This window comes from Paenibacillus wuxiensis (assembly GCF_040195695.1).
In the GTDB taxonomy this organism is placed as follows: domain Bacteria; phylum Bacillota; class Bacilli; order Paenibacillales; family Paenibacillaceae; genus Paenibacillus_B; species Paenibacillus_B suaedae.
In genome coordinates, this window is sequence record NZ_JBEFZI010000009.1 from 192,425 (window position 1) to 250,095 (window position 57,671).

Genomic DNA, 57,671 nt, shown 5'->3' on the forward strand with positions numbered 1-57,671 from the left:
ATCTTCGTGCTGAGACGGCTAAGTTGAAGGAAGCGAATCAGCAATTGGCCGATAAGCATAAGGCATCGGAAGAGCGTGTGCATAAGCTGACTGAGCAGGTGAAGGAGACAGAGCGACGGATTCAATCGTTGACAGCTCGTGAGAATGAACAGAAGAAGAAGCTGCAGCAAGTAGAAGAACGATTGAAGGCAGTTTTGGAAGAAAAGCAGAAGGCAGAGCAGCTTCATGCCCGCACCCTTAAGCAGAAGCTGGAGGAAACAGAGCGTCTGTGGAGCACGAAGCTGAATGAGCAGAATCAAACCTGGGAGGCGCAGCTACAAGAATCCGAGCAGAGCTGGCAAAAGCGTCTAACGGAATCCGAGCAAAGCTTGAAGGAGCAGTTGACGGAATCCGAGCAAGGGTGGCAGACGAAGTATTCGGAGAACGAACAATTGTGGCAGAGCAAGCTAAGTGATACAGAGCAAGGCTGGCAGAAGCAGTTCGATGAAGCAGAGCAGAGCTGGTCCAGCAAGCTCGCGAACAAGGAACAGAGCTGGGAAGAAGAGCGGGCTCTCCAGGAGCTGGAATGGACAGAGAAGCTGGACGCCAAGGAACAGCAGTGGCGAGAGCAGCTCGACGCTGAGAAACAGAAGGCAGAGCAGTTATCTGCAGAATGGGAAGAACAACTTGCTGAACAGACGGCTGCATGGGAAGGGCAATTGACAGCTCAGGCTATAGAATGGGAAGCGCGCTTGTCGAAGAGAGAAGCAGAGCTCGTTCAAGATCGAGACAAGCAGTTGACGCTGCTCAAGCAGCAGCATGAGGCGAATACCAAGCAGCTGCAGCAGAAGCATGAGCAGGCTGCCGAGCAGATGAAGTCTGCCCAGGACAATCAGCGCAAGCAGGCTGAAGAACGTCATGCTGCCAAAGTCAAAGAGCTGTCCGACCAGCATGCGAAGGAGATCGAGCAAGTTAAGGCGGAGCAACGCTCGAATTTGGCGAAGTCGCAAGCGGAGCAGAAGCAGGCGCTGAATGAAGCACAGGCACTGCATCAGAAGGCATTGAATGATGTGAAAGCGAAGTGTGAGAGCGACATAGCTCAACTGCTAGCTGATCAGAAACAAGCGATGGACAACATGCAGGTGCTTCATCAAGAGGCCTTAAATGAAGCGAAGACGAAGTATGAAGAAGAACTCGCTCAACTGGTTGCGAATCAAGAGTTTGCGCTAGGTGAAGCGCAAGCGCAGAACCAGAAGGCATTGGACGAAGCTAAGACCAAATATGAGAGCGATATTGCCCAATTGCGTACAGAGCTGGCAGATGCCAAGTCTCGACATGATCAAGAGCTGGATCAACTGATCATCGAGCATCTGGAGCAGTTGGAGCAAGCAGAAGCAGATAAGCAATCTTCGATGGCTGCACTTGAGGATAAATGGAAGCAGGAGTTAGCCCAAGCTGAATCTGAACGGAGCAAGGCTGTTCAACAGGTTGAGGCTGTCTACCAAGAGCAACTCCAGCAATCTGAGCAAGAGCGTGAACTTGCACTGAAGCAAGCGACGGAGCTGTATGAGGAGCAGCTGCTAGAACTGCTTACTCAGCATGAGCAACAGCAGCAGGAATTGATTGCTCGGTATGAGCGGCAGCTGGATGAGCTGCGTGCACAATCCGAGCAGCAGCAGCTAGAGCAGGGATCTCTGCATGAGGAGAAGTTGCAGGCAGAACGCGCTCTGTATGAAGAACAGTTGCAAGCGGAGCGTGCTCAGCGTGAAGAGCAGTTGAAAACAGAACGTACTAAGCATGAAGAGCGGCTGGAAGCTGAACGTGCTCAGTATGAAGAGCAATTGGAAGTAGAACGTGCACAGTATGAGGAGCAGTTAGAAGCAGAACGTGCTGAGCATGGGCAGCAGTTGGAGGCAGAACGTGCTCAACATGTAGAGCAGCTGCAAGATGAGCTTGCCCAGTATGAAGAGCAGCTGCGAGAAGAACGTGTTCAGCGCGAGAAGCAACTGCAAGAAGAACGCGCTCAGTATGAGAAGCGGCATGAAGAGCAGCAAGTCCAGCATGAACGGAAATTGCAGGAATTGCGCACCCAATATGAGGGGGATGTGGATGCTTGGACTGCACTGCAGGAGGAAGCATCGGCTGTACATGCCAAGGAACTGACGGATCTTGAGCAGTCTCTGCGTGCAGAAGCTGAGCAGAACGTGCAGAAGAAGGATGCGCGCATCCATCAGCTCGAAGGACATCTGGGACGCGCAGAGGAGCTTGATCGAGCGCGTCAGGTGGAGATGGAGCGGCTCATACGCGTGCGAGATCATGTGCAGGCTGAGGCTGCTGAGCTGCAGCAGCAGCTTGAAGCGATCGAACAGAGCAAGGAAGAAGAGCTCGAAGCGCTTCGTGCTCAATTCGAGCGTCAGCTGAATGAGCGACTTGACCAAGAACGAGCGGCTTGGATGCGTGAAGCCGAACAAGCACGAAACGCACTGCAAGAACAATGGGAAGCAGAACGCCATGCTTGGAAAGAACAGGGTGAACAAGAGCAGGATGCCTTGTACGATCAGCTCGCGGAATATGAAGATAAATGCCGTCAGCTTGAATCTGAGAAGGAAGAGCTGCAAGCAGCTTTCACAAGCATCCAGCAGGCGCAGCATGAAGCTGCTGCCACTATTGCAGAGGCGAGACAGCAGGCGGAGGAAGTTCAGTCCCGTTATGACCAGTTGGAGGAAGAACAGCAGCTATACATCACGGAGCTTGAACAATATGAAGAAGCCAAGTCTCTCTTGAAGCAGCGTGAGCAAGAATGGGCACAGCAAGAGCAGCAGTGGACAGAGACAGCGGCTACGTGGAGTGAAGAGCGTGACCAACTGCAGCAACAGCTCGAGCGATTGAAGGCTGAAGTTGAGGAAGCGAAGAAGCATACAGAAGAGCAGGTTCGGTCTCATGCTGAGATGGAGGTTATTCAGGAGCAATTCGAGGTTCTCTCCCATCAATTCCGCTTATCCCAACTGGAGCGGGAGAAAGAACGCAGACAAGCGGATGAGACACAAGGGGCTTATTCGAAGCTTACTGATGAATATACCAAGCTTACTGATGAGCTCACGAAGCTTAAGGATGAGTATGCGAAGCTCCAAAGCGAATTCAACGAATGGCTGGAAATGATCGAGTAGATATACATGAGGAGCGAACAAAGGAATAGCAAATAAATGATGCAAGATATAGGGAAGTTTATTAATAACGTATGGATGGAAATCGCGGCGGTATTCGCGTCATGGAACGGCTTGGATTATGCCATAGTGGGAGCAGCAATCGCATGTATTGTTCTGGGAGCAGTGCGGGGATTCAAGTCTATCGCGCTCTCCCTCTTTGGCTATATTGTCGCCTTTATCGTCGCGGCTCGGTTTTATGCAGATTTTGTACCATGGGTAAGGAAGAGAGTATTTACAACAACAGTTAGCAACGGATCAGGGGCGAGAGCCAGCGGCGGTACGCCCTTAGCGGGAACATTTATGGATACCGTACACGCTGTGGTGGCCTTTTTGCTTCTGTTCACTTTTGTACTGGCAGGCCTCTGGCTAATCCGGTTCGCCTTGAAGAAATTCACGGATGTACCGCCGGTACGAACCGTAGATCGGGTAATAGGGGCAGTTCTCGGATTGGTGCAATTTGTCTTTTTGTGGTGTATGATTTACGTACTGCTGCGGGCATGGCCGGCTGGTGTATTTCGCGACTGGGTTGATGCTTCGATATGGGTAAATAGAACAGGGAAGTGGATGCCAGATGTTATGGTTGAAGCTGTAAAATGGGCTCAGTGGCTGTAATGGAATCACTGGTAAATGCGTGGCATGCATGAATCGTCATATACATGAATGAACAGACCGCCGTCCTCCCAAGCAATAGGCAGGGATCAACGGCGGCCGCTCATTTTTCGACAATAAATTTGGCTGTCATTTCATTGTGTCCCGGACCGCACAGAATTGTGCATGACATGTCATATGTACCGGGTTGTTCTGGAGTGATAACTTGCTTCGGATGAGTTGGATCAAGGGACAAATTCAATGCCTTAATAGCAACTCCGTGATTGCCGACGGCATCTAATACGATGCGTATGGGTTCACCGGATTTGACACGGTATTCAGACTGATCGAATTTGAAATTCGTGGCCTTGATGATAAGCTCTTTGTCTGTTTTTACATCGTCATCTTGCTTTTGTCCAGATTGTCCCCCGCATCCGGATACTATGACCGCTGCGAGCAATAGGCATGAGATGAGCGACCTTAGGCTACCCCGAGTCAACATTCGTATTTCCTCCTCTCCTCGTCCATATAGTGTAACGGAAATTTTATCCTTTTTCCATTGCTTATATGGAGCGAAGAGAAGGAAGCTATACAAGGGGCTCACTCATGGGAATGAGCACAGCAGCCCTGGATGATGATCACGCCGTTATCTGGACTCGTGGCCAGCTTCGAACGGCGTTGCGACTGGAATGAACAAGTCGATCAATCCAATGACAAGCGCTGCAAGAATAGCGCCGAGTACAGTGACGGATACACCGCCAACAAAGAACTGGGCGATGTAGATGACAACCGCACTGGCGATGAAGCCGACGATCCCGCGTCCGAACGGCGTAACTCGTTTTCCAAATATGCCTTCGACAATCCAGCCGAATAAGGCTATGACTAAGGCGAGGATTAAGGCACTCCAGAAACCGCCTACGGTGAACATCGGCACAATCCAGCCCGTAACCATCAATACGATGGCTGCCACAATGAATCGAACCACATGACCGAGAAAACTCATGGACTTTTCCTCCTTACTCGTTTGAAGGGTATAGGTTTGTGCAACAATTATTGTAACCTTATCCGCGATATTCATGAGTGGCATGTTCAGACATTGGATAGCCATTATTTCGGTATACCGCTATAATGAACAGCGAGAGGAGTCGTGACTTGTTTTGGACTCGAAAATTTTAAAAACAATGGATTACCATAAAATACTGCAATCGCTCGCGCGACATGCGGCTACCCCGTTAGGGGAACATGCTTCCTTGTCTCTGCTGCCAAGCACGGATCTAGAGGAAGTGAAACGACGCCTGCAGGCGACGGATGAGGCGATGACGATAGATCGGTTGAAGGGTGGGGCTCCATTCTCCGGTGTTACCGATATACGTCCTGCCGTGAAGCGCGCACGTATTAATGCAATGCTGAGTGCCAATGAATTGTGGGATATTTCAGCGCTTATCTTCGCAGGTCGTCGCGTGAGACGCCATATTGAAAGTGTGCATGAAGATAATCCTGTACCGCTTCTGATGGCGCTGGCGGATTCGCTGAGCTGGCAGAAAGAATTGGAAGAAGAGATTAGACGCTGCATCGATGAGCAGGGTGAGGTGCTGGATCAGGCAAGTGCTGAACTGGCAACGGCACGTCGTGAACTGCGCATCGGGGAGACACGCATCCGTGAGAAGCTGGAGTCCATGATTCGTTCATCCAGCGCGTCCAAGATGCTGCAGGAGCAGCTGATCACAATTCGCAATGATCGATACGTAATCCCGGTGAAGGCAGAGTACCGCGGTCATTACGGCGGGATTGTTCATGATCAATCCAGTTCAGGGGCAACGCTCTTCATTGAGCCTGAGGCGATTGTGACACTTAATAATAAGCTGCGGGAAATTAAGCTCAAGGAAGAGCGTGAGATTGAGCGTATTTTGTCCCGCTTGACCGAGCACGTTGGCTTGCAAGTTGATCTGCTATTAAGCGATACGGATTGCATGGAACAGTTGGACTTCATCTTCGCGAAGGCTCGTCTAGCGCATGAGATGAAGGCAACGCTGCCGCGCATGAATGATCGCGGGTATATGAAGCTCATTAAGGGCCGCCATCCGCTTATTGATCGGGAACAAGTGGTGCCGATCGATGTGGAGCTTGGCAATGATTATACGACTATTATCGTTACCGGTCCGAACACAGGCGGTAAGACGGTATCCTTGAAAACGATGGGACTGCTAAGTCTCATGTCCATGTCTGGTTTGTTCATACCGGCTCAGGATGGCAGCCAACTATGTGTATACGATGCCATTTATGCTGATATCGGCGATGAGCAGAGCATTGAACAAAGTTTGAGTACGTTCTCCAGCCATCTGACGAACATTATTCGCATATTGGGAGAAATGACTCCGAAGAGCCTCGTGCTGTTAGATGAGCTTGGGGCAGGAACGGATCCTGCAGAAGGATCTGCACTCGCGATCGCGATTCTGGAGCATATTCATCGTCTTGGCTGCAGACTCGTTGCGACGACGCACTATAGTGAACTGAAGGCATATGCATATGAACGCAAGGGCGTCATTAATGCAAGCATGGAATTTGACGTGCAGACATTGCGCCCAACGTATAGACTTCTTGTTGGTGTTCCTGGCCGAAGCAACGCATTTGCGATTGCAGAACGTCTTGGCCTTCCGACTTCCATCATTGAGCACGCTCGTGGTGAAGTAACAGAAGAAGACATGCGTATCGAGACGATGATCGCATCGCTCGAGGAGAACCGTCTTCGTGCAGAAGCAGAGCGTGTGGAAGCAGAGAAGATTCGCAAGGAAACAGAGCTCCTTCGTGCTTCGATTGTTGAAGAAGAAGCGAAGCTTCAGGCGGAGCGGGACAAGCGAATTGAGCGTGCTTCTGAGGAAGCTCGTGAAATTGTTCGGAAGGCGCGTTATGAAGCAGATGATATCATTACAGAACTGAAGCTGCTCGCTCAGGAAGGCGTGAGTGTGAAGGAGCATTTGTTGACCGAGGCTCGCAAGAAGCTCGATGAAGCTGCTCCGGCTAGCAAACTAGCCTCCAAGTCGAAGACTGTGAAGAAGCAAGCACGCAAGATTGAAGCTGGGGATGACGTTATGGTATACAGCTTGAATCAGAAGGGCAGCGTGGTTGAGCTGGCCGGCAACGAAGCTGTTGTTCAGCTGGGTATTATGAAGATGAAGGTTCGAATGGATGATTTGGAGCTTGTCACTTCATCCGCTTCGAAGCAGAGCAGTAAGTCCGTGAAGACAGGCACAAATGTGAAGCGGACACGAGCGGACAATGTACGTTCCGAGCTTGACTTGCGTGGAGCGAATTTAGAAGAGGCAATTATTGAGGTCGATCGCTTCCTTGATGAAGCTCTGCTCGCGAACTTGGGTCAAGTATATATCATTCACGGCAAAGGGACTGGGATTCTGAGAACGGGAATTCAGGAGTTCTTGCGAAGACACAGACATGTGAAGACGTTCCGTCTCGGCAACTACGGTGAAGGCGGTACAGGGATTACGGTTGCTGAACTTTCGTAACAGCGAACGAACCGGGGAGGATGAATGTGGAACGATTTATTGAGCAATGGCTTAGTAACCCATACGTATCCATGTGTGCTTACTTTTCTGTAACCGTACTGGCGCTTGTCGTGTTCTTGTCCATCTTTGAATTAGTGACAAGATACAGATGCTGGGAGGAGATCCGCAAAGGCAATATTAGTGTCGCGATGGCTACCTCTGGCAAAATCTTCGGAATTTGCAACATATTCCGCTTCGGGATCGAAGCACGGGATACGTTGTATGCGTCATTGACATGGGCAGCACTCGGATATGTACTGCTATTAATGGCATATTTTTTGTTTGGATTTCTGATGCCGTATTTCAAATTGGACGATGAAATTCAGAAGGATAACCGTGCAGTTGGTTTGCTGTCTATGGTTATCTCCGTATCCATGTCCTACATTATCGGAGCTAGCATTAAGTAGTTTTACGTAGGAACAGCAGGTTCGTTACTATGGCAGCGGAGGTCTTGCATGAAGTATTTATGGGGAACACTGTTTGCATTGGCAGCGATATTTATTATTATTGGAATCGTGTATTGGGCGAATCTGTAATGGATGCTCTATAATAGAGATACCCGCACGAACAAGTGCAGATCATTATGAATTGACATCTAGATAGGGGAGAATGTGCTCTGTAATCGACTTGCAGAGCCTTCTGATAAGAAAGGCAGGTTGAACGGACATGAGTCAGATTTGTCCTTGGTGTGATACGGAAATTGTGTGGGATGAGGTGCTAGGTCCAGAAGAAGAGTGTCCGCATTGCCACAATGAGCTGAATGCTTATCGGACATTGAATGTGGATATTGAGCACGATCCTGATAAGCAGCATGGAGATCATGATGATCATGATCATGAGGAAGAATCCGAGGAGAAGGGCTGGTCCAACTTCGGCTGGACAGAAGATGCTGCCTTGTTCGGCGATGAGAGTTCATTGCAGTACCAAGAAGGCGTGGATAAGGTGCTTCATGGGCAATCCGAAGTGCCAGAATGTCCTCAGTGCAGAGAATATATGTTACTAGCTGGCACAGAGACGATAGGTTCCAATCACTTCGAGCCACATGTATCGGAAGCCTTGAAGGCGCCGGTTGTAACAGCGCCATTCCGCTTGGATGTATATGTATGCACTTCTTGCTTCCAAGTATCCAAAGTACTGGCTGAGCCGCACCGCGAGCCGCTTATGGAAGTCGTCCGCCGTGCGCAGTCTGAATAAATTATCATAAGACGGCTGCTTTAGGGCAACTTATAAGCTGTAACGAAGAGGGCTATATGCCCGATTAAGCAGGGAGGGGTTCCCTTCGTGACAGCGCGTCTTGACGCTCAATCGCTATTGCTGTTGATCGTTTTTGGTCTCTTTTCGTTGGCGAATGCTCTTTCGGGAGCATTCGTCAATGTTTTTCTATGGAAGGCTGCATCAGATTACAGCTTGATTGGCTGGTTTGCCTTCAGTCAGCAAATATCCAGCGGGTTGACCTTCTACTGTGCAGGCAAGTGGGTGAAGGAAGGCAACAAGATGAATTGCTTGCGGCTTGGCATTGGTTTGGCGGGGGCATTTTATGCAGTAGTACTCTGGCTTGGTAAAGGTGCGGTCGATTACATATGGCTGCTCGGATTTATATTGGGTGCTGCGTTCGGTGCCTTTTGGCTCGCCTTTAATGTGGTGTATTTCGAAGTGACGGATCCGGACAATCGTGATTTATTTAATGGCTGGGTTGGGCTTATCGGTTCATGCTGCGGGATGGCCGCGCCGTGGGCATCCGGATATTTGATCACCAAGCTTGGCGATGGAACGGGCTACCGCATCATCTTTACCGTATCATTCTGCGTGTTTATTGGGGCAATCGTATTCAGCTTTTGGCTGCGCAAGCGTCCCCCTGAGGGTCACTATAATTGGACATTGCCATTTACCGCATGGAAGAAGGCTGGCAGTCCTTGGCGGCATGCCTTGCCAGCGCTTGCTGCACAAGGCGCCAAGGATGGGGTCTTTACCTTCCTGATCGGACTTGTGGTCTACATTGCAACGACCAATGAGATGAAGCTGGGCAATTACACCCTAATCACATCTGCTGTAGCATTAGGCAGCTTCTATGTGATAGGCAGGATTATGCGTCCTTCCTTCCGGGCACCGGGCTTGTTCATCGGGACGATTGCAATGGCGCTTGCAGTCATTCCTCTATTTTTCGGTGTTGCCTATGGAAGCCTGCTTCTATTCGGGATTATCACCTCGCTATTCTCGCCACTGTTTGTGATCCCGATGACAACCGCTACTTTCGACATTATGGGGGTAGATGAGCGTTCAGCAGCCCAACGCGTGGAGCTGACGGTTCTGCGCGAATTTGGTTTGTTGATCGGGCGAATGGCAGGGGTTGCAGCGTATTTGCTAGTTGTGCAATGGAGAACGACAGAGCCGGTTGTCGTTGCTTTCTTGGCTGTTTTGGGGGCTCTTCCTATTATCAGTGCAGTAAGCATCCGGACATTAGTATCGAATCAGCGAATAGGAAAATAAGAAAGGCCCTGCTGCTCGCATGAGTCATCAGGGCCTTTTATATTCCTGTCTTTTTCACGAATAGAACGCATAGGTTTAACTAAAACGTCCGGGTCCACCGTTATCTCCTCGTGTAGCTGAACAGTTCAGCATCCGGATGGAAGCCGAATTCAATCAAATCTCCAACAATTTGAGACGCAATGGTGCTGTATACAGTGCCATTTCCGCCAAAGGCCTCAATGAAGAAGCATCCTGGACGGTGAGGAGCCTCGCCAAAATAGGGATATCCATCCTGCGTGACACCGAATGCGCCCGCCCAAGCATTTTCAGCTATGAGCGGAGCCAACTGTGGGAATAGGGACTCCACTTCCTTGATAAGCTGTGCGGTTTTGCTTGGGAGCAGCTTATTCCGCTCTTCAGTACTTATATCTCCTTCATCAAATCCGCCCGCCAAGATCCGATTATCTGCCGAGGTACGCAAATATAAATAAGGACGCCTTGTCTCCCAAATGAGGAAGCGTTCATGCCATACATCAAGCAGATTAGGGATAGTTTGCGTTTTAATCGCGAAGGAGCTAGTAATTCTTGTGTTTGGATTCGACTTCATTTCATTCGTTTCATACCCGAGTGCGAATACGGCATGCTTGGCTGTTGCTACAAATCCACCATCCGTTTGTATCTGAATGAAACCACCCTCGTGCCTCACTTGGGTGCCCTTGGTATGCTCGTATACTCGCAGTTTATATTTGTTTGTCGCAGTATGTAATAGTGCATGTGTGAAACGGTAAGGATTCACCTCAGCATCACCATGAGTGACAATCGCGGCCGGCTTATCAAATCCAAATCGATGACGAATTTGTTGACTGTTCCACCATTCTGTATGGAAGCCATAGCGATGCAAAAAATCGTATTCGATTCGAAGACTTCTTACGTCTTGTTCGCTGCTGGCATAATAGAGGCTGCTGCGAGGGAACATCTCAGAATCCTCATCGAGCTCGGAAGCGATCGTAAGCAGACGTTCTGCTGCCTGCTTGCACAGTGTATAGAAACGAAGTCCCCTTCGCTCACCAAATAATCCGATGCATGAGGTTAATGAACGATCATTCATGTATTGAAGCAATCCTGTATTGGAGCTCGTACTGCCGCCCCCTACCTGCCTCTTCTCCAGCACAACGACATCGAATCCGCGCTTGCACAGCTCATAGGCGCAAAGTGCACCACTAATGCCTGATCCGACTACTAGCACGTCGCAGCGAATGGATTCAGATAATGGGGGATGCACATGCCTAGATGGCAGCGTACTTTTCCATGGAAGCGACCCAAATTGTAGATCCACGCGACATCTCCTTTCGTTCAGATTTCCGGTTACATATTTCCCTAATGTTGGGTTCATAATACATAGAGAACGACAACTTCCAGACAGGATGAAAGGAGTATGCTCAGATGCAATATGCTCAGCATAACCAACAGTCACATCAAGGCAATATGAAGCCGTTATCGGCGAAGGAATTGGAGTACATCGTGGATTCGATCTCCAATGAGGATTTGCTTATTAAACAGTGTGCGGCAACCGCAGCAATGGCGACAACTCCAGGTGTTCAGCAAGCGCTGACGCACATGATCGGTGTTCATCAGCAGCACATGAATGTATTGCTACATACTCTGCAGCAGCACACACATATGGCGCCAACTAGTCCGCAACAATCTCAATAATCGAAGTAATGAAGGAGGAACGACAACATGAATGGTTCACAACAAAATCAATTCATGCAAGAGGAAGACTTGTTGTACACGATCTTGGCTGATTTGAAGCGAACTTCTCGCGAGTATACAACAGGTGTAACAGAAGCGGCTTGTCCGGTAGTTCGGCAGATGTTTACGGACTTGACTCACAGTACGTTAACGATGCAAGGACAGCTGTTCACGCTCATGGAGAAGAACAATATGTATTCCGTAGCATCACCAGCATTGCGTCAGGAGTTGGACAAGCAACTGAAGGACAATCAACAGCTTCAAATGAAATCCAACCAGTTCGTGCAGCAGAAGCTGGGCCAAGCGGGATATGGTCACTATCAGCAGCATGCGCATCAACAACAAGAGCATCATCAAGGCAACTACAATCAGTACATGTAATACAGGAAAAGGCTGCTGAGTACTTCAGCGGCCTTTTTACTTGCGGCTGTAGTACGGAGATGACCTACCAACCAGCAAAGCTGCAATTTCGCATGGTCGTGGACCTTCAATTCCATTACGGCAACAGGTATCATAGCAGTAGGAAATGCACTAGGAAATCATGAAATGCGCAGTAAAGCCTGTTGATATTGGCGTGCACATATGAAAAGGTGTATCATATGTAGCATATTTACACTAAGTCGGCTTGCCACTGCAGGTCGAGGGAGGATCGAATATGAAGGATTTGAGCGATTTTAATATTAGCATACTTAAATTGTTAAAAGAGGACGCGCGTCGTTCCCCGGCGCTCATCGCCACGATGCTTGGTGTTGACGAAGAGAAAGTTCGCACCGCGATTGCCGAGATGGAAGAAGAGCACGTCATTGTTAAATATGCAACGGTAGTGAATTGGAGCAAGGTTGATGATGAGACTGTAACCGCCCTAATTGAAGTGCAAATAACTCCAGAGCGTGGTCGTGGCTTTGAGGGTATTGCAGAGCGAATATACTTATTCCCACAGGTGAAGTCCGTATACTTGATGTCTGGCGCCTATGATTTGCTAGTTGAGGTAGAAGGAAAGAACTTGCGTGAAGTCGCTTCCTTCGTATCCGACAAGCTGTCTCCGATTGAATCGGTATTGTCGACGAAGACACACTTCATCCTGAAGAAGTATAAGCAGGACGGCATTATTTATGAAGAGCGCGAGGATGATCATCGTCTCGTAATTACCCCGTGAAAGGTGAAGTGCTATGATTAAGGAAGAAGAGAAGCAAGCTGGCGTACGCTCCATGAGCGACTATATTAACCCATTGGTACGTGACATTGCGCCATCCGGTATTCGTAAGTTCTTCGACTTGGCTAACGCCAGCAAGGACATCATCACACTCGGTGTCGGGGAACCGGATTTCTGCACGCCTTGGCATGTTCGTGAAGCGTGTGTATATTCGTTAGAGCGTGGTCGTACGAAGTACACTTCCAATGCAGGAATGCTGGAACTGCGCGAAGCGATTGCAGAATATTTGAACAATTCATTCCAAGTAAAATATGAACCGTCAGATGAAGTGCTTGTTACCGTTGGCGGATCGGAAGCCATTGATCTGGCACTGCGGACGCTGGTTGCCCCAGGCGATGAAATCCTTATCCCGGAACCGTGTTATATCTCATATTCGCCGATCGTGTCGATTGGTGGTGGGGTAGCGGTAGGAATTGAGACGGATGCTGCTAATCAGTTCAAGCTGACTGCGGAGGCGTTGAAGGCTAAGCTTACACCGAAATCCAAGGTACTGATTTTATGCTATCCGAGTAATCCAACAGGCGGTATTATGACCTATGAGGATTGGCTCCCGATCGCGAAGATTGTTGAAGAACACGATTTGATCGTCATTTCAGACGAGATTTATGCTGAATTGACATATGATCAGAAGCATGTCAGCTTCGCATCCATTCCAGGCATGAAGGACAGAACGGTGCTCGTCAGCGGATTCTCCAAGGCATTTGCCATGACTGGCTGGCGGATGGGGTATGCATGCGGTCATCCGGAAATCATTGCCGCGATGATGAAGATTCATCAATATACGGTCATGTGTGCACCGATAATGGGACAGATTGCCGCCCTTGAAGCATTGCGCAATGGGATGAGCGAGAAGGATCATATGATGGAGTCGTACAATCAGCGCAGACGTCTTGTTGTGAACGGATTCCGCGAAATTGGTCTGGAATGCCATGAGCCGCAAGGGGCTTTTTATGCATTCCCATCCATTAAGTCAACTGGACTTACTTCAGAGCAATTTGCCCATCGGTTGTTGTTCGAAGCGAAGGTTGCGGCTGTTCCGGGTGATGTGTTCGGCCTAGGAGGAGAAGGTCATATTCGCTGCTCTTATGCGACATCCGTTGCGCAATTGAATGAAGCTCTTGATCGAATGGGTCGTTTCCTCGACAAGATGAAGCAAGAAATGTGATAATTATTCATAATCAACGAAAATGAACTAGTTTTCTTTCTTCCCCTCTGGTATAATATAACATGTCTCGCAGAACTGTCCCATGTTATGGAACATCTGGAGAAACTTAGGATATTCTATAATCGCCATGAAGGGAGGAAAGGTCGATTGTTTTGTTCGAACTATACCTTGACGTCGTATCCGCATAGTTCAGTGAGAGAAGATAGATCTCATGTAAGATGGTCGGGCAGAACAAGAAACATTTCGTCCAAGCTATTGGCGCTTGAGTATGAAATCCTTGTCCTTCGCAAGCAAATGGAGCAGATGTTCCAAGAGGAGCAGTCCTTTACTGCAGAGACAGTAATCGAGATTAGCAGCATGTTGGACTTGAAGATTAATGAATATATGAAGTCACAATCGATGAAATAGATGGTGCGTGAGGAAGACTCCTATGAGGAGTCTTCTTTTTTTGCCTATGTTGTTTATGATATAGTGAAGGTTGGGATTTATTAAACGGACAATACATTTATATGGGCAACGTGGAGAGGGGACAGGCTATCATGCGCAATTGGAGATGGATCGGTGTTCTAGCGGTATTGCTTGTGCTTGTAAGTGGTTGTGGAGGGCCTAAAGCCGATGCTACAGTATTCATCATGACATCATCGTCATTACCTCCCGAAATGACAAGTGCACTGCAGGATGATCTGAATAAGACGTTTGAAAATAAATTCACAGTCCAAGTCGTCGCTTCACCGTTGTACAGCATCGAGAAGTTGTTTGTGGAATATGCGGCTGGAGAGAATAGTGTAATGGTCATTCCAGAGGAGGACGCGAAGAGAATGGCTCCTCAGGGTGGACACGTAGCTCTCGATAAGTATTTTGATGCCAAAAAATATAACGAAGGCGTGTACGACGGTGCTGTATATGAAGGCAAGGAAGAGCATAAAGGAACTTTCTTATTCTCGTTGTCTGCAGAGAAGCTGCCTGTCTTGAAGAAACATGGCATTCAGGAAAAGGGGCTGTCTGTTACGATTCCTTCGCGCACACCTGATGAAGCCAGATCCGTTGAGATACTCAAGGCTCTTGCTGAAGAGAAGTAATGTGGCTTGATTCAGACAGATCGTAAGGATCGATAAGCAATCATTGGACATCACGGTAAGACATCATAAGTGAAAGGGGGGAGCGCTCGTGATCATTGGTGTAACAGGAAGCACCGGGAGCGGGAAAACATCATTTGCAATGCATTATGCTGCAACGTTCGGGCGTGAAGGGTTCTACATGACTACCCGTCTTACGCCGCTTCCGGATGAATTGCCTGCGCCACCCCATTTCACATGGCAGACGATTGATACGGAATGTGCTTTGCCAGAAGTTCTGCATCGAATCAATGAGCAATCCAATATGTACCGGGCCGACCGGCGTGTACTTGTCATTGATAGCGTTACCTCGTATTTGCATGGCGCACACGAACAAATTATGGAGGAAATGGACAATAAGCAGGATCTTGCTGAATACGCTGGGCGCTTGACAGCTGCGCGGATGGAGTTGCAAGAGGCATTGTTCATCTTTCAAGGCAAGCTGTTCATTATTACGAACGAGCCGCCAGGCTACACGCCGTTCACGAATCCGCTTGAAGTTGAGTATATTGTGCAGCACGCCGCTCTGAATCGCGAGCTTGTAAAGCGGAGTACACAATGGTTCCGGATGACTTCAGGAATTCCAGAGGACATTAGCGCGAAGCGGAAACGAAAGTAAACTAGCAATGTGCACGTGGAGAGGACATTAAGCCCAGGATAGAACGGTAATGAGGGGGCATAGCAAATGAAGTTATATACGCGTACAGGTGATGAAGGAACGACATCGTTGATAGGTGGTCGGGTACCGAAGGATCATTTGCGGGTAGCAGCTTATGGGAAGCTTGATGAGCTGAATTCATTCGTCGGCTGGGCGATTACTTGCTGCCATGGAGATGAAATGAAAGCACTTCGGGAGCAGTTATCCGTGATTCAGCATGAATTGTTCGATTGCGGAGCCGATACCGCTTATGCGGAGCAGAAGCAGGGGAAATTCATTTATAAAATTCGTCCAGAACAGGTGGAGCAGCTTGAGAAATGGATGGACGAGCATGAGACAGCGAATGAGCCGATCACAAAGTTCATTTTGCCAGGAGGATCCGAGGCGGCAGCAGCCCTGCATATATGTCGAACTGTGTGTCGAAGAGCGGAGCGTCAGCTCGTTACGCTCTCGCATCAGGAGACCGTACATGTCGAAGTAATGAAATATGTGAATCGATTGTCAGACTATTTCTTTGCAGTGGCGCGCCGGGCAAATGGTCTTGTTGGCGTTCAGGATCAGGAATATGTGAGAAGTGCTGACGTGTTCAGGAAGAAGGAGCAGCATGATTGAAGAAGAAGGGAAGCAAGAAGCGGACGGCTTGTCTGGGGAGATTGCAGCTGAGCTGTCCTATGTAGTGCCTGAGAGTGAAGAAGGGATTCAACTCCGAACCGTTCTCCGTTCCAGATTGAATTTGTCGAGGCGTTTATTGAAGCGGCTGAAGACGTTGGAACAAGCGATTACGGTGAATGGCGGTACAGAATACAATGGCAGAATTCTTACGGTGCGCGACAAGCTTCGTGCGGGTGATCTGATTCGGGTGGAGATTGCAGAGGATCATGTCGATACAATCGAACCAGAGCCAATCCCGATTCAGATTGTGTACGAGGATGAGGATATTCTCGTGCTCAATAAGCAGGCAGGCATAGTGGTCCATCCAACCAAGGGATATCCGAATGGGACATTGGCTAATGGAGTTGTTCATCATTGGCGGATGCGTGGCGAGCGAACCCGATTTCGACCAGCGAATCGACTCGACCAAGAGACCTCTGGGCTGCTTATTGTTGCGAAGCACGGCCACGCTCATCATCAATTATCGGATCAGATGCAGAAGAATGAGGTGTGGAAGCAGTATGAGGCATTTGTATTTGGGATTCCTCGTGAGGAGGAAGGGACGGTACATGCTCCAATCGATAGAGACAAGGAGCAGCCTCATCTTCGTGTCGTGACACCGGATGGATACGATTCCATCACGCATTATCGTGTGCTGGAGTCCTACCATGGACAAGCTGCAAGAGTAAGCTGCCGACTGGAGACGGGACGTACTCATCAAATCCGGGTGCATATGAAGCATATCGGAAGTCCGCTGCTGGGCGATAAGTTCTATGCTGATCCTGATCTGGTGAATACTCCGCTGCTTCAGGCTGCAGTGGAGCCATTAACGCGGCATGCGCTTCATGCCTCTGAACTGCGATTTACACACCCGATGAGTGGGGTTAAGCTTCACTTTAAGGCCGAGCTTCCTCAGGAACTAGTAGAACTGCATGACCGGCTTGTTGGCTGGAGGAGCAATAATGAATGATGTTATGAGAGGAGTTACATGACATATGAACGTTACTGTATATCAATATGCCAAATGCGGCACTTGCCGTAAAGCAGTGCAGTGGCTCAAGGGACAAGGCTATGATGTTGCACTGATCCCGATCGTAGAGGAGCCGCCAAGCAGCGAGGAATTGCGCGCACTAGTTGCCCAAAGCGGATTGGAGTTGAAGAAATTCTTCAATACATCTGGCGAAGTATACAAGGCGATGCAGCTTAAGGACAAGCTGCCAACGATGAGCGAGCAGGAACAGTTGAATCTGCTGGCATCAAATGGCAAGCTGATCAAGCGTCCTATTGTTACAGATGGGTATCGAACAACAGTAGGCTTCAAGGAAGAGATGTTTGCAGAAGCGTGGGGCACGGCCTCCAAGCATTAAGAAGGATTTGCAGCTGTTGATCCTGACAAGCAGCACATAGGTACGATGCTGTTCAGGTTAACAGGAACCGTGTTAACAGATGTATGCAAGACGAGGAAGATGATGGTTGACATCACGTGAACGAACAAGTAAGATTCCTCATGGAAGTATTTAACTAGCGATGAAAGGGGAGGGTAATGGTGGAAGGCAGTCCGAGTCATTTGCGACAACTGATGTACACTAGTAGAGAGGATGTGTCCTATACAAGCAGCCCTCCCATGTCTTGCTGTGCCCTGAATCGTCTTGCATCCTGTATGCACGAGAAGAATCAGTAGGCTTATTTGACGTGTGAGGAATCGACTTGCTGGATGTAATCAAGCTCTCTCTTTGCGAGGGGGCTTTTTTTGCGTGTAGATGTTTTTTTGTAGTAGATGTTGAATTTGAGTAAGTTGAATTTGGGTAAGAAGGTGATCGACATGATATTTTTGACATTGGAAATGATGATGAAGCTCGGTTTGGCGCTATTATTCGGTTTGTTGATTGGGCTTGACAGACAAATTAAGCAAAAACAGCTTGGTTTGAGACCGAGTATGGTCATATGTATTGCCAGCTGCCTGGTTACGATTGTGTCAATTGAGGCATTCGGGAAGTTCGGCGGCACTAACCATCCGAATATGGATCCAATGCGCTTGGCAGCTCAGATCATAAGCGGGGTCGGTTTTATTGGAGCGGGTGTTATCTTGCGAAGAAGCAATGAGGTTATTTCCGGTCTCACTTCTGCAGCATTAATCTGGTCGGCGTCTGCTCTCGGTGTAGCGATTGGGGCTGGATTCTATTTGGAAGCAACTTGCGGTGCGGCGCTGCTGATTACGGCTGTCAACCTCATTCCGGGTTTAATTAAGATGATTGCCCCTGCCAAGTTGAACCGGCATGATGTGGCGTTGAAGATCGTCGTAGAATCGAACCACCAGATGACGGATCTCATAAAGAAAATTCAGCGCAAGGATCGAACGGATGCAGATGAGTTCCATATCCGCCACTTTAAACTCAAGGATCTGGATAAGGATCGCCAGCGAATTGACCTAGTGCTATCTGTGCCAAGTAATCAATACTTGACGGAAATCTATTATTACATCAAGAAGATTGAGCATGTTGTGAGCGTAGAGATCGAGCAATTGTAAGTAGAGCGCAAGAAGATGGATTGCTGTCTTATCAAGAGGCGGATTTCTATCTTGATCATATGGAGAGGGAAGAGGCAGAGGACATTAAGCAATTGCTCGCTTACCCAGAAGGTACAGCTGGATCACTTATGACAACGGAGATCATCCGAATCCGTACGACAGATACAATTGCTGAGGTTCTTGATTGGATGCGCCGTTGCTTGACGAATGTGGAGACTATTTATTATTTGTGTGTGACCGATGAGCGGGATACGCTGCTCGGCGTTGTGTCACTACGTGATTTCCTTATCTCTTCGCCCGAGCGGTTAATGCATGAGATGATGAATCCGCATCTCGTTACGATCGAACCAGATGCACTGCAAGCGGATGTCTTGGACATTATTAAGAAGTATGGCCTTCTGGCTGTTCCGGTAGTAACGGAGGACAGTCGGTTAGTCGGGATCGTGACTTTTGATGATGTAATGTCTCATTTGTAGCATAATTAGAAAGAATGAGTATGGGTTCCTTGCTTGGCAGAATCCGTTATCTAGTGATTGTAAGAATTATGATATACTTGACGATAGGCATTGAAGCGAAAGGGGTAATCCATACCGATGGAAGTACAATTGAATGATAATAAGGAGCAGCGCTTACTGCTCGTTGATGGAATGGCGCTCTTATTTCGCGCCTATTTCGCTACTGCGTACGGCGGTTCTATTCGTCGAATGAAGGATGGAACACCAACGAATGCGGTGTATGGCTTTATGAGATATTTCTGGGATGCGGTAGAACGGTTCGAGCCGACTCATATTGCATGCTGCTGGGATCTCGGGAGCAAGACATTTCGCTCAGAACAGTTCACAGCGTACAAAGCAAATCGTCCCGATTGCCCAGAGGATCTGGTACCACAATTTCAACTCATTCGGGATGTAATGGATGGATTCGGCATCCCTAATATATCGGCTGAAGGATTCGAGGCAGATGACTGTATCGGAACCTTGTCGCGCTTATTCCGTGATGATATGCATGTCTTTGTCCTGACAGGCGACCACGATATGCTGCAGCTTGTTCATGAACGGACGACTGTGATCATCATGAAGAAGGGGCATGGCAATTATGCAGTCTATTCGCCATTGTCACTCATGGAGGAGCGTCAGCTGACTCCAGAGCAGGTGGTTGATGTGAAGGGGCTTATGGGAGATACTGCGGACAACTATCCAGGCGTGAAAGGGATAGGTGAGAAAACAGCACATAAGCTGATCCAGCAATATCAGAGCATTGAGGGAATATTGGAGAATTTGCCGGAGCTTGCGAAGGGTGTACGGACGAAGATTGAGTCCGACCTTGAGATGCTCCATTTGTCACGACAGCTTGCGCGCATCAACTGCGATGTGCCGGTAGAATGCCAGATGGATGTCTGTGTATTTGCGCCAGAGCGCGAGTCCGTCAGTGCAATATTTGAGCGTCTGGAAATGAAAAGTATGATATCGTACGTCGGAATGTAACGAACATGGGCGGCAGAATGAAGGGGAGGAGCAGAAGCTCCTCCCTTTTTTGATCATAAGTGCTGTATGAAGGTTGGGTTCGTGAATCCAAGTCATCAGCTTAATCGGTGAAATGCGCCTCGCCTATGACCATGTACAGGAAGCCGCGAAGCTCTTCTCCCTCTTCCTCCGACAAGCGATAAAAGGATTCTAAATAGCCTTCTTCCTTGAGATCGTCCTGCCCGAGAATGGCGGTCAGCCCGCTCTGCAAGTCGGTAACGAGCTTCTTGCCGTAAAAACGGCCTGTAGATGTAATCGCCAAATCAAAGCGCCGATAGCTGTGCCCTACGAAGGTGACGAAGCGTGTTGTTGTCGTCTCTGTGCTGTCCGATAGAAAATCAAGATCATGATTGCTCATTGTTAGCCTCCCTTATCTGCTGCTCCAATAAGATGATATTATTATATAGTAGCGTCCAACATTTAGAAATAGAAATACAGGAATTGACACTGGAGATGAGCATGCTATAATGGTAATAAATTCATAACTAGGACGAGGAAGCACCTCATTGCGATGCGTATATACGTACCGTGATGAGGTGCTTTCTTTTTTTGTCCGAAAGAAGTGAATAGAAGGTCGCAGCAATCGGAGAGGTTGTATCATTATCAAGTCTATCGAATAGGGAGGGCGTAGTTGATGCAAATTGTATGGATGGCCAGGTTAGAGCGAATGGTGCTGGACGATGGGGAGATGGTGTCTTCTCGTAAGCGGAAGAGGGGAGTAAATTCTTCTCATGATACCGCATATGGATTAGTTACGGCTGGAGTAGATGAGGGGAAGTGGATCTTACTCTGGGAACCAGATGGACAGCCTGCCGAAGTATGGTTCGAGGGGACGGTATGGGCCGAGATGCGGGCGGCTATGCGGCGTGGTATGGCGCGTTTGCTGCACGCTGGGTACCGTCTGACTATTGGGTTTGTGCCGGAGGCCGATATACACGAGCGCAGAATGAAGGAACGCAATGAATGGGTTGCCTGCTATGCGGATTTATATGCCCGATCCGAGGTATATGAACAGCTTGCGAAGTGGCGTAGGGAGACGGCGAGCAAGCTGCGCCGGGCCCCTTATTGGATTGCGACGAATCGTATGCTGCGTATGGTCAGTGCCTTGCTTCCGCACACCTTGGAAGAGCTGAAGCAGCTTCCTGGATTCGGGGAAGCGAAGCTGGCATCCTATGGAGCGGACATCATTGCAATTGCGAAGGGGTTTGAGAGGACATCGACTTTCCCGCTGGATTGGATATCCTCCGTTGTATCCGAAGAGGAGTTCGCGAAGTGGGTCTATTCCGAATGGGAAGCGAAGCAGAATCAAGAGCTCTCCAAGCTGACAGACCGCCGTGTATTGCTGGAAGGCTTGCAGCAGCAGTTATCGATTGCGCAATTGATAGAGCTTCTTCAGGTAGATCGGCGTGAACTCATTATGCGCATTGAGACGGTAGAACGTGAAGGCTATAATGTGTGCATGCTGGTTGAATCGGAGCTTCAATCTATGCCGGAAGAGCAGCGGGCAACGATAGAGCTGGCATTCGATGAACTGGGCGATGAATACTTGAAGCCAATCTATGTGAAGGCATTTGGAGAATCGGCATTGGACGAATCTTATGCCGAGGTACAAGCGAACTATGAGCGGATTCGATTGCTGCGGCTTCTGCATCGAAGCAGAGCGAGAAGCAGCGGCGTTGCAGAAGCAGCAAGCTGACGAATGCCACATATTCGAAGGACGTATGCTTGGGCTCGTTAATGAATTTATTCTGTTGTTTAGGCTAGTTTAGGGGCGTCGTGCTATTTTGTTTGGAAAGCAGCGAAAAACAATTCGCAGTGGTTGGCTTCGTTTTTCGTCATCGGCGAACAAGGTGAGCAAATGGGGATAATCGGGAATACGGTAATGCAAAGAAAACAAAGCGGGGGTGTCCAAGGTCATTATCAAATGACTTTAGAACACCCCCTGCTGATTATTAAATCCAGTCTTTCTTGCGGAATAAGTAGAACATAAAGATACCAAGCGCAAGCATGAATCCGATCATATACAAGGAGCCGTACTCCCAGTCCATAATTGGAATATATCCGAAGTTCATGCCGTAGATCCCTGTTATTAAGGTTAGCGGCATGAATATAGTTGTAATCGCTGTGAACACTCTCATAATATCGTTTGCGCGATTCGCAATGCTAAGCTGATAAGACTCACGTAAGTTGCCCATGAGGTCGCGGAACGTTTCGAATGTCTCCGATACTTTGACGGCATTCTCGTAAATATCCTGGAAGTACTTCTGCAGGTCATCGCCGATCAGCCGCAATTCCTTACGATAGAGGACAAGCAATACCTCTTTTTGAGGGCCAAGACCCTTCTTGAGCCACAGAATCTCACTTCGCAAGCTGATGATTTCATTGAGATGTTCTTTCTTCGTGCTCATAATGAGCTCTTCCTCAAGCTTGTCGATCTTCGCTTCAATTCGATCTCCTACTGTGAAGTAGTTGTCGACAACCAAGTCAATGAGCAGGTAGAGCATAAGGTCAGGCGTACTCGCTTGCTGCTCCCACAATACAGGCTTCACCATACGCAGCTCGTTAATCTTCTGCTTCGTTACGGTAATAATGAAGTGCTTGCCGAGGAAAATGTTCAATGAGCGTAAAAAGATCTCTTCATCGTCAAAGCGAATGCTGTTGAACACGATAAAATAATGACCTTCATAAATTTCGATTTTGGGACGCTGCTCTTCTTCACTCATACAGTCCTCAACTGCCAAATCATGCATGTTGAATAATGGCTGCAGAACGACCAAATCCTCAATGTCAGCATCGATCCAGTAGAAGCCATTCTCTGGCGGTGTTAATGTGACATTGATATCTTCCTCAGTCGTGAAGACGCCCTCGTTGACCAGACGGATTTTCATTGCACTCACTCCTTGACGCTGTCGCCATTGCGACATGCGCATCGTCTAAATGTTACCAGACGACTCGAAACAAGGCTGGGCATGCGCAGTCCGTCGTTCGCGCACGTGATATAAGCCTAGGCACAATTAGTGAACTAGGTTCTCTGCAGAGGCACGAATCCCGACATTGGACTGCGAACTTGCCGCTGCCTGTCGAATCGTAATATTCGGTTGTACGTACGTACTACGGAACGACCTCGGGTCGCCATCCATCCGAACTCACCTCAGCTTGAATAATTGTACGTGACTTTATACATCATGCGTCCAGTGAAGGAATGATTATTGCCTTCATTGAAAAGTTAAGGCCTCGACGCACCTTGTTAAGTATAACGCTCGTACTTCAACCTTTCAAGACAAAATCCATTGGCGGAATTCGTCAATAATGTATCGTATGCGAAGGGGGTGGAATCGTGATTTTTTGTTGTGTTCACCTCTTGACGAACAGCTTCTCTTTGCCGTACATTATTACCAAGGCCAAATCAAATGAATATTCATATAAGCAATCTTATCAAGAGTAGGTGGAGGGACAAGCCCGATGAAGCCCGGCAACCGGCGATGCGCAGTATGAAGCGCGACGCACGGTGCTAATTCTTGCAGGGACGATGAAAGTCGTTACTGACAGATGAGAGAGGCTCATGAGCATGTATAACATGACCTTTCTCGTAGTCGAGGAAGGTCTTTTTTTGTATGTCTCTAGCCATTTGTGCCGTTTCAAGTCAGGTCTGTTTGCGGTTGCGCCAAATTGATTTCATGTGCCGACACCATCCAATTACCATTTTCGAGGGGGAGAGCGTCAATGCCGATTAAAATTCCGGATCATTTGCCGGCCAAAGAAATTTTGACCCAGGAGAATATCTTCGTCATGGACGAAACGAGAGCCTATCATCAAGATATTCGTCCGCTGCGAATCATCATTCTCAACTTGATGCCGACGAAAGAGACTACGGAAACCCAACTCCTGCGCTTAGTGGGCAACACGCCGCTGCAAGTTGAGGTGACGCTCCTTCATCCAGCAAGCCATACATCAAAAAATACGTCCGCACAGCACTTATCTTCGTTCTACAAAACATTTGAAGATATTGAAGGAGAGCAGTTTGATGGCATGATCATTACGGGTGCTCCTGTCGAACAGATGAAGTTTGAAGATGTAGACTATTGGGATGAGTTGTGCCGCATTATGGAATGGTCTAAGGAGAATGTAACTTCCACGTTCCATATTTGCTGGGCATCACAAGCGGGCCTCTATCATCACTATGGAATTGCGAAATATGCACTGGATCAGAAAATTTTCGGTGTATACGAGCATGTACTAACAAAGGAAAATGTAAATCTGACACGCGGCTTCGACGAGATGTTTCTTGTACCGCAATCCCGTCATACGGAATTTCGGAGAGAGGATGTCGCGAAGATTGCCGAGTTAGAAATATTAGCGGAGTCGGAAGAAGCAGGAGTGTACTTGGTAGCGACACATGATGGGAAGCAAATTTTCGTGACCGGTCATTCGGAATACGATCCCTGTACACTGAAGTGGGAGTATGACCGCGATATTGCAAAGGGGATGGAGATGGACATTCCAATAAATTATTTCCCGAATAACGATCCTTCCCGCAAGCCTTATTCCACTTGGCGCGCGCATGCCAGCCTCCTCTTCTCAAATTGGCTGAACTACTACGTATATCAAGAAACACCTTACGAATTGGGCAAAGCCGTACCGCGCAAGGAAGGGGCTCATCAACTATGATCGAACGCAACGAAGAGAACTACCGCATCGAAAGTCGATTAGCTCAAATTGGATCGGTTCATGAACCAAAAACAGGAGCTATTAATTATCCGATTTACCAAGCAACTGCATTCAGGCATCCGAAGCTTGGACAGAGCACGGGGTTTGATTATATTCGGACGAAGAGCCCGACTCGTACTGTTCTAGAGGAAGCGGCGGCTGCTTTGGAATGTGGGGATGCCGGATTTGCCTGTAGTTCTGGGATGGCTGCATTACAGACATTGTTCGCGATGTTCAGTTCAGGCGATCATCTGATTGTTTCCCTCGATTTGTACGGTGGTACTTATCGTCTGCTGGAGCGGATTATGTCTCGTTTCGGCGTGACGGCTTCTTATGTAGATACGAATGATTTTGATGCGCTTGAGTCTGTAAGAACACCGCAGACGAGGGCTGTCTTTATAGAGACGCCTACGAACCCCTTGATGATGATTACGGATATCGAGAAGGTAGCGGCGTGGGCGAAGGCTCATGGAATTCTCACTATCGTTGATAATACGCTGCTAACGCCATTTTTCCAACGCCCGATTGAACTTGGGGCAGATATGGTAGTCCACAGCGCAACGAAGTATTTGGGCGGACATAATGATGTGCTTGCTGGTCTGATCGTAACGAAAGGGAAGCAATTATCGGAAGAAATCGCCTTCCTGCATAATTCGATCGGGGCTGTCCTGAGCCCATCGGACTCCTATCAATTGATGCGAGGCATGAAGACACTTGCCCTTCGTATGGAGCGGCATCAGTACAACGCAACCCGCATTGCCGAATGGCTGCTAGAGCATCCCGCCATCGACAATGTGTATTATCCTGCATTCGAGCAGCATCCGGGATATGAGATTCAACAGCGCCAATCGTCGGGCAACACAGGCATCTTCTCCTTCCGCTTGAAGAATGCAGCTTATGTAGAGCCGATCCTGCGCCACTTGAAATTGATCGCGTTCGCGGAGAGCTTGGGTGGGGTAGAGTCGCTGATGACTTATCCGGCGGTTCAGACCCATGCGGATATTCCGCAGGAGATTCGGGATCAGATTGGTGTAGACGATCGCTTGCTAAGATTCTCGGTTGGAATTGAACATGTTGATGACTTAATTGCTGACTTGGAGCAAGCGATAGAAGCGGCTAGAGTAGAAGTGGAGGGATAACGGAGATGAGTGAGCAGAATTCGAATCAAGCATCAGACGGTCAGTTAGGCAAGCAATCACGTCGGTTTGCGACGAAGCTGATCCATTTTGGCGGTGAGATCGATGCCGGTACAGGAGCTTCCAGTGTCCCGATTTACCAAGCTACGACATTTCATCATGAGGACATTTACAATCCGCCTCAGTACGATTACTCTCGTTCTGGCAATCCAACACGTGAGGCATTGGAGCAATATATTGCACTGCTCGAGGGCGGAACGAATGGATTTGCCTTCGCGTCAGGGATGGCAGCAATCTCTTCGACTTTCTTGCTGTTATCAGCAGGAGATCATGTAATCGTAACGGAAGATGTGTATGGTGGAACGTACCGTCTCCTGACCTCCATTTTAAACCGGTTGAACATTGAGTCTACTTTAGTGGATATGACCGACATTGAGCAGGTGAAGGCTGCGCTTCGTCCAAATACGAAGGCTGTCTATATGGAGACACCGTCCAACCCGACGCTCAAAATTACGGATATTGCAGAAGTGACCTCATGGGCCAAGGAAAAGGGTCTGCTCACCATGCTGGATAATACGTTCATGACCCCTTATCATCAACGTCCAATTGAGCTTGGTGTAGATATAGTCTTACATAGTGCAACCAAGTTCTTGGGCGGACACAGTGATGTGCTCGCAGGTCTGGCAGTAACAGCCAACGAGAGTCTTGGACGCCGTGTGAAGCAATTGCAGAATGGCCTTGGCACTGTACTTGGGGTTCAGGACAGCTGGCTGCTGATGAGAGGCATGAAAACATTGGAAGCTCGGATGAATCAGAGTGAGCAGAGCGCCCGTCGCCTTGCTCTGTGGCTGAGTGAACGGTCGGACATTGCTGACGTCTATTACCCTGGTCTAGCCGATCATCCTGGTCGTGAGGTGCATGAGAAGCAATCACTGGGATACGGCGCAGTGGTATCATTCGATGTGGGTTCTGGCGAACGGGCGAAGCAAGTGCTAAACAACGTGACAATCCCGCTTGTGGCAGTCAGCCTTGGCGCTGTTGAGAGCATCTTGTCTTATCCTGCCATGATGTCTCACGCAGCAATGCCGCATGAAGTTCGTCTGCAGCGTGGAATTACGGATGGATTGCTCCGCTTCTCTGTTGGGCTTGAACATGTCGAGGATTTGATTGCGGATTTGGATCAGGCGTTATCCAAATAACCGATTCTATCCAGCACCCTTCCATGGAAGGGTGCTGTTTTTTATGGGCGATGTATGTTACGATTATTTAGTGAAGCTGCTTCTTGAGCGATACAATGCACAACTAGATGATGAAGCAGCATGTGCAATAATCCGTACAATTTAACCCCGCCGTGAGCGGGGTCTACTTCGCTTTATATACGAGAGTGTAAGGCAACATATGAGAGGGGAAGTGACTGTGACGATGTCACCGATAGACCGCATTTTGGACAAAGCGCTTCGTGGTGAACGATTGAATACAGACGATTGCGTGACCTTGTTCGAATCTGATCAGATCGAGAAAATGGGGGCAGCTGCCGACCAAATTATGAAGAAATGGCATCCAGATCCGATTGCTACATTTGTAATTGGGCGCAATGTCAACTATACAAATATTTGTGATACGTACTGCAGATTCTGTGCCTTCTACCGTGCTCCGGGCTCGAAGGAAGGTTATGTGCTTCCTGATGAAGTCATCTTCCAGAAGATTCAGGAAACGATCGATGTAGATGGAACTGAGATTCTGATGCAGGGCGGAACAAACCCAGAGCTTCCATTCAGCTATTATACGAATCTGCTTCGCGAAATTAAGAAGCGGTTCCCAAGTATTACAATGCACTCCTTCTCTCCTGCAGAGATTATGAAGATGAAGGAAGTTTCGAATGGTCTATCTCTAGAAGAGGTAATTCGTCAAATTCATGAAGCGGGTCTAGACTCGCTGCCGGGTGGAGGCGCTGAAATTTTGGACGACCGTACTCGCCGGAAGATCAGCCGCTTGAAGGGCTCATGGCGCGATTGGATGGACGTCATGCAAACCGCCCATAAGGTCGGCATGAATACAACGGGCACGATGGTTATCGGCTTCGGCGAGCTGCTGGAAGAGCGCGCACTGCACTTGGAGCGTATTCGTACAGCACAAGATGAATGCATGCAGAACGGCCATCCTTCCAAGGGCTTCCTTGCGTTCATTCCATGGACATTCCAACCGGACAACACGAACATGAAGGCAGAGCGCGTATCGCCTGAAGAGTATTTAAAGACACTCGCGATCAGCCGCTTGTTCCTAGATAATATTCCGAACTTCCAAGCTTCATGGGTAACGATGGGGCCGGAAATTGGCAAGAAGACGCTCAGCTTCGGCTGCAATGACTTCGGCAGTACGATGATTGAGGAGAATGTCGTATCGGCTGCTGGTGCTACACATAAAGTAAACATCGGGAGCACGCTGCAGCTTATCCGCGAAGCGGGCAAGATTCCTGCGCAGCGTGATACGAAATATAATATTTTGCGTGTGTTCGACGATGAACATGCAACGGTTGCCAAAGATTTTGTTATGCAGAATTAGGCGTCAATTGAAAATGAAGCAGTACACCTGCTGGACTTTCCGTGTGGATAGCCAGCAGGTGTTTTTTTTATTTTTGGCAATAATGCCAGAAGGAATGCCATCGTCCTCTGTTTTCCAGATTCGTCTTCGTATATCTCCATTCATGACCCCATATACTTAAGAAGGAACAGAAAGGAGTGGGCTCATGGAGTTGTTCACGATCTCGTTGCCGCTGCGATCCGAATGTGACGCAGTAACGCTGACTGATTTGCTGCAGCAGGAGCTGAGCGATTTACATAAACAGCCGAATGGCGTGGAATTCCAGCAATGGTCTGAAGGGCAGACGGCTTGGATTACATGCCGGGGCATCTTGCCAGGTTTTCAACTGTCTACACAAGGACAAGATGTATGGAATAGAGCGGCCAAGGCAGTTGCTGAATTTATTCTGTCCCAAAAAGAAAGGCTGCTTCTTGCTTCCTTAATTGCAAAGGATTCGAAATACAGTGAAGAGGAACGCCGTAAAATTGAGGAATACTGCCAGCAGCTGCTCAACGGTGGAGATGAAACCGGTTCTAGTGAGTCCAGACGCAGACGCAAAGGGAAGCTTACACGTGCACTGCGGCGATATTTAGAAGATCATACAGCCCTTAATGTTGAAGGGTTCATTCAGTTCCGCCTGCGGCACTATTTAACAGAGCTTCGTGAAGTGGTTGACTATGCGATTGATGAATATGTACTTGAACGGCAGTATCAAGAGTTCATCGGTCTATTGAAATACTTCGTGTTCATTCAGGAGACGAAGATCCCGCTTGCGCACTTAATGCACAAGGGCGGTCATGAATTTACGCTCCTAGATGAGGAGCTTCAGCCGCTTGAGCCGAAGCATGTGATGAATGGCATGGTTGTGGAGATGATTGATTATGACATGGAGATGGAGGATATGATTGTGAGTACACTCATCAATGTATCCCCGCAAAATATTATCATTCACACGCGCGAGCCAGAATCTCAGGTGATTAAGACGATTCAGCAAATCTTCGAATCGAGGGTGCATGTATGTGTATTGTGTAGTTCTTGTCATGTTGTGCTTGGTGGAGATGGCTGGCCTCACGAGACTCTTGTACATAACAACGTGCAGGACGGTTCGATGCTGCGGCCATAGCATTTCATGATTCAGGAATCGAAGCTTGACCACCCTGCGAAGATCGCATATAATATGCGGTATTGAGTAATCAATAGCATACGATATGCGATGACAAAGACATGAATAACGGACGGAACCGTTCAGAGAGAGGGATCGAGGCTGCAAGTCCCTTCGGCAACGCTGTTTATTTACCACTTTAGAGCTTTGGATGGGAACAACGAGCTTATCTCGGTCAGTATCATCCAACGAATCATTCCCGTTACCGAATGCTCAAGGACTGATCTGAGGAAAAGCCTACGACAGAGCATTGCGGCATATGATGCTGTAATTGTAATCGCGTAAGCATCATCAGCAGTTGAATGAGGGTGGAACCACGGGTTACTAATTGTCTATAACACTCGTCCCTTTACAGGGCGGGTGTTTTTTATTTTTTCAGACAAATTCAATAGGCTGTGTTGTGTACGGTGAAGACGGGAAGAACGTGTAATTGTTTGTTTCCTAGCCGGCATAAAGAAGATTGACAGCAGATTGAATGATGCCATATAAACTGGGAGGAATCGCAAATGTCTAACGTAAAAGTAACATTTCCAGACGGTGCTGTTCGTGAATATGAGCAAGGCACTACAATCGAAGATGTAGCGGGTTCAATTAGCAGCGGCTTGAAAAAGGCTGCACTAGCGGGGAAACTGGATGGCAAGGTTGTTGACCTGTATACGCCGATTCAAGAAGATGCCAAGATTGAAATTGTAACGGCAGACTCAGAAGACGGGCTTGAAGTGCTTCGCCATAGTTCAGCTCACTTGACAGCGCAAGCAATCAAGCGCTTGTACAAGGATGCGAACGTGAAGCTTGGTATCGGTCCCGTTATCGAAGACGGCTACTACTATGATATTGACCTTGATATTTCTTTGACTCCTGAGGATCTGCCGAAGATCGAGAAGGAAATGCAGCGTATCGTGAACGAGAACTTGCCAATTCAACGCCGTGAAGTATCTCGTGAAGAAGCTCTACGCATCTTCACAGAAATCGGTGATGAGTTGAAGCTGGAGCTTATCAACGACTTGCCAGAGGATTCTGTGATCACTATTTATGACCAAGGTGAATTCTTCGACTTGTGCCGTGGACCTCACGTCCCATCTACAGGCAAGTTGAAGGTATTCAAGCTCTTGAACTTGGCGGGTGCTTACTGGCGCGGCAACTCGGACAACAAGATGCTGCAGCGTATTTATGGAACAGCATTCTCGAAGAAAGCACAGCTTGATGAGTACTTGCACTTCTTGGAAGAAGCGAAGAAGCGCGATCACCGTAAATTAGGCAAAGAGCTCAAGATCTTCTCCTTCTCCCAAAAAGTTGGACAAGGCTTGCCGCTCTGGCTGCCAAATGGTGCGACATTGCGCCGTACGATGGAGCGCTACATCGTGGATATCGAAGAACGCTTGGGATACAGCCATGTGTATACACCGGTGCTTGCGAATGTGGAATTGTACAAAACATCCGGCCATTGGGAACACTACCAAGAGGATATGTTCCCAACCATGGTTATGGATAACGAAGAGCTTGTTCTGCGTCCAATGAACTGCCCGCACCATATGATGGTGTACAAGTCTGACATGCGCAGCTATCGTGAATTACCAATTCGTATCGCCGAGTTGGGAACGATGCACCGCTATGAAATGTCCGGGGCGCTCACTGGCTTGCACCGTGTTCGTGCTATGACATTGAACGATGCGCATATCTTCTGCCGTCCGGATCAGATCAAGGAAGAGTTCGCACGTGTTATTAATTTGATTCGCCGCGTATATGACGACTTCGGAATTAAGGATTATCGCTTCCGCTTGTCTTATCGCGATCCGCAGGATACAGAGAAGTACTTCCCAGACGACCATATGTGGGAAATGTCTCAACGCATGCTGCGTGAGGTTGTTGAAGAATTGGGTCTTCCATTCTACGAAGCAGAAGGCGAAGCTGCATTCTACGGACCGAAGCTGGATGTACAAATTAAAACAGCGCTTGGCAAGGAAGAGACACTGTCGACTGCACAGCTGGACTTCTTGCTTCCTGAACGCTTCGAGCTGGAATATGTCGGCGATGACGGACAGAAGCATCGTCCTGTCGTTATCCACCGTGGTATCATCAGTACGATGGAGCGCATGACTGCATTCTTGCTGGAGAACTTCGCAGGGGCGCTTCCGCTCTGGCTCTCTCCAGTTCAAGCGAAGGTCATTCCAGTATCGCCGAACTACGAAGAGTATGCGAAGGAAGTAACGGAATCTCTGCGTGATGCAGGTATCCGTGCTGAAGCAGATGTGCGCAACGAGAAGCTTGGCTACAAGATTCGTGAGGCACAGCTGGAGAAAACACCTTACATGCTCGTCGTCGGTGAAAATGAGAAGAACAATGGTGCTGTATCCGTGCGTAAGCGTGGAGAAGGCGACCTTGGCATGAAGCCGGTAGCAGAAGTGGTTGCACTGCTGCAAGAGGAAATCCGTACGCGCCATATTGCGCAGGCTGCTCCACAAGAAGATTCACAGAAATAAAGGGCGAGCTAAGAGCACCCTTGTCATAGAGAAGCTCTCGTCTTAGACGGGTGCTTCTTTTTTTTTTGATTCGCGGCATTCATTACTAAAGTTCCTTAAAATCTTACGTGACAATATTGTAAGCTCCGCATAAGGTTAATCGCACGATATCATTTGTATCTTGCTCTATAATTGAATATATCATCATGAGATGAAACACAAACGGAAAGAAGTGATTGGACGAATGAAACTCACAGGAAGACAATTGCTACATACGACAATAGCATGTGCAATGGCATTTACCCTGCTTGCAGCTCCGCTAACATCTGGTGGCACAGCTTATGCACAGGAGGCCGCGGCGGATCAAGTCAAGACGATTAGCACAGCAGGAATGCAGTCTCAACAACAAGCAACTTCACATATCCAATACAATATCCAAGCGAAGCTGAATACGGACGACATGACCATTACAGGCAAGCAGACGGTGAAATACCGCAATACGTCTGAGGATAAGCTGAATGATGTTGTATTCCGTCTGTTCGCAGATGCCAATCGTTCGAAGGATACGCAATCGAGCATGTTCGTGCGAGCAAATGGGGAGATTGCGAAGGAATACCCAGATAAGAAACCAGAGGATTTCCTTGGCGGTATTGATATCATTCGTGTGAAGGATGCTTCGACCGGTGCGACCCTAGCTACCACAAATGAGAAGCAGGCGCTTACGGTTCAGTTGGCAAAAGCGTTGGGCAAGGATGAAGAAGTAACGTTAGAGCTTGAATATAAAACGAAAATTCCATTTGGTTCACAGCGCTTGTCCTACTATAAGGACATCATTAATGGGGCGCATTGGTTCCCGGTTATGTCTGTGTACGATGAAGCAGCACATAAGTGGAATAAGGCCCCATATAGTAAGACATTCGAAACGGATTACTATGAGGTTGCCGACTATACGGTTGCAATGGATGTTCCAGACAAGCTGCAAATCGCGATGCCTGGACAAATGTCGGAGAAGTCTGGTGAAGCTGGCCGCAAAATCGTAACGACGAAATCGGACAAGACGCGCGAGCTCGTGTTCTTCTCCAGTGAGAAGTTCCATAAAGCCAGCAAAACCAAGAATGGCTTAACGATTGAATATGTATATTACAACGACAACAATGATCCAGCGAAGACAGCGGTTATCAATAAATATATTGATGAGGCATTTAAAGCGATTGAATTTTTTGGCGATAAATTCGGCAAGTACGAGTACCCCGATTTTCGGATCGTGGAATCCCATGTAGAAAATGTTGCTGTTGAATTTGCTCGCCTTATTCAAATGGGGCGGGTAAGTCCAAATGCTGTTCCTGAAAAGGATTCCGTCTTTGTTCATGAGATTGCGCACCAGTGGTTCCATTCCATCATCGGCAACGATTCTGAAACCGAGTCGTTCTTGGATGAAGGGTTTGCTGATTTTTCCAGGGTGTATTACTATGATGCCCAGGGCGACAAAATGAATGGATTTGATAGTGCCCGCATCGAAACATTCTCATTGGATCGGGCTATCAATTCTCCGAATGACAAGGCTGGAGATTCCCCGGATGCGCTGTACTATAAAAAAGGTCGCCTTGCGATCTATGAATTGTATCGTACTGTTGGGCAAGAGAAGTTCGATGCCTTTATGAAGGAATATTTCAATCGCTATGCGTATCGAAACGCAACCGTAGCGGGACTGCTTCAAACGATTGAGGATCAGTTTGGCAAGGCTGTTCGTGATCGAATGGATGATAACTTAAACAAGCCTAATTATGAGCTCAAGCCGGAATACCAGATGACGGAAGCTGAAATGGCGGAGTATATGCGATTGTCGCTTGTGGGGATATATGATGGGATCGATCAGTCCTATCCTAAGTTGCCGAAAGAGACAATGTACAAGGTGCTTAACAAGGCGATGCATGGAGAACCGCTAGCGATCATATACAGTAGTCCTGTGAGCGCAGAAGCGAAAAAGCAGCAAGAGCAATTTTTCGAGAATATTTCCAATGTGTTGGACATGGGCGGCGTTAAGCCTGTGATCTTGAGTGAGAAGCAGGCTGTGAAAAAACAGTTGGAGACTTCTCTGGCAAAGAGCAATGTCATTGTAATCGGTAATCCGAAGTCCAATTCATTTATCCAAGCATTGAAGCCAGCGATTATTGCAAAGGCTGAACAAGCGGGCTTCCCTTGGAAGGAAGTAATGAACACAAAAGGGCTGCTGGGTGGCTACGGAATTATGCATCCGTACAATAAAGATCGTCTAGTGGTGCATTATTTCTGGACAGATGATCATATGACGCAGAAGTCAGCAGAGCAGTTGTTAGCGGGAATTGGCATGCAGAGCTTGTCGGTTATGAGCAATTTCCAACAGCATATTGTGAAAAAGGCCGACGGCTCTATTTATAAAGATAAGCATGTTGAAAATCCGATTGCCAAGTTTTTTGAACAAGCCGAGTAATCAACAGTAAGGAATAGCATATTGGATTAATCAATCCAAGACAAATGAAGCAAGAATGTAAGACATGGGCTGCAGAATAATTCTGCAGTCTTTTTTTTTTTTTTTATCACTATCTTCATGAATATTATGTTAGGTTATATTACATGTAATTTGTATAACTTGACGCATTTCATGCATTTTATAACATAACCCATTGATTTGCACAATTTACCTTTATATAATTCCTCTAACAACAAGATTTTGTGTAATAAAATATAACATATAAATAGCGAGGAGTGTAGAGAAAATGAGGATGAACAAAGACAAGAGCCTTAATCGGAGTAGGAGCAGACGTTTTGCTTCGGCGACTGGTGTGCTTGGTGCTGGATTTGCATGTTTTAGCCTATTTCCGGATGCTGTCAGTGCCGCGGGGGAGGCTTCTGTGCAATCACTGGAATCTGGTCTGAACGCACTGTGGATAATGCTGTCGGCTATACTGGTGCTGCTTATGCAAGCGGGATTCATCCTGCTGGAAGCAGGGTCTGCACGAATGAAGAACGCAGGTCATATTGCCGCAAAAACGGTCATTACGGTTGGGCTTGGCTCTCTTGTATTTTGGGCAGTCGGCTATGGCTTGATTTTTGGTATGAATGGCAATTCGTTTATTGGTTGGGGTGATTTCTTCTTTACTCCAGCTTCCTCTACAGGGTTACCACCTTCCGTATTTTTTACCTTCCAATTAGCCTTTGCTGCTGTGTCACTCTCGATTGTGTGGGGTGGATTTGCCGAGCGCGCGCGATTGTCCGCTTACATTTGGTTTGCGATTCTGTTCACGGCATTGATTTACCCAGTGGTTGCTCACTGGATATGGGGAGGTGGCTGGCTTGCGATGCATGGGAAGCAGGATTTTGCTGGTTCTACGGTTGTGCATTTAACAGGGGCTATGGCTGCGCTGGCTGCGACATTGCTTTTGAAGCCGCGCATGAACAAATACGATTCAGACGGTTCGTCCAAGAAAATAAAAGGTCATAACCAAGTATATATAACGCTCGGTGTGCTTCTGCTGTGGGTGGGGTGGTTCGGTTTTAATGCAGGAAGTACGTTGTCGATCGGTGATGGATTTTTTGGATATGTCGCCATGAACACACAGCTTGGAGCTGCAGCGGGGGCTGTTGCGGCGCTTGCTATTAGTTGGCTGCGCAGTGGCAAGGCAGATGTGCCTACCCTCTTGAATGGAATGCTGGCGGGCTTGGTTGCGATCACAGCTTCGTGTGCATTCGTGGAGCCTTGGGCGGCCATCGTAATTGGTTTGGCGGCTGGTATTCTAGTGTACTACAGTGCGCTCTGGTTCGATCGTCTGCGAGTTGATGACCCAGTCTCAGCCTTGTCGGTACATGGGGTAGCAGGGGTATGGGGCACGCTGTCCAATGGGATATTCGCCACTTCGGCATTGGCGGAGAAGGTTGGTGTAGGCCAAGGAGGCTGGCTGGATACAGGCAGTCTGCATCAGTTATGGGTGCAAGCCTATGGGATTCTAGCGGCGGGCGGATTTGCATTTGTCTCTTCTTACGTGCTGTTGTATGCAGGGAAACGGTTGTTTGGCTTGCGTGTCAATGCGGAGCAAGAGCGTATCGGCTTGGATTTAAGTGAACATGGCGAGTATGGCTATCCTGAACATTTTGAACATGTTGATCAAGACATGCAAGAATCGCTCAGAACGGAGTCAGATGAGGAAAGCGCGAAGCAGTATTCCGGAGGATTGAATGAAAGAATCTCTTGATCTAAAGGGGGCTATCCTTACGACAGGTGTTTGCCCACAAATAACAGCGACCAGGCTCATTTTGAGAACCCGGTCGCTAATCCTGCTGTGTTCAGCGTTCTTTCTGCTTCTATTTCGTTGCTTTTTCACCTTTGGAGGCATTATTGCGCAAATGTAGATAAACCGTATGTTTTGTGATTTTCAGCGCATTTGCCACAAGAGTGACCGCATCCCTTAGGTTGAATACGCCCCGTTCATGCAGCAGTCCGATAATATGCTTGTTCCGGTTCGCATAAGAGATGTCCGGAGAAGCATCAACCTCTTCGATCGTTCGCTCAATCGTTTCTTGAATCATATCCTCCACGGATGAAGCAAAATGCTCGGACTGCTCCCTTGCTTCCATATCCGGTTGCGGCAGGAAGGTTTGCAGCACATCAGCAAAAGATTCGTCAATATTCATGTTGATGCAAAGCAAGCCGATAATCTTGCTGCTATCACCCCGAATCGCGATCGTGCTGGACTTCATCTGACGATTATTCTTGCTTCTCGTAAAATAGCTGAGCGACTGCTTCCCATTGGATTGTTCAATTTCTTGCAGCATTTGCAAAGCAATATTGGTAATAGGCGCTCCCAGTTCCCTGCCTGTATGATGCCCATTTGCGATTTTGACAACCGAATGCTGATAATCTTCCAAACTATGAAGAACAATTTCAGAAGCAGGCCCCAAATAGTTAGCTAATCCCTCTACTACTGCATCGTATGATTCCAAAATTAAATGATCTCGCTCTGTAAATCTTGTATTCATTGCATCAAGTCCTTCCCTAGACAACCCGAATTTGACTAGAAGATTTCTTTGTCATTCGAGAAATATTATATTGCTTGATACAACACAATAATGAAGCTCTGGACAATCTTACAATCAAAAATAGTTGATGGAATAAAATGAAGTTGATTATATCAACAATTAGTAGTGATAAATTACTATTATCATAACGCGAACTTCAACCGCAATCAATCCCTGATTCATCTCTACTTTCCAATATCATCCGTTAGACATTCGCTATGAGTTTTACGATATGAAATAGGGAGACGTGCCGCACTTATAAAGATAGTAAAGCGTTTTCCTTTTCCATTCTGTTTCCGTATTTCTTGAATTATTAGTCATAGCAAACTGCTTAACAAAGGTAAATTGCAGCAATTATCGAAAATATGTATAAAAGAATTGTGTAAATAAGGAAAAGTTGATACAATCAAATTGAAGTTGATTGACTCAATTATTTTTGAGTTTATTAACTAATAATCATTTTATTTAGAATGTATTTCAATCAATCTTATCGCAGTATAAATGTACTTTTAATGTTTTGTAAGCGGTTACTACACTTTGTACCCATGAAGGAGGAGCGTCACGTATGGACATCGTAATCGGTACAGCCCTACTATTGCTTGTATTGTCCCTTTTCTCCCTTTTCAGCTTCAAAGCACCTAACGGCATGAAGGCAATGGGAGCCCTAGCAAATGCGGCAGTTGCCAGTTTTTTGGTAGAAGCATTTCAAAGTTATGTAGGTGGCGATTTGTTTGGCTTCAGTCTTGCCAAGGAGGTTGGGCTCGCTTCCGGCAGTATGGGCGGTGTGGCCGCAGCTGCATTGGTAGCGCTTGCAATGGGCGTTTCCCCTGTCTATGCTCTGCTGCTTGGGGCAGCTTGTGCGGGAACAGGATTGCTGCCTGGTTTCATTGCTGGTTATCTCGTATCATTCCTTGTCAAACTGATTGAAAAGAAAGTCCCGGATGGACTTGATCTCATCGTCTGCATCATTGTTGCTGCACCGCTCGTTAGATTTGTAGCAAACATAGCAACACCAGTAGTCAATGCGACACTGCTTAATATTGGCGGCATCATTACGACGGCGGCTAATGATAATCCAATCGTGATGGGTATCGTGCTTGGTGGAGTCATAACCGTCGTGGCAACCGCACCGCTCAGCTCGATGGCGCTTACTGCCATGCTGGGACTTACGGGCTTGCCGATGGCCATCGGAGCCTTGTCCGTCATGGGATCATCCTTTATGAACTTCGTCTTTTTCCATCGTATGAAGTTCGGTGACCGCAAAGACACAATTGCGGTGGCGATTGAACCATTAACGCAAGCAGACATCATATCAGCCAATCCGATTCCGGTGTATGTAACCAACTTTCTAGGAGGGGCGATGGCTGGGGTCGTCGTGGCATTGTTCAATCTGACGAATAATGCGACAGGTACGGCAACCCCAATTGCGGGACTCATGGTCATGTACGGCTTCAACGACCCGCTTACGGTAACGATTGCGGCAGCCCTTTGTGCCCTTTGCGGCATCACGGCTGGTCTCATCGGGTCGCGAATCTTCAAAAACTACAAGATTCGCACAGTCGCCGAGATTCGCGGCACCGCGCCGGCTCCTAAGCCTGCAGCCACGGCGGGCGCTGAAGTAGCGTAAACCAGATCAAGATATAACGAAGTTAGAAGCATCAATCATTCATCAATTCTGTGTAAGAGGAGGATTGTTATGCCGTTCACATCTGTATTTGATATTATCGGCCCTATCATGATCGGTCCATCCAGTTCGCATACGGCAGGAGCCAATCGAATTGGACGTGCAGCCCGCAATCTGTTCGGACGGCTGCCAGAATCCGTCACGGTTACCTTATACGGTTCATTTGCGAAAACATACAAAGGGCATGGGACAGATATGGCAATCGTAAGCGGAATCCTGGACTTTGACACGTCAGACGAGCGAATTCCGAATGCCCTCAGCATCGCAGAAGAGCAGGGTGTTCGCATTACTTTCGTGACATCAGAGGAGGAGAATGAGCATCCGAATACGGCACGCCTCACGTTGCGGGACAAGCGCGGTGCGATCGAAGTCGTCGGTGTGTCAATCGGTGGAGGCAGCATGGAAATCCGTGAAGTCAAGCAATTGGATCCGAACCCAGCCGGCAGAATCCCGGCCATGCTTGTCCTGCATGAGGACAAGCATGGTGCCGTGGCGAATGTAACCTCGCTGCTTGCACAGCATCATATTAACATCGGATATATGGAAGTGTCCCGTTCAGGTAAAGGCGAGAGCGCCTTGATGGCCATCGAGCTTGACCAAGCGGTTGATGTGACTGTAATCAATCGTATGCATTCGCTCCCTCATATTAAAGAAATATGGCAAGTGCAAACCTACCAGCGCACGAGCGCGGAAGGAGGACAATCATGTTCCATAGCGTAGCCGAGCTTGTCCGGTTGGCCGAAGAAAAGCAGTGTAAAATATCCCGCGTCATGCTGGAGAGAGAAGTAGCGCTTCGGCAGGTGTTGTTCCAGGGGTTTTGTTCGCCGTCAAGGAGAAGCTGAACCCTACGCGGGAGCAAATGCTTGAATTTCTATTTACGGCAGGCGCATTTGGATTTGTTATTGCGAACAATGCCTTCATCGCGGGCGCGGCGGGCGGCTGCCAAGCGGAGGTTGGGTCCGCAACGGGAATGGCTGCTGCGGCAGTCGTGGAAATGGCAGGCGGAACACCACAGCAATCGGCAGAAGCGATGGCGATTGCACTCAAGAATATGCTGGGATTAGTATGCGACCCGGTAGCAGGACTTGTAGAAGTCCCTTGCGTGAAGCGGAACGGAGTCGGTGCTTCGTCAGCGGTCGTTGCCGCGGATATGGCTTTAGCCGGCATCAAAAGCAGAATACCGGCCGATGAGGTGATTATGGCCATGTATGAAGTTGGACGTTCCATCCAAGCTCCTTCCGCGAAACTGCCGAAGGCGGTCTGGCCAACACGCCGACCGGCCGCAAGCTGGAACAGCTCGTGCTGGGCCAATAACACGAACGTCAAAGTTCCCCTGGACGCTTGTTTGGCTAATATACCATGAGATGAAATTCAACGTTACGTTCATGTAAGGCAAAGGCAGGCAATCGCCTGCCTTTTTTCTGTCTTCGCATTTTAGTCTCAGTTCCCCTATCATTACATATCGCTTAAGATTGCTCCCATCTTTCATTCAGAATTTGTTCAGTGCCATTGATTAGGATAGAAGGAAGTCGTTCGTGTGGGTAAAATTACCAAGTGAACGGCTCAAACTTATTTATGGAAAGGAGAGGGAGCGATTTGAGGAGGACACTAAGAAGGGCACAGGCGTCTATATGGGCGCTGCTGCTCGTCTTGAACATAGTGCTCCTGCCTGTTACGGCGCATGCGAACGCAGATGGTAACGACTCACAAGGAATTCAATTGCGATTAAGCAGCAGTATGGACACTGTGCTCACAGGAGCAACCTTTACCTACACAATTGATTACAGTCTATCGAGCACGACAGAGGACTATTCTAATGCGGAAATTGTGCTTCCCTTGCCTGAGGGCATCGTATTCGAGGAAGTGCAGGGTTCTGAACATGTCGTAAGCAAACATGAGAATGTGGGCGGCGTGGATAAGGTGACGTTTACATTCAAAAATCCTACCCCATCCGGCGCGACGGGAAAACTGCAGGTGAAGGCTCATTTCCCTAACCACACAACGCCTGACGGGACTGCCGGAACGACAACGGCAACATTCCTCCACCATCCCGGAAGCTTGCAGGTTGAATCGAACCCTGTAACAGTTACAGGGAAGGCATCTGCGGACTGGGTACTTACTAAGGAGCGAATCGTACCTGTTGAAGGTGTGAAGCCGCAGCCAGGAACGGAAGTCGTCTACGAAATTACGCTGAAGGACAACAAGAATCCGGCAGACAAAGACGGCAATCTCAACATTGACCATGTAGTAATTACTGACGTTCTGCCGCCTGAAGCCGAATTCTCCAAGGCAGCCCCCGCGCCTGATTCCATACAGGGTCAGACCCTGACATGGAAGATTGATGCGAAGGAGCTCAATAAGGAGAAAATAACGGATCGTTCCAAAAGCATACTCGTTACGGTTTTGTATCCTAAAGATAAGGTGATTGATCCGAGCACCGGCAACACGAAAACGGTGGTGAATACGGCCAAAGCATCTTATCAGCCTTTGGGAGATGCAGCCAAGGAACTGACTGCGAAGACTGAACACGACTTTATCAAGCAGCCTGGCGGAGGAATATGGATTTACAAGCAAATCTGGAGCGGTCAGGAGAAGGAATTGTCGGAAGGCCAGGAAGTCAGCTTTTTTATTGGCGGAGTAGGGAATGGAGCCAATGTCCCTCTGGATAAAGCCGTCATGACAGATATGACGCCGAAGGGCATGAAATTGCAATATATCCGCATACCAGCCTTTGACGGTACAGATAAAGATGAGTACGAAATTCAGTACACGTCGAAAAGCACGCCTGTTGAGGGCGATTGGAAACTCTGGAAGGAATTAAATTTTAAGACACAACACAAGCTGTTGGCAGCAGATCTGAACGCTGACATTCAAGGCATTCGCCTTGTTTTGGGAGACGTACCCGTTGCGTTCCGTCCGCAAGATGTTTTAGAACTTCGTTACCAATTAACCTCTTATGATCGTGTCAAACATGATGATTATAAGTATGGCGATTTCCCTCGACTGACAGAAAAGTACCCGAACGATGACTTTACCTATCTGGACAAAAATAACGGCCTTCCTACGAACGAAGAAGCCAAGCAGCACCCGAAGCAGTGGAAACAAACGATTAACTATGCAAGCATGGAATACAGCTTCAATGGTGAGAAGACCGAGTATTTGACGGGGGTTAAGGTGTTGGCGGTGGATAAGCGTCCGCTGCTGGAAGTGGATAAATCGGTTGTGAGTGGAAAAAGTACTTCCCCAGGAGGCACGGTAACTTATAGGATCGTTGTCACCAATGCCAGTCCGATTGATGTTCCGTTTCGCGATCCGGTTGTAACGGATCTGCTGCCGAAAGAATTGGAATATGTGCCGGACAGCTTGAAGCTAGGGCCGCTTAACGGCAAGCAGGTGCCTGCCCCTACGTTCTCAGAAGCCCAGAAGGATCAGCAAGGGCGTACGCCGATTACATGGGCGTGGGGTACAGAAGGCAGCAACTCCTTGACGCTGCTGAAGGGCGAAGCGCTCACCTTTACCTTCGAAGCGAGAGTGAAGCCGGATACCCCGACGGGCGAAGTTTACAATGAAGTTGAGGTAACATCAGAACGGCACAACTATATAAACGGGTTGACCAACTTCAAGAACCAGCGCTATAAGCAAGAGAACGGCAAGTGGTATGTATACAACGGAGATAAAATTGATGTGAACGGCATCGATAGCTTGATCTCCGAAAAATGGGTTCAAGGGGATTTGGATAACGGGCAATGGTCTAAGTATCCAAATATCGGCAATGTTGCGCCAGGCGGAGAACTTAAGTATAAGATCTCTGTAACGAACCGGGGATCAATTGGCGTCAAAAACCTTTTGATCGTAGATGCGCTTCCGCATATTGGCGATCACGGGGTCATCGACAAATCGTCGCGAGGCAGCAAGTGGACCCCGATTCTGAAGGAGCCGATATCGCCTCCGAACGGTGTAACGGTATATTACAGCGCCGATGAAGAGATATCGATGATAGGCGGCAACTGGGATAAAGAGCCTCCGCAAGATATATCGAAGGTGCGAGCCTTAAAGTTCGAATTCGCTGATGATGTCATACTGGCTCCTGGCCAATCCAAGGAATTGACATGGACAATGCGTGCGCCTGTTGACACGCCTGCAAGCGATGATCAGATCGCATGGAATTCCTTCGGATACACCGCGACTCCGGTCATTAGCGATAAGGCTATGCTCCCGGCAGAGCCGCTCAAGGTCGGCATTAAGATAAAGGACGATCCAAAGGGAGAGATTGGGGATTACGTCTGGTACGATGAAAATGGCAATGGGATTCAGGATGAAGCACCGGATCATGGTGTGAACGGCGTTCGCGTCGACCTGCATCGCGAGAGTGACGGCAAGGTAATACAAAGCACTGTAACTGGCAATAATCACGAAAGTCAGCCAGGATACTATCTGTTTACTGGCTTGGATGCGGGCAAATACTACGTTACGTTCCACTTGCCGGAAGGCTATGATGCATTTACGGTGAAAGATGCAATAACGAATCCAGGGAAGAACTCCAAGGCTAATGTGGAAGGCAGAACAGACATCATTACACTGGAGCAGGGCGGCAAAAACCATAACATTGACGCAGGCCTAATTAAGAAGGATATTCCATCTATTCCGGGCAAGGGAGCCATCGGCAAATATGTATGGATCGACACGAACGGCAATGGGATTCAAGATGAGAATGGTACTGGATTAAATGGGGTTGTGGTCGAATTATATAACCACAATAATGAGAAGCTGACTACGACTGTCACTCATTCCGTGTATTACAGCTCGGTGACAAATTCGGTCTATGATCCGACTGTCACGGGATCGGTCTACGATCCTGCCGTGACCGATTACGTGTATCAGTCTGGTTACTACTTATTTAATGATTTGGATCTCAGTACTTATAAGATTCGATTCATTGCCCCAGAGGGGTATTCGTTCACGAAACGGGTTCAGGGAGATGATCGCGTACTCGATTCTGATGCGGATCCGAATGGCTGGTCAGACAACATCGTACTTACGGCGGAACGACCACGGGATCTAACGATTGATGCGGGACTTATTGTAAGAACGGTCAATCCAGATCCGGAACCGGGAACGGGCGGATCTACTAATCCTGGAGGTGGGGGTTCTACCAATCCTGGAACGCCTGTAGAGCCAGGCAAACCGGGCAATCAGGAACGGCCGACTATTCCAGGTACAATCGTAGAAACCAAACCTGGGAATCCAGATGGCGATACGAATCCCGAACCAGGCGAAGCGACAGAGCCGGATAGCGATACGAAGCCAGATAAGGGTCAAGGTACTGATAAAGAGCCAGCTGAAGGAACGAATGAGGATGAAGCGGACGGTACCGATTTGGGTGGGAAGCAGGACGTTGATCGGCAGCCGAACCGCCCGAACGTCTTGCCTCAGACTGGTGAGCAAGCGCCGATTGAACCAATCATCGGTATGTTCTTGTGCGTCGCTGCTATCATCATGTGGAGATTAAGCAAAAGAGGGGCAGCAGATCGTTAACGAATCAGCCGTCGAGGAGTAAAGCTCCTTGACGGCTTTTGTTTGTGCATTGACGGACAAACGTGCGTACAAATTTTCAAAATCATTGTGATAAAAAAAGTTGCTTTGTATTCAAATTTGAATATAATGAATTATGTTCGCATTATTCAAATTTGAATATAGGGGTGGTAAGGATGGGTTCTTCTTCTCGTGCTCGCATAACGGTTATTGGTCTTCTGCACGGGCTGTTGATTGTGTCGCTGGATCAGACGATACTATCTACAGCCGTGCCGACGATTGTTGCGAAGCTTGGCGGCTTCGAACAGTATGTATGGTTGTTCTCGGCTTATCTGATTGCAAGCGTGGCGTGTATGCCGTTGTTCGGCAAGCTATCTGATATGTACGGACGCAAGCGATTCTTTGCGCTCGGGATCATCGTATTCATGGTAGGCTCGGTACTATGTGGAATGGCCGGTTCGATGCAGGAATTAATTTGGTATCGTGCGATCCAAGGTATTGGCGGCGGTGCGCTTATGCCCGTTGTATTTACGATTCTGTTCGATATATTCCCAGAGGGAAAACGAGCTAAGATGACAGGGATGTTCGGGGCAGTATTTGGTCTATCCAGTGTGTTTGGGCCCATGGCTGGAGCTTTTTTCTCCGACCACCTGCACTGGCGTTGGATCTTCTACGTGAATCTTCCATTAGGATTGATTGCGCTTCTACTTGTTATGCTTGGCTATCAGGAGACACTAAGCTTCAAGAAGCAGCAGATTGATTGGCTGGGAACATTCACGCTGGTTGCTGCAATCTTGTGCTTCATGTTCGGATTGGAGATGGGGGGCAAGGATTATGCATGGTCTTCCGCGACGATCATCTCGCTTTTTGTAGGGGCACTCCTTATGCTTGTTCTATTTATCATTGTCGAGTTGAAGGTGCAAGAGCCAGTCGTCCCGCTTGGTTTGTTCAAGAGTAAGCTGTTTACCGCGAGCATGGGGGCAGGGCTGCTAATTGGAATGCTGTTGATGGCAGGAGCGACCTTCATTCCGTTATTCATTCAAGGAGTTGTGGGCGGATCCGCGACGAATGCTAGTACAGTGCTGACGCCGATGATGCTGGCACTCGTCTGCAGCACCGTTACGGCAGGATTTCTGCTGAGAAAGATGTCGTTCCGCAGCATAATGCTTATATCGGGAACATTGCTGCTGATGTCTGTTGTGCTTTTATCCCAGGTAACGCCTGACACCTCCATGTCTACGATGGTTGTATTTATGATCATGATGGGCTTGGGGATAGGTGCTTCCTTCCCCGTTACCTCGATCGCGGCACAGCATAAGGTGGATTATCAGCAGCGGGGCACAGTCAATTCGCTAGTGCGGTTCTTCCAAACACTTGGCAATACGCTCGGAATCAGTATATTAGGGAGTATTCAGACCTCTTATTTACGTGATCGCTTCGGCGATGTGCTGACTGATCCAAAGCTTGTGGAGCAGCTTGGCAATCCGCAGGTTCTGCTGCAGGATCAAGTACGTTCATCCATTCCAGAGCCGATTTTGAAGCAGCTAACTAGCGCGTTGTCTGATTCCATTGCCCATGTTTATGTGTGGTCCATTCCGATCGCGGTGCTTTCCCTTTTGTTCATTTTGCTTATGGGACGTGTTACAATGGTGTCTAAACACTCTCATGGGAGTGCGGCAGCCGCAGAGCAAGGTGGAGAACCTGCATGATTGCGAATGGCTGTCGTTTCATGAAGGAAGAGGTGGAACGCATGTCGATGAAGCTGGCCATACTTGGTTTGCTTATGGAGCAAGATCGCCATCCTTATGAGATGAGTCAAGCTATGAAAGAACGCGAAATGCATAATTATATGAAAATTCAATATGGGTCGCTGTATTATGCCATTGACCAGTTAAACAAGGGCGAGTTTATTGAAAAAGCCGAGTTCGTGAGCGGCGGTTCTCGCCCGGATAAGACGATTTATCGCATTACGGAAAAAGGGAAGCGTGAGCTTGAAGAACTGCTCATTGAAGAAATGAAAAAGCTGCCTCATTTGAATCATCCATTTTATGCGGCGCTGTCCTTTGTGAAGTATGCGGATCAGGCAATCGTTATGGAGATTATTCAGAATCGTATTGCTTACTATGAGCAGGAAGCAGAACGAATGTGGGCCCTGTACGAAGAGCATATCTCATATGCTCCCCGTTCTGTTCTTTATATGTTGTATGGGGGCTATAAATATACAGTAACCGAATTGAATTGGTTGAAAAGCCTTCAGGAGGATGCGCTGGCTGGCAAATTAGGCAGTAAAGGCGAACCTCTGCCAGTACAGAAGCTGCATTAGTGGAAGGTGTCGAAAGAACGTCTCGGAATGTCGGGGATGTTCTTTTTTTGTTGAATATGAATAAAAGCGAAATGAGCAGGACATCCTTCCCACTAAGGGAGGGGTAACCATATGTTTACAATATCGACTACAAGTTCGGAACGGAAGGGAAACATGACATCGAGATCGGATAAGCGCGCTATCGTATTCACAAGGTTGTCGTTAGGTATTGCAGGAGCGGTGCTGTGTGTAGCAGCGGGTATGCTTATAGCTCCAATGTCTGTCCAGGCGTGGACGACAGAGACGGGTGCATATCAACAAGGGGCGTTAACACAAGCAACGTTGTCCACCCATGCTTCCTCACAGGTGCAGCAAACAAAGAAATTGACTTGGACCTCGAACGCCACAACTGAAGCGCTTCCGCTCGTGTATGTGCAGCCTTTGCCGACAGTAAAACAGAAGGTGAAGGAAGAGCAGGAACGTCCACATGTTGCGGTTGCAGCGGCCAAACTGACATTCACGGCTGCTGAGCTTGCTCCACAACAGGAGCGCATCATTCGTTCGGTAAAGGTTGTTGCGACTGGCTATACGGCAGGAGCAGAATCAACTGGCAAGGAACCGGGGCATCCAGAGTACGGGATTACTTATTCCGGTGTTAAAGTGCGTCGAGACTATGTGTCAACGATCGCAGCGGATTTATCCGTATTTCCATTAGGAAGCATCCTCTATATTCCGGGATATGGATATGGGATTGTAACGGATATTGGTGGCAAAATTAAGGGCAAGAAGCTTGATCTATTCTTCCATACAAAGAAGCAGGTATACGGGCAGTGGGGCAAGAAAGAAGTGGAAGTCAAGCTAATTAAACGCGGCAATGGAAAAGTATCGGAACAAATGCTGGATGAATTGAATGCAGCTGTCTTTAAAAATAAAGGGATTCCGGAGTCCATGCTCTAATTGGGGCTTTGTTTCATGATGAGCGCTAGGGGTGTGCATTCGAATAATCGAGTGCTGCGCTAAGCATAATATCTCCTGTAGGAACGCAAGTTTCTGAATTTGACCCGCCGAAACGCGGAGATGCAGGAGGTGAATGGAAATGCCGAAGAACAACAAAGCGAACCGCATGCAGCCTGCTAACGCGAAGTACACTTCTGGTGAGTTTGCAGCCCAAAGCAACGCTGCTGACACTGAGTTTGGCCAAGAGGTTGCTCCTACAGCAGGTGCTGTAAAAGGAACAGAAAAAGGCATCGTGCAAAAAGTGCAGGAAGCTGATCAACAACAATAATACACCAAGATGCGGTGGCGAGTTATAGACTTAGCCAGGCATCGTAACGAATGGCTGCCCCTTGCTTGGGCAGCCATTTTCATTTCATTGCGGAAGTGAAAAATTCGATAGTAATTCATTTCCAGTTCCTCGGTCCCGAGACTGAGACGAACTTCCTTCCTCCGTCGCTGGTAGATGGACATGATTTCTCTTACAATTACTACATAATGAATGAAATGACTGCAGAGAAATGGAGGGAACCGTATGAATAATCAGCGTGGCAGATGGTCGGGAGGGTTGTTTCTAATCGCGATCGGCGCTTTCTTCATGCTTAACCAACTTGGTTATATTGATATGGATTTTGGGGAATTGATACGCACATTTTGGCCGGTGATCCTCATCTTAACGGGATTCAATGCGCTTATACAGGGGGCGTTCTGGGGGCTTATCCTTCTAGCCATCGGTGGCTACTTTCAGTTATCGAATTTAGGAGTTCTGACGGTGGATATTGGTTCAGCTATGAGGATGCTCGTTCCATTTATCCTCATTATGGTCGGTGTAGGGATGTTGATTCGTCCACGAAAAAATCGGCATAGAGATAAGTATCGTGATCGTAAGCGTTGGGACGAAGGGTACTGGCATGAACATGGTGGACAACATGATCGACCGTATAGTGAACCGCGTCCACTAGATGATGACTTTGATCAGACCTTTAATAAGCATTTTAACAAAGACGGTGTATCCGATGTTCCTCCGCCTCCGGGATATGATGAGACTGGTTCGGCAGTAGGCGGGGATAGCGACAGACGCTATAAAGAACCGTTTGGACGTAATCAAAGCCAATCATCTGATTATGATCCATTTTCGTATAAGGGATCAGTACCACCGCCACCACCACCGCCTCCGCCAATGGGCTCGGGATCGAAGTTCGACACGGTGAACAAGTCAGGCTTTATCGGTGATATTCATTTAGGCTCTGATTATTGGGAATTGAAGCCGATGAACATCTCGCATTTCATTGGTGATACGGTAATCGACTTGACGAAGGCGCAAGTGTCGTACGGCGAGACGAAGATCAATGTTTCTTCTTTTATAGGAGATGTGAAAGTATATGTTCCGAATGATATGGATCTTGGTGTAGTGGTAAGTTCAAGCTCCTTCCTCGGCGATGTGAGAGTATTCAATCAGGAGAAGGAAGGGTTCATGAATAATTTGCAAGTGGAGACTCCCTATTATTATGAAGCAGGCAAGAAAGTGAAAATCTCCGTCAGTACCTTCATAGGGGATGTAAAGGTCATGAAAGTGGGGTAGTGCAATCATGGTGTCACGCTGGTTTCGCAGCACGAAGAGTGTCAAGTGGGAGCTGCTTCTCACCTTTGTGATTTCAGGCTGTATTATCATGAGTGTGTTCTGGATTGGCTTCGTCTATGGAGGTTCCTGGTATAGTGGGATGAACTGGTGGCTGTTCGGTATTGTGACGGTCATCATCGTATCGGTCATTATGGGTTATGTCGCAGGCGTGCGCCTTCAGCGCCGCCTTGACGTACTTCACGATAGCATGATGCAGGTGATGAAGGGCAATTGGGCAGAGCGGATTCCGCTTGGCGATGAAGAGTCATTTGCTCGCTTGTATGAAGACTTCAATACGATGGTAAGCGGGATGGAACAGAAGCTTCGCATCTTGCAGAAGTTGTCCGAGCAGCAAGTGATGGATCGGGAGCGGGAATGCGAAGCTGTTGTGCTGGAGGAACGAAGACGTCTAGCAAGGGATTTGCATGATACAGTCAGTCAGCAGTTATTTGCGCTTCATATGGCTTCCTCTTCCTTGACGAAGGTCATGGACATAGATATGGATCGGGCGAAGAAGGTGGTTGGCCATCTTGTTGAGATGTCCCATACCGCACAGCGCCAAATGCGCGGCTTAATTGCACAGCTGCGGCCGCTTGAGCTTGACGGCAAGACATTGCAAGAAGCGTTGGGCCGCTGGTTCCCTGACTATTGCCGGCAGAATGGCTTGCAAGGTAAGATTGACATTGAACTAAATTGTGAATTGTCGGAAGCCAAAGAGCATCAGTGCTTCTTAATGATTCAGGAAGCCATGGCCAATGTAGTCAAGCACGCGAAGGCGACGAAGGTTACCTTGACTCTGCAGGAGACGCCGAATCAGATTATTCTTGCTGTGGCAGATGATGGCCAAGGGTTCGATCTTCAGAGTGCGTCATTCAAGGCAGGGAGCTATGGACTGACGACGATGCGAGAGCGGGTGGATAAGCTTGGCGGTCACATGGATCTCATAAGCCGTCCGGGAGCGGGGACGACAATACGCGTACATATCCCTCGATTTGAAGAAATAGAAGAGCAGTCAAATGACGGAGGTCATTCCAATACAGAAATGTGTGAGTAACGGAGAACGGACGGGAGGCGAATCGGTTGGGGGATAAGACATCGGTATTTCTTGTGGACGATCATGAAATGGTGCGGCTAGGTCTTCAAACTTACTTAATGCTCGATCCGGAGATTGAAGTTATTGGCGAGGCTAGTGGTGGTAGAGAAGCGATTGCTGCCATACAAGCGATGGCTAGTCGGAATGAGCCATTGCCTGATTTAATCCTTATGGACTTGATGATGCCTGACTTGAACGGGGTAGAGACAACAAGAGAGCTTATCGCACAGTTTCCGAATTTGCGAATTGTCATGCTGACCAGCTTCATGGAAGATGAGCAGGTTGTCGAAGCGATTCAGGCGGGGGCAGTCAGTTATGTGCTGAAGACGGTGTCGGCTGAAGAACTGGTATACGCGATTCGTGGCGCGCTGCAGGGCAGACCGGTTATGAGCGGTGAAGTATCACAGGCATTGACCCGTGGACTGCGCAAGCGTGCAGCTCAGCCGGATGATGAGGGACTGACGGAGCGGGAGAAGGAAGTGCTGCTGCTTATTGCTGATGGCAAGACGAACAAGGATATTGCAGATGAGCTCCATATCAGCATCAAGACGGTTAAGACACATGTATCGAACCTACTTATGAAGTGTGAGCTGCAGGATCGTACACAGCTTGCAGTGTTCGCTCATCGTAAAGGGTGGGTTAAAAACGAATAATTTCGTCTATCCTGTAAATAGACGTAGTAGTTGTGAACGTGATGGTCTCAGTTGTCTAGATATATGATATTCTAGGTCTAGACACTAGTAGATTTGAACTGTGCTTTTTATTGCATCGACAGGAATTGCAGAACAGGCCGAAGGGCCTGTTTTTTTGTCGAACTTTTGTATTATCATCTTTTATGGTGTTTTATATTGTTTTTAAGCTAGGATTAAGGTTTATCGTCCATTATATAAACATATCATTACGATACTTCATTTGATACGAGTACATTAGGAGGTAGGCAAAATGGACGAACAAAAACGCAATTTATTTGGTGCATCCGACAAGGATTCTCATACATCAGCATCAGACGACAGCGCTGCTCGACAAGAGCGCGATGACAGCCTGAGTGAAGAACAGGAACTGGGCAAGCAAAATGAACGTTACTACTACGCCTACGGCCCTTATCAATCCGTAAAACAAGAAGAACCTTCGAGAACCACAACATCGACAGATCAAACTGGACGTATGAATGATGTGCAGGTAACGCCGCCGAATCCGGTTAAGCCGCTTCCGTTCTCCAGCGCTACGCAGCAGGGAGGGGCTCAAGCGAGTGGATATACGGCTCCGAATATGCGTGGTGACGGAGGAGGCCAATCTGCTCCGCCGCAAGGTGATTGGAACTTCAAGGATTCGAAGCGCAAGAGAGGGACTTCCTTCAAGGCAATATTTGCTTCCTTCATGGCAGGGGCGCTCGTCATTACGGCGCTTATGATTACGGCTGACAAGACGAACCTGTTTACAGGAGGAACGGCGCTTGCTGGCGAGGGGGCTGGAAGCAGTGCGGCAGGTGCGAATGCGGTGCAGACCAATGGGCCTGGAACTACGCTGCCGAACGGCTCGAACAGTGTAGCGGATGTATTTAAGAAAGCTAGTCCTGCTGTCGTGAAGATCGAGACATTCGGAACGACAAGAGGGCAAAGCGGTGGTGGCAGCAATCCGTGGATGGATGACCCGTTCTTCCGCCAATTCTTCGGAGACGGCTATGGGAATGACAATTCCCGCCAGGATGTGAAGCCGAAGCTGCAGCCTCTTGGAATCGGTACAGGGTTCATTTTTGATAAAGACGGTTATATATTGACGAATCAGCACGTGATTGAAGGTGCGGAGGCGATTCAGGTACAGGTGGAAGGAAACAAGGAGCCGATTAAGGCAGAACTGCTTGGACATAGCAAAGACTTGGATTTGGCTGTACTGAAGATTGAAAGCAAGGGCGATCTTCCTACTGTTAGCCTTGGCAATTCTGATGCAACTCAAATCGGAGACTGGCTTGTTGCAATCGGCAACCCGTCTGGATTCGATCATACGGTTACTGTTGGTGTACTTAGTGCACGCGAACGCAAAATCAATGTTGACGATAACGGCAGCGCTCGTGAATACCAACACTTGCTTCAGACAGATGCATCGATCAACCCTGGTAACTCTGGCGGTCCGTTGTTGAACATGCAGGGCGAAGTTATCGGCATGAATGTAGCGGTAAGTCGCCAGGCGCAAGGAATTGGATTCGCTATTCCATCGAATGTGATGAGTAAGGTTGTTGAGGATTTGAAGAACAAACGCGAGATTGCGAAGGAGCCTCTGCCATTTATCGGTGCAACACTCATTACGATGACAGATGATATTGCAGACCGATTAGGTATGAATCTAATTAAGGGGTCTCTCGTGAGCGAAGTGTTGTTCGGCACCCCTTCTTATGAGGCAGATTTGCGCGCATATGATATCATTACCGGTATGGATGGGACTAAATATACAACCAAGGAAGAGCTAATTGAACAGATTAGCAAGAAGAAGGTTGGCGATACCGTTAAGCTTCAAGTCGTACGCAATGGCAAGTCGATTGATGTAAGTGTGAAGATTGGCGATAAGAACAAATTCACGAAACAATTGCAGCAATAAGGGGAGGGGAGTGCGTCACGACATGAGCAATGGCACTTGAAGGACGCATCCCCCTAAGTATAAAGATAGGAAGCACAGAATGGCTTATGCGATTTCTGGCTTCCTTTTCGCTTTAATGGCAGAATAACAAATGATTTGCATATTTGATGGAAATCGGAAAAAGGGGATGAGTATGATGCGATCAACGATACTGGTAATTGACGATGATGAGAAAATTACTTCCATGCTTCGAAGGGGGTTGGTGTTCGAAGGGTACGAGGTACGTACGGCTTCGAATGGATCGGAAGGGCTGCGGGACATGATGCTGCATGAACCAGATATGGTCATATTAGACGTCATGATGCCCGAAGTTGATGGATGGGAAGTATGCCGCCGTATGCGTGAAGGGGGCAGCAGTGTGCCTGTGCTCATGCTGACGGCTAAGGATGAGGTGCAGGATCGCGTGAAGGGGCTTGATAACGGGGCGGATGATTACTTGGTCAAGCCGTTTGCACTTGAAGAGCTGCTTGCACGTGTCCGTGCCCTGTTGCGGCGTCGCAGTGATAGTGAAGGGGGTTCGCATCGCCTAACATTCGAGGATATTGTGCTGGACTTACATACACGTGAAGTACAGCGGGACGGCAAGGCGATCGAGCTTACAGCGAAGGAATTTGAGCTGCTCCATCTATTCATGCAGAACCCGAAGCGGGTACTGCCGCGCGATATGATTATGGAGAAGATATGGGGATATGATTACAGCGGTGAATCTAATGTGTTGGAAGTATATATTGCCATGCTTCGTCAGAAGACAGAGGAGCATGGAGGCAAACGCATCATACTAACGATCCGTGGGACGGGCTATGTACTGAGAGGGGACAGTTAGATCGATGTCAATTCGATTGCGGCTTACAGTCTGGTATTCGGCTTTGCTTGCCTTTACCTTATTTTTGTTCGGGATTGCGATTTATACATTTGTCGACTACAACATCTATAAAGATATTAAGACCCGCATTTCCAATCAGATGGATCAATTGTATATCCTCCCCTCTATCGATTGGGAACGTTCCCAGCTGAATTGGGATGTTCAGCAGTCTAATCGGTTAAATAATGAGGAAGTGTTTTTTCAGACGATTAACTTCAGTTCAGGCAAGCTAATTCGTTCTGATAACTTGAAGTCCCTTAATCTGAAGCTGCCTGTTCCTTCGAATCCAAGCCAAATTAAAGCAGGCATACGAAAGGTTGAGGTGCAATCGTTTCAATTTCTCGTGTATGAGAAGCTGCTGAAGCTGGAGAACAATGATACGATCATCGGAGCTGTACAGGTCGCTGCCTTTACCGGACATGAGGCTCGATTTATGCGTGAACTGAGGAGTATTCTCGTTGTTGCGTCCATGGTTACCGTTGTACTGGCGTTCTCACTAGGGCTCTTCTTGGCGCAGAAATCATTACGTCCGATTGAGAACATTATTAAAGCGACAGACCGGGTTCAGAAGGGTGCGGATCTCAGTGTAAGAATTCCGCGTGTCGGGCCGCCGGATGATGAGGTTGGTCAATTGACTGACCGTATTAACAGCATGCTTGGGCGAATGGAAGCCTTCTATAATGAGCTTGACGAGGCATACCGGGCACAGCGGAGATTCGTATCTGATGCATCGCATGAACTGCGCACTCCGCTGACTACGATTCGGGGAAATGTTGATCTGCTTGAGAAGATGTGGCTGCAAGAAAGCGGGACACTGGCGTTAACAGAAGTAGACAAGCAGCAAATGTCTATGGAGGCGTTAAGCGACATAGCAGATGAATCGCGTCGAATGAGCAGGCTTATCAATGATATGCTGTCACTGGCTCGGGCGGATGCCGGTTATGTGATGGAGAAGTCGATGATTGAATTGAAGTCGCTCGTTGAGGAAGTTGTGCGAAGAGCGCAATTCTTGCCGCGCAAGGCGGAATGGATTCTTGGAGACATAGCAGCAATCGATCAGAAAATAGTGTACGGCAACAAAGATTATTTGCAGCAAATGCTGTTTATCTTCATCGAGAATGCATTCAAATACACGGATGGCGGGTTTGTACGTCTGGATGCGATTATTCAGGATGAGCAAATTGGCTTGAAGGTGCAAGATACGGGAATGGGCATGAATCAGAAGGAAGTTCCGTATATCTTTGAGCGATTCTATCGTGCTGACGTATCTCGCGGCGTTACTTCCGGAACGGGGCTCGGTCTGTCGATCGCGAAATGGATCATTGATGAGCACCGCGGTTCTGTGGAAGTAGTCACGAAGCCAAATGAGGGGACGACGTTCATCGTTTGGCTGCCGCTTGCTTCGGTCGACGAATGCGAGGGAGTTCCGGTATAATGAAGATGCCGGATGCTAGTGGTGCAGTTTCATTGCAGCTCTTATAGCAGACGAAGCGATTGGAAGGGAAGCAGGTGTACTTGTGGAAGTAATGAAAATAACACCGCGCGGTTATTGCTATGGTGTTGTTGATGCAATGGTTATTGCACAGCAAACCGCACGCAATCTGGATTTGCCGCGGCCTATCTATATATTGGGCATGATTGTGCACAACAGTCATGTGACGAACGCATTCGAGGATGAGGGCATCATTACGCTTGATGGCCCGAACCGGATGGAAATCCTGGATCAAGTAGAGTCGGGGACGATTATCTTCACGGCGCATGGTGTATCGCCAGAGGTTCGCCGCAAGGCTCGTGAGAAGGGGCTTACGACTGTCGATGCTACTTGCCCGGATGTAACGCGTACGCATGATCTCATTCGCGAGAAGACGGTGGAAGGTTATGAGGTTATTTACATCGGGAAGAAAGGACATCCGGAGCCTGAAGGGGCAATTGGTGTTGCGCCGGACAGTGTTCATTTGATTGAGCGGGAAGAAGAAGTTCAGTCGCTTCAACTGGCGACAGACAAGATCATTATTACGAACCAGACGACGATGAGCCAATGGGACATTAAGCATATTATGAATCGATTGGTTGAGAAATTCCCATCAGCCGAAATCCATAACGAAATTTGCATGGCGACACAGGTTCGTCAAGCGGCAGTGGCGGAGCAAGCGGGAGAATGTGATCTCGTTATCGTTGTCGGCGACCCGCGCAGCAATAATTCGAACCGTCTTGCTCAGGTGTCAGAGGAGATTGCCGGTACGACGGCGTACCGCATTGGAGACTTGTCTGAGCTGGATGTGGAATGGCTGCGAGGCGTTAAGAAGGTTGGGGTAACCTCCGGCGCTTCGACGCCGACGCCAATTACGAAGGAAGTCATTGCGTTCTTGGAACAGTTCGACGAGGCGGATCCAGAGACATGGGAGAAGACGCGGACGGTAAATATGAAGAAGCTGCTTCCTCCTGTTCGAACGAAGTCGAAATCGTGAAGAAGCGGGCTTCGGTCCAAAGTAATGTAACTTCATTTCATGAAGTGCTGCATGTGCAATATGTTTAGGCAAATGTGAATGGCTCCTTCAAAGGAACTTAAATGCTAAGTTCCTTTGGGGGAGTTTTTTTATTTTTTCCATGAAATCATTGGAAGCCTGTCACAAAATGGAACGGTAAGATTGTTATACATATGTGAATACATACTCATAATTGTACGAAGAAGGAGAATCATCCAATGAAAACAACGATGAAATTAGTAATTGCTACATTAAGCGGCATCCTGATGTTCGGTTCTATGAGCTTCACAGTTCAGGCGGATCCATCCCAGACAGCGAGTGACACTGCGGCTGCCACATCGACTGATCAGGAGCTAACATTAGAAGAACAGAATAAGATATATGAAAAGGAAGTAAGAAGAATAGGGCAAGAGGCTAAAAATCCGGGTGACGTGTATGTTGCTTTTATTAGCAATAAAAAATTGATGTCCGGAATGGAATTCCTCTATATAGTCAATCCGCTTACGTTCAAAACATACGAGGAATATATAAAAAAGGCTGCTACGTATCAAGGGCCAGTATTGCAGAAGCCAACCAACCTGCCGAAGGGATATAAGTTAGCCAAAGCGGAAATCGAGTATCTGAAAAGTAAGGAGTTCGAAGCAGAAGTCAAAAAAGAAGCTGCTATTGAGGGACAAGGAAAATTACTTTATGCGAAGAAATATGATTGGAAGGTACCGGGCGAAATCAAGCTTGAGTTTGTGAATGGGAAGAACACGTTTCTGTTTGAAATGTACACGATCGACCCGAAAACAGCGAAAAAGCAAACAGGTTATGTCTATGAACCTGCTAGCGAAAAGGCAAAATACAATTTCCTGTCTTGGAGGGTGAAAGATAAAGCAATTACTATTCAAACGAATACGGATATGTCCAAAGAAGATCTAATCAAGCTTTCGAAAACGATGGTACTTGAGAAAAAATAATCAGAT

At 48.0% G+C, this 57,671-nt stretch carries 50 protein-coding genes, 1 pseudogene and 1 riboswitch (1 of these 52 cut by a window edge); of the genes and pseudogenes, 45 read left to right on the top strand and 6 right to left on the bottom strand.

The window, feature by feature from the left end:
- A protein-coding gene (locus ABN764_RS21530; RefSeq protein WP_446673068.1) for a hypothetical protein crosses the window boundary here: on the top strand, positions 1-3,146 show its 3' portion. 412 nt of this gene lie to the left of the window's left edge; the window shows 3,146 of its 3,558 coding nt (coding positions 413-3,558); the start codon falls outside the window, past its left edge; the stop codon is at positions 3,144-3,146.
- A 36-nt stretch (positions 3,147-3,182) separates the two neighbouring features.
- Positions 3,183-3,797, top strand: a complete 615-nt coding sequence (locus ABN764_RS21535; RefSeq protein WP_446673069.1) for a CvpA family protein — start codon at positions 3,183-3,185, stop codon at positions 3,795-3,797.
- A 100-nt stretch (positions 3,798-3,897) separates the two neighbouring features.
- On the opposite strand, the gene ABN764_RS21540 is transcribed toward ABN764_RS21535, so the two are convergent.
- A complete protein-coding gene (locus tag ABN764_RS21540) occupies positions 3,898-4,275 on the bottom strand; it encodes a cupredoxin domain-containing protein (protein ID WP_021254565.1) in 378 nt (125 codons plus the stop codon).
- Positions 4,276-4,419: 144 nt separating this feature from the next.
- Positions 4,420-4,776: a phage holin family protein gene (locus ABN764_RS21545; RefSeq protein WP_021254566.1), complete on the bottom strand. Its 357-nt coding sequence runs from the start codon at positions 4,774-4,776 to the stop codon at positions 4,420-4,422.
- Positions 4,777-4,930: 154 nt separating this feature from the next.
- Here ABN764_RS21545 and ABN764_RS21550 point away from each other — a divergent pair, with 154 nt between their 5' ends.
- From ABN764_RS21550 to ABN764_RS21565, 4 genes are all read left to right on the top strand, one after another.
- Positions 4,931-7,294 (top strand): endonuclease MutS2, encoded by a 2,364-nt coding sequence (locus ABN764_RS21550; RefSeq protein WP_315743225.1) that lies wholly within the window; start codon positions 4,931-4,933, stop codon positions 7,292-7,294.
- Positions 7,295-7,320: 26 nt separating this feature from the next.
- Entirely contained in the window at positions 7,321-7,740 is a 420-nt protein-coding gene (locus tag ABN764_RS21555) for a DUF350 domain-containing protein (protein ID WP_021254568.1), read from the top strand.
- Between the two features lie 259 nt (positions 7,741-7,999).
- Entirely contained in the window at positions 8,000-8,527 is a 528-nt protein-coding gene (locus ABN764_RS21560) for a hypothetical protein (protein WP_142544017.1), read from the top strand.
- 87 nt (positions 8,528-8,614) lie between these two features.
- The gene (locus ABN764_RS21565) at positions 8,615-9,820 is read left to right on the top strand and encodes an MFS transporter (protein ID WP_021254570.1); all 1,206 of its coding nucleotides are present in this window, start codon (positions 8,615-8,617) and stop codon (positions 9,818-9,820) included.
- Positions 9,821-9,920: 100 nt separating this feature from the next.
- Here ABN764_RS21565 and ABN764_RS21570 read toward each other — a convergent pair whose 3' ends face one another.
- Positions 9,921-11,135: an NAD(P)/FAD-dependent oxidoreductase gene (locus ABN764_RS21570; protein WP_446673070.1), complete on the bottom strand. Its 1,215-nt coding sequence runs from the start codon at positions 11,133-11,135 to the stop codon at positions 9,921-9,923.
- 107 nt (positions 11,136-11,242) lie between these two features.
- On the opposite strand from ABN764_RS21570, the gene ABN764_RS21575 reads away from it, so the two are divergent.
- The 13 genes from ABN764_RS21575 (at position 11,243) to ABN764_RS21635 (ending at position 20,364) form a co-directional block, all read left to right on the top strand.
- Positions 11,243-11,512, top strand: a complete 270-nt coding sequence (locus ABN764_RS21575; RefSeq protein ID WP_021254572.1) for a hypothetical protein — start codon at positions 11,243-11,245, stop codon at positions 11,510-11,512.
- Between the two features lie 27 nt (positions 11,513-11,539).
- Positions 11,540-11,932, top strand: coding sequence for a spore coat protein (locus ABN764_RS21580; protein WP_021254573.1), 393 nt, complete (start codon positions 11,540-11,542; stop codon positions 11,930-11,932).
- Positions 11,933-12,206: 274 nt separating this feature from the next.
- The gene (locus ABN764_RS21585) at positions 12,207-12,707 is read left to right on the top strand and encodes an Lrp/AsnC family transcriptional regulator (RefSeq protein ID WP_021254574.1); all 501 of its coding nucleotides are present in this window, start codon (positions 12,207-12,209) and stop codon (positions 12,705-12,707) included.
- A gap of 13 nt (positions 12,708-12,720) precedes the next feature.
- The gene (locus ABN764_RS21590) at positions 12,721-13,929 is read left to right on the top strand and encodes an aminotransferase class I/II-fold pyridoxal phosphate-dependent enzyme (protein ID WP_021254575.1); all 1,209 of its coding nucleotides are present in this window, start codon (positions 12,721-12,723) and stop codon (positions 13,927-13,929) included.
- 147 nt (positions 13,930-14,076) lie between these two features.
- The gene (locus ABN764_RS21595) at positions 14,077-14,337 is read left to right on the top strand and encodes an aspartyl-phosphate phosphatase Spo0E family protein (RefSeq protein WP_021254576.1); all 261 of its coding nucleotides are present in this window, start codon (positions 14,077-14,079) and stop codon (positions 14,335-14,337) included.
- Between the two features lie 131 nt (positions 14,338-14,468).
- On the top strand, positions 14,469-15,008 hold the full coding sequence (locus ABN764_RS21600; RefSeq protein WP_021254577.1) for a hypothetical protein: 540 nt from the start codon (positions 14,469-14,471) through the stop codon (positions 15,006-15,008).
- Positions 15,009-15,096: 88 nt separating this feature from the next.
- A complete protein-coding gene (locus ABN764_RS21605; protein WP_446673071.1) occupies positions 15,097-15,663 on the top strand; it encodes a P-loop NTPase family protein in 567 nt (188 codons plus the stop codon).
- Between the two features lie 66 nt (positions 15,664-15,729).
- Entirely contained in the window at positions 15,730-16,314 is a 585-nt protein-coding gene (locus ABN764_RS21610; protein WP_446673072.1) for a cob(I)yrinic acid a,c-diamide adenosyltransferase, read from the top strand.
- Positions 16,307-17,323 (top strand): RluA family pseudouridine synthase, encoded by a 1,017-nt coding sequence (locus ABN764_RS21615; RefSeq protein WP_446673073.1) that lies wholly within the window; start codon positions 16,307-16,309, stop codon positions 17,321-17,323. Before ABN764_RS21610 ends, ABN764_RS21615 begins: the two co-directional genes overlap by 8 nt.
- Positions 17,324-17,348: 25 nt before the next feature.
- Entirely contained in the window at positions 17,349-17,720 is a 372-nt protein-coding gene (locus ABN764_RS21620; protein WP_446673074.1) for an arsenate reductase family protein, read from the top strand.
- A 455-nt stretch (positions 17,721-18,175) separates the two neighbouring features.
- Positions 18,176-18,880 (top strand): MgtC/SapB family protein, encoded by a 705-nt coding sequence (locus tag ABN764_RS21625; RefSeq protein ID WP_268623814.1) that lies wholly within the window; start codon positions 18,176-18,178, stop codon positions 18,878-18,880.
- Positions 18,881-18,900: 20 nt separating this feature from the next.
- On the top strand, positions 18,901-19,356 hold the full coding sequence (locus ABN764_RS21630; protein ID WP_446673075.1) for a CBS domain-containing protein: 456 nt from the start codon (positions 18,901-18,903) through the stop codon (positions 19,354-19,356).
- A 117-nt stretch (positions 19,357-19,473) separates the two neighbouring features.
- Positions 19,474-20,364: a 5'-3' exonuclease gene (locus ABN764_RS21635; protein ID WP_028531861.1), complete on the top strand. Its 891-nt coding sequence runs from the start codon at positions 19,474-19,476 to the stop codon at positions 20,362-20,364.
- A 100-nt stretch (positions 20,365-20,464) separates the two neighbouring features.
- Here ABN764_RS21635 and ABN764_RS21640 read toward each other — a convergent pair whose 3' ends face one another.
- Positions 20,465-20,761, bottom strand: coding sequence for a DUF3055 domain-containing protein (locus tag ABN764_RS21640; protein ID WP_021254585.1), 297 nt, complete (start codon positions 20,759-20,761; stop codon positions 20,465-20,467).
- A 276-nt stretch (positions 20,762-21,037) separates the two neighbouring features.
- Between ABN764_RS21640 and ABN764_RS21645 the strand changes: the two genes are divergently transcribed.
- Positions 21,038-22,099: an HRDC domain-containing protein gene (locus ABN764_RS21645; RefSeq protein ID WP_446673076.1), complete on the top strand. Its 1,062-nt coding sequence runs from the start codon at positions 21,038-21,040 to the stop codon at positions 22,097-22,099.
- 256 nt (positions 22,100-22,355) lie between these two features.
- Here ABN764_RS21645 and corA read toward each other — a convergent pair whose 3' ends face one another.
- On the bottom strand, positions 22,356-23,291 hold the full coding sequence (corA, locus tag ABN764_RS21650) for a magnesium/cobalt transporter CorA (RefSeq protein WP_021254587.1): 936 nt from the start codon (positions 23,289-23,291) through the stop codon (positions 22,356-22,358).
- A 541-nt stretch (positions 23,292-23,832) separates the two neighbouring features.
- Positions 23,833-23,959: riboswitch (SAM riboswitch) on the top strand.
- Positions 23,960-24,126: 167 nt separating this feature from the next.
- Here corA and metA point away from each other — a divergent pair.
- From metA to ABN764_RS21690, 8 genes are all read left to right on the top strand, one after another.
- Positions 24,127-25,071, top strand: a complete 945-nt coding sequence (gene metA, locus ABN764_RS21655) for a homoserine O-acetyltransferase MetA (protein ID WP_021254588.1) — start codon at positions 24,127-24,129, stop codon at positions 25,069-25,071.
- Positions 25,068-26,249, top strand: a complete 1,182-nt coding sequence (locus ABN764_RS21660) for an aminotransferase class I/II-fold pyridoxal phosphate-dependent enzyme (RefSeq protein ID WP_446673077.1) — start codon at positions 25,068-25,070, stop codon at positions 26,247-26,249. Before metA ends, ABN764_RS21660 begins: the two co-directional genes overlap by 4 nt.
- A gap of 5 nt (positions 26,250-26,254) precedes the next feature.
- Entirely contained in the window at positions 26,255-27,445 is a 1,191-nt protein-coding gene (locus ABN764_RS21665) for a trans-sulfuration enzyme family protein (RefSeq protein ID WP_065292293.1), read from the top strand.
- Positions 27,446-27,668: 223 nt separating this feature from the next.
- Entirely contained in the window at positions 27,669-28,808 is a 1,140-nt protein-coding gene (gene mqnC / locus ABN764_RS21670; protein ID WP_028531863.1) for a cyclic dehypoxanthinyl futalosine synthase, read from the top strand.
- 184 nt (positions 28,809-28,992) lie between these two features.
- Entirely contained in the window at positions 28,993-29,949 is a 957-nt protein-coding gene (gene ytxC / locus ABN764_RS21675) for a sporulation protein YtxC (protein WP_446673078.1), read from the top strand.
- A gap of 545 nt (positions 29,950-30,494) precedes the next feature.
- Entirely contained in the window at positions 30,495-32,468 is a 1,974-nt protein-coding gene (thrS, locus tag ABN764_RS21680; RefSeq protein WP_072731406.1) for a threonine--tRNA ligase, read from the top strand.
- A gap of 223 nt (positions 32,469-32,691) precedes the next feature.
- On the top strand, positions 32,692-34,917 hold the full coding sequence (locus tag ABN764_RS21685; protein ID WP_446673079.1) for a M1 family metallopeptidase: 2,226 nt from the start codon (positions 32,692-32,694) through the stop codon (positions 34,915-34,917).
- A gap of 286 nt (positions 34,918-35,203) precedes the next feature.
- Complete coding sequence (locus ABN764_RS21690; RefSeq protein WP_446673080.1) at positions 35,204-36,676, top strand: ammonium transporter; 1,473 nt, start codon at positions 35,204-35,206, stop codon at positions 36,674-36,676.
- Between the two features lie 109 nt (positions 36,677-36,785).
- Here the strand turns inward: ABN764_RS21690 and ABN764_RS21695 are convergent, their stop codons facing one another.
- Positions 36,786-37,460 (bottom strand): helix-turn-helix transcriptional regulator, encoded by a 675-nt coding sequence (locus ABN764_RS21695; protein WP_446673081.1) that lies wholly within the window; start codon positions 37,458-37,460, stop codon positions 36,786-36,788.
- Between the two features lie 604 nt (positions 37,461-38,064).
- Here ABN764_RS21695 and ABN764_RS21700 point away from each other — a divergent pair.
- The 17 genes and pseudogenes from ABN764_RS21700 (at position 38,065) to ABN764_RS21780 (ending at position 57,665) form a co-directional block, all read left to right on the top strand.
- A complete protein-coding gene (locus tag ABN764_RS21700; protein WP_028531868.1) occupies positions 38,065-39,126 on the top strand; it encodes a PTS sugar transporter subunit IIC in 1,062 nt (353 codons plus the stop codon).
- A gap of 69 nt (positions 39,127-39,195) precedes the next feature.
- Positions 39,196-39,903 (top strand): L-serine ammonia-lyase, iron-sulfur-dependent subunit beta, encoded by a 708-nt coding sequence (sdaAB, locus tag ABN764_RS21705; RefSeq protein ID WP_446673082.1) that lies wholly within the window; start codon positions 39,196-39,198, stop codon positions 39,901-39,903.
- A complete protein-coding gene (locus ABN764_RS21710) occupies positions 39,888-40,025 on the top strand; it encodes a hypothetical protein (protein WP_155987214.1) in 138 nt (45 codons plus the stop codon). The genes sdaAB and ABN764_RS21710 overlap by 16 nt, the downstream gene beginning before the upstream one ends.
- Positions 39,968-40,497 (top strand): annotated as a pseudogene (sdaAA, locus tag ABN764_RS21715) (L-serine ammonia-lyase, iron-sulfur-dependent, subunit alpha); the annotation flags it as partial. The gene ABN764_RS21710 and the pseudogene sdaAA, both read left to right, overlap by 58 nt.
- 282 nt (positions 40,498-40,779) lie before the next feature.
- Positions 40,780-44,718 (top strand): SdrD B-like domain-containing protein, encoded by a 3,939-nt coding sequence (locus tag ABN764_RS21720; protein ID WP_446673083.1) that lies wholly within the window; start codon positions 40,780-40,782, stop codon positions 44,716-44,718.
- A gap of 173 nt (positions 44,719-44,891) precedes the next feature.
- Positions 44,892-46,424 carry an MDR family MFS transporter gene (locus ABN764_RS21725; RefSeq protein WP_446673084.1) on the top strand — a complete coding sequence of 511 codons (1,533 nt, stop codon included), beginning with the start codon at positions 44,892-44,894 and terminating at the stop codon, positions 46,422-46,424.
- Positions 46,421-47,038 carry a PadR family transcriptional regulator gene (locus ABN764_RS21730; protein WP_446673085.1) on the top strand — a complete coding sequence of 206 codons (618 nt, stop codon included), beginning with the start codon at positions 46,421-46,423 and terminating at the stop codon, positions 47,036-47,038. The genes ABN764_RS21725 and ABN764_RS21730 overlap by 4 nt, the downstream gene beginning before the upstream one ends.
- 111 nt (positions 47,039-47,149) lie before the next feature.
- Positions 47,150-47,974 (top strand): 3D domain-containing protein, encoded by an 825-nt coding sequence (locus ABN764_RS21735; protein WP_446673086.1) that lies wholly within the window; start codon positions 47,150-47,152, stop codon positions 47,972-47,974.
- A 139-nt stretch (positions 47,975-48,113) separates the two neighbouring features.
- The gene (locus ABN764_RS21740) at positions 48,114-48,302 is read left to right on the top strand and encodes a hypothetical protein (RefSeq protein ID WP_446673087.1); all 189 of its coding nucleotides are present in this window, start codon (positions 48,114-48,116) and stop codon (positions 48,300-48,302) included.
- Positions 48,303-48,545: 243 nt separating this feature from the next.
- The gene (gene liaF, locus ABN764_RS21745; protein WP_072731394.1) at positions 48,546-49,592 is read left to right on the top strand and encodes a cell wall-active antibiotics response protein LiaF; all 1,047 of its coding nucleotides are present in this window, start codon (positions 48,546-48,548) and stop codon (positions 49,590-49,592) included.
- Positions 49,593-49,599: 7 nt separating this feature from the next.
- Positions 49,600-50,685, top strand: coding sequence for a HAMP domain-containing sensor histidine kinase (locus ABN764_RS21750; RefSeq protein ID WP_446673088.1), 1,086 nt, complete (start codon positions 49,600-49,602; stop codon positions 50,683-50,685).
- 26 nt (positions 50,686-50,711) lie between these two features.
- On the top strand, positions 50,712-51,377 hold the full coding sequence (locus tag ABN764_RS21755) for a response regulator (protein WP_021254001.1): 666 nt from the start codon (positions 50,712-50,714) through the stop codon (positions 51,375-51,377).
- Between the two features lie 289 nt (positions 51,378-51,666).
- Positions 51,667-53,316 (top strand): S1C family serine protease, encoded by a 1,650-nt coding sequence (locus ABN764_RS21760; RefSeq protein ID WP_446673089.1) that lies wholly within the window; start codon positions 51,667-51,669, stop codon positions 53,314-53,316.
- 175 nt (positions 53,317-53,491) lie between these two features.
- Positions 53,492-54,178 carry a response regulator transcription factor gene (locus ABN764_RS21765; protein WP_021261002.1) on the top strand — a complete coding sequence of 229 codons (687 nt, stop codon included), beginning with the start codon at positions 53,492-53,494 and terminating at the stop codon, positions 54,176-54,178.
- A gap of 4 nt (positions 54,179-54,182) precedes the next feature.
- Positions 54,183-55,652 carry a sensor histidine kinase gene (locus ABN764_RS21770; RefSeq protein WP_174807614.1) on the top strand — a complete coding sequence of 490 codons (1,470 nt, stop codon included), beginning with the start codon at positions 54,183-54,185 and terminating at the stop codon, positions 55,650-55,652.
- A gap of 82 nt (positions 55,653-55,734) precedes the next feature.
- Positions 55,735-56,685, top strand: a complete 951-nt coding sequence (locus tag ABN764_RS21775) for a 4-hydroxy-3-methylbut-2-enyl diphosphate reductase (protein WP_446673090.1) — start codon at positions 55,735-55,737, stop codon at positions 56,683-56,685.
- A 236-nt stretch (positions 56,686-56,921) separates the two neighbouring features.
- Complete coding sequence (locus tag ABN764_RS21780; RefSeq protein ID WP_251483709.1) at positions 56,922-57,665, top strand: hypothetical protein; 744 nt, start codon at positions 56,922-56,924, stop codon at positions 57,663-57,665.
- The last annotated feature ends 6 nt before the right edge of the window (positions 57,666-57,671 follow it).

What these genes read in the sequence shown, in the direction of transcription:
- ABN764_RS21535 (WP_446673069.1), top strand. Translation starts at nt 3,183, where the DNA reads ATGATGCAAGATATAGGGAAGTTTATTAATAACGTATGGATGGAAATC.
- ABN764_RS21540 (WP_021254565.1), bottom strand. Translation starts at nt 4,275, where the DNA reads ATGTTGACTCGGGGTAGCCTAAGGTCGCTCATCTCATGCCTATTGCTC.
- ABN764_RS21545 (WP_021254566.1), bottom strand. Translation starts at nt 4,776, where the DNA reads ATGAGTTTTCTCGGTCATGTGGTTCGATTCATTGTGGCAGCCATCGTA.
- ABN764_RS21560 (WP_142544017.1), top strand. Translation starts at nt 8,000, where the DNA reads ATGAGTCAGATTTGTCCTTGGTGTGATACGGAAATTGTGTGGGATGAG.
- ABN764_RS21575 (WP_021254572.1), top strand. Translation starts at nt 11,243, where the DNA reads ATGCAATATGCTCAGCATAACCAACAGTCACATCAAGGCAATATGAAG.
- ABN764_RS21580 (WP_021254573.1), top strand. Translation starts at nt 11,540, where the DNA reads ATGAATGGTTCACAACAAAATCAATTCATGCAAGAGGAAGACTTGTTG.
- ABN764_RS21585 (WP_021254574.1), top strand. Translation starts at nt 12,207, where the DNA reads ATGAAGGATTTGAGCGATTTTAATATTAGCATACTTAAATTGTTAAAA.
- ABN764_RS21590 (WP_021254575.1), top strand. Translation starts at nt 12,721, where the DNA reads ATGATTAAGGAAGAAGAGAAGCAAGCTGGCGTACGCTCCATGAGCGAC.
- ABN764_RS21600 (WP_021254577.1), top strand. Translation starts at nt 14,469, where the DNA reads ATGCGCAATTGGAGATGGATCGGTGTTCTAGCGGTATTGCTTGTGCTT.
- ABN764_RS21610 (WP_446673072.1), top strand. Translation starts at nt 15,730, where the DNA reads ATGAAGTTATATACGCGTACAGGTGATGAAGGAACGACATCGTTGATA.
- ABN764_RS21615 (WP_446673073.1), top strand. Translation starts at nt 16,307, where the DNA reads ATGATTGAAGAAGAAGGGAAGCAAGAAGCGGACGGCTTGTCTGGGGAG.
- ABN764_RS21620 (WP_446673074.1), top strand. Translation starts at nt 17,349, where the DNA reads ATGAACGTTACTGTATATCAATATGCCAAATGCGGCACTTGCCGTAAA.
- ABN764_RS21625 (WP_268623814.1), top strand. Translation starts at nt 18,176, where the DNA reads ATGATATTTTTGACATTGGAAATGATGATGAAGCTCGGTTTGGCGCTA.
- ABN764_RS21635 (WP_028531861.1), top strand. Translation starts at nt 19,474, where the DNA reads ATGGAAGTACAATTGAATGATAATAAGGAGCAGCGCTTACTGCTCGTT.
- ABN764_RS21640 (WP_021254585.1), bottom strand. Translation starts at nt 20,761, where the DNA reads ATGAGCAATCATGATCTTGATTTTCTATCGGACAGCACAGAGACGACA.
- ABN764_RS21645 (WP_446673076.1), top strand. Translation starts at nt 21,038, where the DNA reads ATGCAAATTGTATGGATGGCCAGGTTAGAGCGAATGGTGCTGGACGAT.
- corA (WP_021254587.1), bottom strand. Translation starts at nt 23,291, where the DNA reads ATGAAAATCCGTCTGGTCAACGAGGGCGTCTTCACGACTGAGGAAGAT.
- metA (WP_021254588.1), top strand. Translation starts at nt 24,127, where the DNA reads ATGCCGATTAAAATTCCGGATCATTTGCCGGCCAAAGAAATTTTGACC.
- ABN764_RS21660 (WP_446673077.1), top strand. Translation starts at nt 25,068, where the DNA reads ATGATCGAACGCAACGAAGAGAACTACCGCATCGAAAGTCGATTAGCT.
- ABN764_RS21665 (WP_065292293.1), top strand. Translation starts at nt 26,255, where the DNA reads ATGAGTGAGCAGAATTCGAATCAAGCATCAGACGGTCAGTTAGGCAAG.
- mqnC (WP_028531863.1), top strand. Translation starts at nt 27,669, where the DNA reads ATGTCACCGATAGACCGCATTTTGGACAAAGCGCTTCGTGGTGAACGA.
- ytxC (WP_446673078.1), top strand. Translation starts at nt 28,993, where the DNA reads ATGGAGTTGTTCACGATCTCGTTGCCGCTGCGATCCGAATGTGACGCA.
- thrS (WP_072731406.1), top strand. Translation starts at nt 30,495, where the DNA reads ATGTCTAACGTAAAAGTAACATTTCCAGACGGTGCTGTTCGTGAATAT.
- ABN764_RS21685 (WP_446673079.1), top strand. Translation starts at nt 32,692, where the DNA reads ATGAAACTCACAGGAAGACAATTGCTACATACGACAATAGCATGTGCA.
- ABN764_RS21690 (WP_446673080.1), top strand. Translation starts at nt 35,204, where the DNA reads ATGAGGATGAACAAAGACAAGAGCCTTAATCGGAGTAGGAGCAGACGT.
- ABN764_RS21695 (WP_446673081.1), bottom strand. Translation starts at nt 37,460, where the DNA reads ATGAATACAAGATTTACAGAGCGAGATCATTTAATTTTGGAATCATAC.
- ABN764_RS21700 (WP_028531868.1), top strand. Translation starts at nt 38,065, where the DNA reads ATGGACATCGTAATCGGTACAGCCCTACTATTGCTTGTATTGTCCCTT.
- sdaAB (WP_446673082.1), top strand. Translation starts at nt 39,196, where the DNA reads ATGCCGTTCACATCTGTATTTGATATTATCGGCCCTATCATGATCGGT.
- ABN764_RS21710 (WP_155987214.1), top strand. Translation starts at nt 39,888, where the DNA reads ATGTTCCATAGCGTAGCCGAGCTTGTCCGGTTGGCCGAAGAAAAGCAG.
- ABN764_RS21725 (WP_446673084.1), top strand. Translation starts at nt 44,892, where the DNA reads ATGGGTTCTTCTTCTCGTGCTCGCATAACGGTTATTGGTCTTCTGCAC.
- ABN764_RS21730 (WP_446673085.1), top strand. Translation starts at nt 46,421, where the DNA reads ATGATTGCGAATGGCTGTCGTTTCATGAAGGAAGAGGTGGAACGCATG.
- ABN764_RS21735 (WP_446673086.1), top strand. Translation starts at nt 47,150, where the DNA reads ATGTTTACAATATCGACTACAAGTTCGGAACGGAAGGGAAACATGACA.
- ABN764_RS21740 (WP_446673087.1), top strand. Translation starts at nt 48,114, where the DNA reads ATGCCGAAGAACAACAAAGCGAACCGCATGCAGCCTGCTAACGCGAAG.
- liaF (WP_072731394.1), top strand. Translation starts at nt 48,546, where the DNA reads ATGAATAATCAGCGTGGCAGATGGTCGGGAGGGTTGTTTCTAATCGCG.
- ABN764_RS21750 (WP_446673088.1), top strand. Translation starts at nt 49,600, where the DNA reads ATGGTGTCACGCTGGTTTCGCAGCACGAAGAGTGTCAAGTGGGAGCTG.
- ABN764_RS21760 (WP_446673089.1), top strand. Translation starts at nt 51,667, where the DNA reads ATGGACGAACAAAAACGCAATTTATTTGGTGCATCCGACAAGGATTCT.
- ABN764_RS21765 (WP_021261002.1), top strand. Translation starts at nt 53,492, where the DNA reads ATGCGATCAACGATACTGGTAATTGACGATGATGAGAAAATTACTTCC.
- ABN764_RS21770 (WP_174807614.1), top strand. Translation starts at nt 54,183, where the DNA reads ATGTCAATTCGATTGCGGCTTACAGTCTGGTATTCGGCTTTGCTTGCC.
- ABN764_RS21780 (WP_251483709.1), top strand. Translation starts at nt 56,922, where the DNA reads ATGAAAACAACGATGAAATTAGTAATTGCTACATTAAGCGGCATCCTG.